Annotated in this window: 52 protein-coding genes and 2 pseudogenes (2 of these 54 running past the window's edge); 23 read left to right on the top strand and 31 right to left on the bottom strand. The window is 35.8% G+C overall.

Features of this window, described 5'->3' with window-relative positions:
* Positions 1-215 carry the 5' end (the start) of a restriction endonuclease subunit S gene (locus tag KO527_RS07675; protein WP_216039735.1) on the bottom strand. It extends 370 nt beyond the left edge of the window, so 215 of the gene's 585 nt are visible here — the first part of the coding sequence; it begins with the start codon at positions 213-215; the stop codon falls past the left edge of the window.
* Between the two features lie 306 nt (positions 216-521).
* A complete protein-coding gene (locus KO527_RS25855) occupies positions 522-770 on the bottom strand; it encodes a helix-turn-helix transcriptional regulator (RefSeq protein ID WP_042149519.1) in 249 nt (82 codons plus the stop codon).
* A 141-nt stretch (positions 771-911) separates the two neighbouring features.
* Between KO527_RS25855 and KO527_RS07665 the strand changes: the two genes are divergently transcribed.
* The 4 genes and pseudogenes from KO527_RS07665 to KO527_RS07650 all read left to right on the top strand — a co-directional run.
* Positions 912-1,427 (top strand): hypothetical protein, encoded by a 516-nt coding sequence (locus KO527_RS07665; protein ID WP_216039734.1) that lies wholly within the window; start codon positions 912-914, stop codon positions 1,425-1,427.
* Between the two features lie 2 nt (positions 1,428-1,429).
* Positions 1,430-2,917, top strand: coding sequence for a DEAD/DEAH box helicase family protein (locus KO527_RS07660; RefSeq protein ID WP_216039733.1), 1,488 nt, complete (start codon positions 1,430-1,432; stop codon positions 2,915-2,917).
* Positions 2,918-2,992: 75 nt separating this feature from the next.
* Complete coding sequence (locus tag KO527_RS07655; RefSeq protein ID WP_216039732.1) at positions 2,993-3,313, top strand: hypothetical protein; 321 nt, start codon at positions 2,993-2,995, stop codon at positions 3,311-3,313.
* A gap of 253 nt (positions 3,314-3,566) precedes the next feature.
* A pseudogene (locus tag KO527_RS07650) lies at positions 3,567-4,088 on the top strand (Zn-dependent hydrolase); the annotation flags it as partial.
* Between the two features lie 44 nt (positions 4,089-4,132).
* On the opposite strand, the gene KO527_RS07645 reads toward KO527_RS07650, so the two are convergent.
* The gene (locus KO527_RS07645; RefSeq protein ID WP_216039731.1) at positions 4,133-4,528 is read right to left on the bottom strand and encodes an HIT domain-containing protein; all 396 of its coding nucleotides are present in this window, start codon (positions 4,526-4,528) and stop codon (positions 4,133-4,135) included.
* Between the two features lie 168 nt (positions 4,529-4,696).
* Between KO527_RS07645 and KO527_RS07640 the strand changes: the two genes are divergently transcribed.
* Positions 4,697-6,913, top strand: a complete 2,217-nt coding sequence (locus KO527_RS07640; RefSeq protein WP_216039730.1) for a S9 family peptidase — start codon at positions 4,697-4,699, stop codon at positions 6,911-6,913.
* A gap of 195 nt (positions 6,914-7,108) precedes the next feature.
* Positions 7,109-8,739: pseudogene (locus KO527_RS07635) on the top strand (methyl-accepting chemotaxis protein).
* 21 nt (positions 8,740-8,760) lie between these two features.
* Here KO527_RS07635 and KO527_RS07630 read toward each other — a convergent pair.
* Both KO527_RS07630 and KO527_RS07625 read right to left on the bottom strand, forming a co-directional pair.
* Entirely contained in the window at positions 8,761-10,311 is a 1,551-nt protein-coding gene (locus KO527_RS07630; RefSeq protein ID WP_216039729.1) for a carotenoid oxygenase family protein, read from the bottom strand.
* 8 nt (positions 10,312-10,319) lie between these two features.
* A complete protein-coding gene (locus KO527_RS07625) occupies positions 10,320-10,745 on the bottom strand; it encodes a DUF2141 domain-containing protein (RefSeq protein ID WP_216039728.1) in 426 nt (141 codons plus the stop codon).
* Between the two features lie 151 nt (positions 10,746-10,896).
* On the opposite strand from KO527_RS07625, the gene KO527_RS07620 reads away from it, so the two are divergent.
* Positions 10,897-11,736: a LytTR family DNA-binding domain-containing protein gene (locus tag KO527_RS07620; protein ID WP_216039727.1), complete on the top strand. Its 840-nt coding sequence runs from the start codon at positions 10,897-10,899 to the stop codon at positions 11,734-11,736.
* Positions 11,737-11,800: 64 nt separating this feature from the next.
* Here the strand turns inward: KO527_RS07620 and KO527_RS07615 are convergent, their stop codons facing one another.
* From KO527_RS07615 to KO527_RS07540, 16 genes are all read right to left on the bottom strand, one after another.
* The gene (locus KO527_RS07615) at positions 11,801-13,345 is read right to left on the bottom strand and encodes a leucyl aminopeptidase family protein (RefSeq protein ID WP_216039726.1); all 1,545 of its coding nucleotides are present in this window, start codon (positions 13,343-13,345) and stop codon (positions 11,801-11,803) included.
* 136 nt (positions 13,346-13,481) lie between these two features.
* Positions 13,482-14,534 carry a DNA polymerase IV gene (dinB, locus tag KO527_RS07610; protein ID WP_216039725.1) on the bottom strand — a complete coding sequence of 351 codons (1,053 nt, stop codon included), beginning with the start codon at positions 14,532-14,534 and terminating at the stop codon, positions 13,482-13,484.
* Between the two features lie 247 nt (positions 14,535-14,781).
* A complete protein-coding gene (gene nqrM / locus KO527_RS07605) occupies positions 14,782-14,994 on the bottom strand; it encodes a (Na+)-NQR maturation NqrM (protein WP_216039724.1) in 213 nt (70 codons plus the stop codon).
* 135 nt (positions 14,995-15,129) lie between these two features.
* A complete protein-coding gene (locus KO527_RS07600; RefSeq protein ID WP_252733553.1) occupies positions 15,130-16,107 on the bottom strand; it encodes an FAD:protein FMN transferase in 978 nt (325 codons plus the stop codon).
* A 276-nt stretch (positions 16,108-16,383) separates the two neighbouring features.
* Positions 16,384-17,610: an NADH:ubiquinone reductase (Na(+)-transporting) subunit F gene (nqrF, locus tag KO527_RS07595; protein WP_216039722.1), complete on the bottom strand. Its 1,227-nt coding sequence runs from the start codon at positions 17,608-17,610 to the stop codon at positions 16,384-16,386.
* A gap of 14 nt (positions 17,611-17,624) precedes the next feature.
* On the bottom strand, positions 17,625-18,233 hold the full coding sequence (gene nqrE, locus KO527_RS07590; protein ID WP_216039721.1) for an NADH:ubiquinone reductase (Na(+)-transporting) subunit E: 609 nt from the start codon (positions 18,231-18,233) through the stop codon (positions 17,625-17,627).
* A gap of 10 nt (positions 18,234-18,243) precedes the next feature.
* Positions 18,244-18,873 (bottom strand): NADH:ubiquinone reductase (Na(+)-transporting) subunit D, encoded by a 630-nt coding sequence (locus KO527_RS07585; RefSeq protein WP_216039720.1) that lies wholly within the window; start codon positions 18,871-18,873, stop codon positions 18,244-18,246.
* Entirely contained in the window at positions 18,873-19,622 is a 750-nt protein-coding gene (locus KO527_RS07580) for a Na(+)-translocating NADH-quinone reductase subunit C (RefSeq protein ID WP_216039719.1), read from the bottom strand. The genes KO527_RS07585 and KO527_RS07580 overlap by 1 nt, the downstream gene beginning before the upstream one ends.
* Complete coding sequence (locus tag KO527_RS07575; RefSeq protein ID WP_216039718.1) at positions 19,615-20,817, bottom strand: NADH:ubiquinone reductase (Na(+)-transporting) subunit B; 1,203 nt, start codon at positions 20,815-20,817, stop codon at positions 19,615-19,617. Before KO527_RS07575 ends, KO527_RS07580 begins: the two co-directional genes overlap by 8 nt.
* Positions 20,818-20,819: 2 nt before the next feature.
* The gene (locus KO527_RS07570; RefSeq protein WP_216039717.1) at positions 20,820-22,163 is read right to left on the bottom strand and encodes a Na(+)-translocating NADH-quinone reductase subunit A; all 1,344 of its coding nucleotides are present in this window, start codon (positions 22,161-22,163) and stop codon (positions 20,820-20,822) included.
* Between the two features lie 565 nt (positions 22,164-22,728).
* Complete coding sequence (fabV, locus tag KO527_RS07565) at positions 22,729-23,919, bottom strand: enoyl-ACP reductase FabV (RefSeq protein WP_216039716.1); 1,191 nt, start codon at positions 23,917-23,919, stop codon at positions 22,729-22,731.
* A 216-nt stretch (positions 23,920-24,135) separates the two neighbouring features.
* A complete protein-coding gene (gene dctP, locus KO527_RS07560; protein WP_216039715.1) occupies positions 24,136-25,239 on the bottom strand; it encodes a TRAP transporter substrate-binding protein DctP in 1,104 nt (367 codons plus the stop codon).
* A gap of 165 nt (positions 25,240-25,404) precedes the next feature.
* A complete protein-coding gene (locus KO527_RS07555; RefSeq protein ID WP_216039714.1) occupies positions 25,405-26,784 on the bottom strand; it encodes a TRAP transporter large permease subunit in 1,380 nt (459 codons plus the stop codon).
* Positions 26,785-26,799: 15 nt separating this feature from the next.
* Positions 26,800-27,321 (bottom strand): TRAP transporter small permease subunit, encoded by a 522-nt coding sequence (locus KO527_RS07550; RefSeq protein WP_216039713.1) that lies wholly within the window; start codon positions 27,319-27,321, stop codon positions 26,800-26,802.
* Between the two features lie 116 nt (positions 27,322-27,437).
* A complete protein-coding gene (locus tag KO527_RS07545; protein ID WP_216039712.1) occupies positions 27,438-27,740 on the bottom strand; it encodes a BolA/IbaG family iron-sulfur metabolism protein in 303 nt (100 codons plus the stop codon).
* A 45-nt stretch (positions 27,741-27,785) separates the two neighbouring features.
* Positions 27,786-28,394, bottom strand: coding sequence for an alpha-ketoglutarate-dependent dioxygenase AlkB (locus KO527_RS07540; protein ID WP_216039711.1), 609 nt, complete (start codon positions 28,392-28,394; stop codon positions 27,786-27,788).
* Between the two features lie 41 nt (positions 28,395-28,435).
* Here KO527_RS07540 and KO527_RS07535 point away from each other — a divergent pair, with 41 nt between their 5' ends.
* The 4 genes from KO527_RS07535 (at position 28,436) to KO527_RS07520 (ending at position 32,324) form a co-directional block, all read left to right on the top strand.
* Positions 28,436-29,590 (top strand): methyltransferase, encoded by a 1,155-nt coding sequence (locus tag KO527_RS07535; protein ID WP_216039710.1) that lies wholly within the window; start codon positions 28,436-28,438, stop codon positions 29,588-29,590.
* A gap of 91 nt (positions 29,591-29,681) precedes the next feature.
* Positions 29,682-30,233: a YajG family lipoprotein gene (locus KO527_RS07530; protein ID WP_216039709.1), complete on the top strand. Its 552-nt coding sequence runs from the start codon at positions 29,682-29,684 to the stop codon at positions 30,231-30,233.
* Positions 30,234-30,256: 23 nt separating this feature from the next.
* On the top strand, positions 30,257-30,874 hold the full coding sequence (locus KO527_RS07525) for a peptidylprolyl isomerase (RefSeq protein ID WP_216039788.1): 618 nt from the start codon (positions 30,257-30,259) through the stop codon (positions 30,872-30,874).
* A gap of 67 nt (positions 30,875-30,941) precedes the next feature.
* Positions 30,942-32,324 (top strand): MFS transporter, encoded by a 1,383-nt coding sequence (locus KO527_RS07520; RefSeq protein WP_216039708.1) that lies wholly within the window; start codon positions 30,942-30,944, stop codon positions 32,322-32,324.
* A 149-nt stretch (positions 32,325-32,473) separates the two neighbouring features.
* On the opposite strand, the gene KO527_RS07515 is transcribed toward KO527_RS07520, so the two are convergent.
* From KO527_RS07515 to erpA, 4 genes are all read right to left on the bottom strand, one after another.
* Positions 32,474-32,713: a helix-turn-helix transcriptional regulator gene (locus KO527_RS07515; RefSeq protein WP_042142560.1), complete on the bottom strand. Its 240-nt coding sequence runs from the start codon at positions 32,711-32,713 to the stop codon at positions 32,474-32,476.
* 585 nt (positions 32,714-33,298) lie between these two features.
* Positions 33,299-36,406, bottom strand: a complete 3,108-nt coding sequence (locus tag KO527_RS07510; RefSeq protein WP_216039707.1) for an efflux RND transporter permease subunit — start codon at positions 36,404-36,406, stop codon at positions 33,299-33,301.
* Positions 36,407-36,415: 9 nt separating this feature from the next.
* A complete protein-coding gene (locus tag KO527_RS07505) occupies positions 36,416-37,534 on the bottom strand; it encodes an efflux RND transporter periplasmic adaptor subunit (RefSeq protein ID WP_216039706.1) in 1,119 nt (372 codons plus the stop codon).
* Between the two features lie 168 nt (positions 37,535-37,702).
* On the bottom strand, positions 37,703-38,041 hold the full coding sequence (gene erpA, locus KO527_RS07500; protein WP_042142567.1) for an iron-sulfur cluster insertion protein ErpA: 339 nt from the start codon (positions 38,039-38,041) through the stop codon (positions 37,703-37,705).
* Positions 38,042-38,243: 202 nt separating this feature from the next.
* Here erpA and KO527_RS07495 point away from each other — a divergent pair, with 202 nt between their 5' ends.
* From KO527_RS07495 to KO527_RS07470, 6 genes are all read left to right on the top strand, one after another.
* Positions 38,244-39,947 carry a chloride channel protein gene (locus KO527_RS07495; RefSeq protein ID WP_216039787.1) on the top strand — a complete coding sequence of 568 codons (1,704 nt, stop codon included), beginning with the start codon at positions 38,244-38,246 and terminating at the stop codon, positions 39,945-39,947.
* A gap of 31 nt (positions 39,948-39,978) precedes the next feature.
* The gene (locus KO527_RS07490; RefSeq protein ID WP_216039705.1) at positions 39,979-40,413 is read left to right on the top strand and encodes a CopD family protein; all 435 of its coding nucleotides are present in this window, start codon (positions 39,979-39,981) and stop codon (positions 40,411-40,413) included.
* A gap of 133 nt (positions 40,414-40,546) precedes the next feature.
* A complete protein-coding gene (locus KO527_RS07485; RefSeq protein ID WP_216039704.1) occupies positions 40,547-41,563 on the top strand; it encodes an aspartate carbamoyltransferase in 1,017 nt (338 codons plus the stop codon).
* A gap of 56 nt (positions 41,564-41,619) precedes the next feature.
* Entirely contained in the window at positions 41,620-42,900 is a 1,281-nt protein-coding gene (hemL, locus tag KO527_RS07480) for a glutamate-1-semialdehyde 2,1-aminomutase (protein ID WP_216039703.1), read from the top strand.
* A 179-nt stretch (positions 42,901-43,079) separates the two neighbouring features.
* Complete coding sequence (locus tag KO527_RS07475; protein WP_216039702.1) at positions 43,080-44,918, top strand: methyl-accepting chemotaxis protein; 1,839 nt, start codon at positions 43,080-43,082, stop codon at positions 44,916-44,918.
* Positions 44,919-45,017: 99 nt separating this feature from the next.
* Positions 45,018-45,746: a methyltransferase domain-containing protein gene (locus KO527_RS07470; protein WP_216039701.1), complete on the top strand. Its 729-nt coding sequence runs from the start codon at positions 45,018-45,020 to the stop codon at positions 45,744-45,746.
* Between the two features lie 10 nt (positions 45,747-45,756).
* Here the strand turns inward: KO527_RS07470 and KO527_RS07465 are convergent, their stop codons facing one another.
* The 4 genes from KO527_RS07465 to KO527_RS07450 form a co-directional block, all read right to left on the bottom strand.
* Complete coding sequence (locus tag KO527_RS07465) at positions 45,757-46,479, bottom strand: transporter substrate-binding domain-containing protein (protein ID WP_216039700.1); 723 nt, start codon at positions 46,477-46,479, stop codon at positions 45,757-45,759.
* Between the two features lie 197 nt (positions 46,480-46,676).
* Positions 46,677-47,147, bottom strand: coding sequence for a TlpA disulfide reductase family protein (locus tag KO527_RS07460; protein WP_252733528.1), 471 nt, complete (start codon positions 47,145-47,147; stop codon positions 46,677-46,679).
* Positions 47,148-47,210: 63 nt separating this feature from the next.
* The gene (locus KO527_RS07455) at positions 47,211-47,525 is read right to left on the bottom strand and encodes an AzlD domain-containing protein (RefSeq protein ID WP_216039699.1); all 315 of its coding nucleotides are present in this window, start codon (positions 47,523-47,525) and stop codon (positions 47,211-47,213) included.
* Positions 47,522-48,298: an AzlC family ABC transporter permease gene (locus tag KO527_RS07450; protein WP_216039698.1), complete on the bottom strand. Its 777-nt coding sequence runs from the start codon at positions 48,296-48,298 to the stop codon at positions 47,522-47,524. Before KO527_RS07450 ends, KO527_RS07455 begins: the two co-directional genes overlap by 4 nt.
* A 172-nt stretch (positions 48,299-48,470) precedes the next feature.
* On the opposite strand from KO527_RS07450, the gene KO527_RS07445 reads away from it, so the two are divergent.
* The 5 genes from KO527_RS07445 (at position 48,471) to KO527_RS07425 (ending at position 54,369) form a co-directional block, all read left to right on the top strand.
* The gene (locus tag KO527_RS07445; RefSeq protein ID WP_216039697.1) at positions 48,471-48,788 is read left to right on the top strand and encodes a DUF4144 domain-containing protein; all 318 of its coding nucleotides are present in this window, start codon (positions 48,471-48,473) and stop codon (positions 48,786-48,788) included.
* A 521-nt stretch (positions 48,789-49,309) separates the two neighbouring features.
* On the top strand, positions 49,310-50,014 hold the full coding sequence (locus KO527_RS07440; protein WP_216039696.1) for a transporter substrate-binding domain-containing protein: 705 nt from the start codon (positions 49,310-49,312) through the stop codon (positions 50,012-50,014).
* A 778-nt stretch (positions 50,015-50,792) separates the two neighbouring features.
* Positions 50,793-51,530 (top strand): ABC transporter ATP-binding protein, encoded by a 738-nt coding sequence (locus KO527_RS07435; protein WP_252733526.1) that lies wholly within the window; start codon positions 50,793-50,795, stop codon positions 51,528-51,530.
* On the top strand, positions 51,524-52,909 hold the full coding sequence (locus KO527_RS07430; RefSeq protein WP_216039695.1) for a DUF3526 domain-containing protein: 1,386 nt from the start codon (positions 51,524-51,526) through the stop codon (positions 52,907-52,909). The genes KO527_RS07435 and KO527_RS07430 overlap by 7 nt, the downstream gene beginning before the upstream one ends.
* On the top strand, positions 52,906-54,369 hold the full coding sequence (locus KO527_RS07425; RefSeq protein ID WP_216039694.1) for a DUF3526 domain-containing protein: 1,464 nt from the start codon (positions 52,906-52,908) through the stop codon (positions 54,367-54,369). Before KO527_RS07430 ends, KO527_RS07425 begins: the two co-directional genes overlap by 4 nt.
* 79 nt (positions 54,370-54,448) lie before the next feature.
* Here KO527_RS07425 and KO527_RS07420 read toward each other — a convergent pair whose 3' ends face one another.
* Both KO527_RS07420 and KO527_RS07415 read right to left on the bottom strand, forming a co-directional pair.
* Positions 54,449-55,786: a serine hydrolase domain-containing protein gene (locus KO527_RS07420; RefSeq protein ID WP_216039693.1), complete on the bottom strand. Its 1,338-nt coding sequence runs from the start codon at positions 55,784-55,786 to the stop codon at positions 54,449-54,451.
* A 128-nt stretch (positions 55,787-55,914) separates the two neighbouring features.
* A complete protein-coding gene (locus KO527_RS07415) occupies positions 55,915-56,733 on the bottom strand; it encodes an AraC family transcriptional regulator (RefSeq protein ID WP_252733524.1) in 819 nt (272 codons plus the stop codon).
* A gap of 202 nt (positions 56,734-56,935) precedes the next feature.
* On the opposite strand from KO527_RS07415, the gene KO527_RS07410 reads away from it, so the two are divergent.
* A protein-coding gene (locus tag KO527_RS07410) for a hypothetical protein (RefSeq protein WP_216039692.1) crosses the window boundary here: on the top strand, positions 56,936-57,671 show its 5' portion. 1,181 nt of this gene lie beyond the right edge of the window; the window shows 736 of its 1,917 coding nt (coding positions 1-736); the start codon lies at positions 56,936-56,938; its stop codon lies beyond the right edge, outside the window.

The raw sequence follows: 57,671 nt of genomic DNA, 5'->3' as shown, positions 1-57,671 counted from the left end.
CTTGCGGCGAAAATTACATCGCCTTTTTGTAACCAATCAGGGTTTTTACGCCCTGTTATATTTGTGCGAATGAGTTGATGCCAATGTATGATCCCATCGTTATCTATATCCCTGATCTGCACCACAAAGGCGCTACCTTCCACTTCTTCAGGTATCTTGCCCCTAAAAGGGTGGCCTGCTTTCACAATAGCAATATCAGATAATGTTTTATTCATTTGCTACACCTAATTAACTGCACCATGTAAATGATGCATTAAAAGATAGCGAAAGATGATTGTTTAGTCAAGACTTAATTTGCATCTTTTAAATGGTGCAGAATTTCAATATGTTTGAGAAGGGTTTCAAATCTTATGGATACTGCTTTTACCTTTTGATTTATTGGTTTTACTGTCAATTACTAAGAGTTTTAGTAATTGAGTGAATAATAAACACTTGATGATTCGCGATTCATTTAAGTGGAAAATAAAAACACAAAGTGTGAGGGCAACATTTAGATGTGAATTTTAGTCATTGCATAAAAGTTATTTTATTTTTACGCCATTAACTTCTGGAAGTATTTCTGAAAGTGGGCATTCAAGTGCTGCGGCTAACGCATAAACTTTAGCAAGTGTGATTTTATATGAGCCGCTTTCTATTTTACTTAAGTAACTTCTATCGAGGTTAGCTTTACCGCAAAGTTCTTCTTGTTTCACACCTATCTTAGCTCTGGCTGCTCTTATATTTCTTCCAAATTGAATCGCTAAATCATTTTCAAAATTTTCGTCACGCACTTGTGGTTTCCTTCAGGTAAAAGGATATATTTTCCCACGTTGTTAAGTATAAATGTATAGAGTATACTCCACACCATGTGGTGTATATTCCTCATTAGGTTGTATATACTCTACTTTTAAGTGCTGAAATTGGATAAGTTAATGGATAGTTCAACCTTTAATCAGATAATCGTTTTAAAAAACATAGATCATTTCTCTGCTGTCGAGATCAGAACTGCTTATCTTTCAATTAAAAGGGACGAGGGGCTAGATCCTACTTCCGTTCGACGTTTTGTATATGAAGAGCTTTTAAAACTAGTAAAAAGAGGTTGGTTAAAAAAGAGAACATCAGTTAAGAAAGGAGTTACTCGCTATATAAAAACCAACTTGTTTGAACCTGACTATTTTAAAAAATTAGTAACTTTAGGTGATGATGGTTCGATGAAAACTAATGAGCTTAGTTACGAACAAACATTAACTAATCGTTTAAAACAATACAATTCTGAGCTTCTTGAAGGATTAGGTGCTGTTAAAGAATATGTAGCACTTAAGAATATTTACCCTGAACGACATGCAGCTTTAAAGCAACGTTACGTAGCTGTTAAGGAAAATAACCAAGTTTTAAAAGGAAAAATTTCGGCTTTAAATGAACTAATGAAATCAAATAAAGAGACTTAAAAATGAAACTGAGAAATTGGCAGTCAGAGTGTATTAACTCTGCAATTTCTAAATATAAATCAAAGAAGCACTTTTTAGCACTCGCTACCCCAGGTGCTGGTAAAACTGTAATGGCATCAGTGTTAGCCAAGATACTTTATGATCGAGGCGAAATCGATCTCGTTCTTTGCTTCTCACCTTCTTCTATTGTCGCTCATGATTTTAGTGGTGCTTTAAGCGAACAGTTTGAAGCCCACTTTGACGGCAATATTGGCGCAATGGGGAATTCATATACTTATCAGGCGTTAAGTACATTAAATAGCACTGTATGGCGTTTGTTTGATAAATATCGGGTATTTGTAATATTTGATGAAATTCATCATTGTGCAGGCTCAAGCGTCAAAGATGCTAATGCTTGGGGAAAACCGATCATCACAACAATAAAGGAACGAGCAGCCTTCACGATTGCTGTAACTGGTACAGCTTGGCGTACAGATGCATTGCCCATAGCGCTAGCCGACTACTGTAACGAGTCAGGTAAAATACAGTGTGATTACGCATATGGTTTAAAAGAGGCTATAAGAGATAATGTGTGCCGTATACCTCAGGTCATAGCATTAGATAATGACCAGATAACAGTTGTGGAAAATGGTGAAACAAACTACTTCACTAGCTTCTTAGATTTATTGTCACAATCAATAATTCCGTATTCTAAGATTGTTACTAACCCTAGCGTTATTGAACAATTATTAAACCATTCGAATACCAAGCTGAATGAGATTCGCTGCTTTAATAAAAGTGCAGGCGGTTTAATTGTGGCTTCCTCGATTCCACACGCCTGGAAAATAGAGCTAATTTTGAAGCAGACTTTAGGAGAAAGCGCCATTGTTGTTACTAGTGATGAAGATAACGCAAATGAACTGATTACGTCCTTTAGGCACAGTCAAGATAAATGGATCATTAGTGTCGGAATGATTTCAGAAGGCACTAATATCCCACGTCTTCAAGTATGTTGTTATCTTTCGAATGTAAAAACTGAGATGAATTACCGCCAAGTTTCAGGTCGTATATTACGTATTACCGATGCTCCAAACCAGCAAGCTTTTCTCTTTATGCCAGCTGAACCAAAGCTTGTTGAATATGCTTACCGTGTTGCTCAGGACGTTCCCGATGGATTAGCAAAAGTAAAACTGGCTCAATTGGATGAAGAGATAATAGCTGAAGTAGATAAGGCGAACCAAGGTGAACAGATTATTTCTGACGGTGATCCTATCGATACTTTTCCTGATGAACCAATAATTAATATTGGAGATGCAAAAACTGATAATGATGAAATTAAAGATCCTATTAATGAAATTAAAGAAGGCAAAATAGCTATAACGACCGATAAAATAATAGGGATCGATGGTCAGTTCAATCATAAAGAACTTGAAATTGATGGTTTTGAACATTTGGTTATTTCAAAGCAATCTATGGCTCAACTCAATCAATACAGTGCAGAGGTATTTTAAATGTCCTTTTATTCTCAATTTATCGTTAAGTACCCCATTAATTCATCAATTAGATCTAAAAGATTGGAGTAGGATATGACCTATACACCACAGGGCTGGATCATTTTAAAATTTACAACGGAAAGTGACTATTATTTTAAAGTCTTTGCTAGCTGGCGAGAAGATGACAGGTGGAGGCTTAGCTCCGGTGCCAAAAACCCTCCTGAATTATCTGGTTGCGGAAAATATTGGGTGTGGCCGCAAGAATCAGGCTCGTGTTACCACCTGCCTGTTCACGGAGAAGGTGGTTGCTCTTTTTACTCTGAACATGCGCTAAATAATATATTAGCCCAATCAGGAGTTGGAGAGCATGTAATTGAAAGGGTAAATCTAAATGAAATAAATTCCAAAACTTAACTGTGAGGTTGGGCCTGAAGCACTATATCTAAGTATCGAGTCGTCCTGACTTGCGTAAAGGTATAGCCGCTAAAGTAAGTAGTTTTGTTGCCATTGGTTAAGATAGCTGCGAGTGCACCACACCATGTGTAAAATGGATCTAAGTAGTTACCCTTCATTTGGCTATTTTTAGCCTACTTACTTTTATAGCTACCAAGCTCACATTCTATCTACGAGAGGTCAAGTAAGTAGTTTTAATTTTTCGTATTTGATCCATGGTTTAGGGATTAAAAATACACTTACAGATAAAGGCACTGTACGCCAATCATTACAAGAGCACGCATCTGCACTTGAAGAAGGCAAAGCTGATATCTTAGGTTTATATATGGTGACGCAACTACTCAATAAAGGAGTGATCACTGAAGGTAAGCTTGAAGATTATTACACGACTTTTCTTGCTGGTATTTTCCGTTCTGTTCGCTTTGGTGCAAGTTCAGCACACGGTAAAGCAAATATGATACGTTTTAACTTCTTTAAAAAAGAAGGTGCTTTTAGCCAAAATGAGCAAGGCTTATATCAAGTAAATATGGATAAAATGGGCGCAGCGATGGCTAAGCTTTCAGGGCTTATTTTGACTTTACAAGGTAATGGCGATTACCAAGGTGTTGATACTTTAGTGAAAGACCAAGGTGACATCAAAGCAGAGTTAGCTGCAAGTTTAGAAAGATTAACAGCCGCGAGCATTCCAGTAGATATTATCTTTGAACAAGGTGCAGAAGTTTTAGGCCTTAAATAACAATAAAATGCCCTCTGTTATAAAAATTAACAGAGGGCAAATTGTTAGATATCAGCAAACTGATTAATAATTTCACCTATTTGCTCATTAGAATAGGGTTTTGCAGGAAACTTCCCCCAAACTGGCGCAGGCCAAGCCACATCATTTTTAAAACGTGCAATATGATGAATATGTAGTTGCGGTACCATATTACCAATTGCAGCAACATTAAGTTTATCAGGAGCAAAAACCTCTTGAATCAGTTTACTCAAAATCGCGGATTCTTTAATAAAAACAATTTGGTCTTGCTCCGACAAATCAATTATCTCTTTCAAATCATTTTGTCTTGGCACTAAAATAAACCAAGGATACTGGCTATCATTAAGCAATAGCACTTTACATAAAGGCCAATCAGCCAATTCTATACAATCTCTTTTTAATTCTGGTGCTAACTCAAACATTTTAAATTTCCATTTCTAATTCATCGCTTTATCTTACCGTTTATGGCATTTAGTTGCAGTGACTTTTTTATAGCGCTATTATCGAATTCAAAATCACTGCTAGATGCCTACTTCTACGACCATCGAAGAAACTAGGATATCAAAATCATTTATTTATAAGAGATAAAGATGAGCAATAAAACCACATTATTGAGTTTAACTCTGGCAATAACCAGTTTTACTATGAACGCAGAGCCGCTATCTATAGAGCGTTTGTTTTCTGATCCTGGTTTATCTGGAAAATCACCTGTTAAGTTAAAATTTTCACCAACTGGTGAGCGTGTAACTTACCTTCAAGGTAAAGAAGATGATTACAATCGTTATGACTTATGGGAATACAATTTAAAAGATAAAACAAACCGTATGTTAGTTGATTCTGAAAGTCTATTTTCAGGTCCAGAAACCCTATCAGATGAAGAGAAAGCTCGCCGAGAAAGACAGCGTATATTTGGTAAAGGCATTTTAGAATATAAATTTTCTAAAGATGGTTCAGCGCTTTTATTCCCGTTAAATGGTGATTTGTATTATTACAATCTCGCTAAACAACAAAGTAAAAAGCTGACAAATACGCCTGAATTTGAGACAGATGCCCGTTTTTCACCTAAAGGTAAATATGTTTCATTTATCAGAGCGCAAAATGTTTATGCTTTAAACATTGCAACAGGTAAAGAAACTCAGCTGACTACCGATGGTGGTGGCGTCATTAAAAACGGTATGGCTGAATTTGTATCACAAGAAGAAATGGGTCGTATGACAGGATACTGGTGGTCAAACGATGAATCTAAAATTGCTTTTACACGCATAGATGAAACACCTGTTGCTGAAGCAATCCGCAATGAAATATACGCTGAAGAAGTAAAATTATTTAATCAAAGATACCCATTTACTGGCACCAATAACGTAGATATTCAGCTAGGTATTGTTAAATTAAATAATAAAAAAATAAGCTGGGTAGATTTAGGTAAAGAAAAAGATATTTATATCCCACGCGTAAAATGGCTTCAAGATAGTAAAACGCTTTCTTATCAGTGGCAAAACCGTTCACAGCAAAAGCTAGAATTAAGAGCTTATGATACAAAAAGCAAAAAGCAAAAAGTACTGCTAACCGAAACCAGCGATACTTGGATCAACTTACATAAAGAACTGCGCTTTTTAAAAGATAACAAACACTTTGTTTGGGCATCAGAGCGTGATGGCTTTAAACACTTATATTTATATAAAAATAATGGCACTTTAGTACGTCAAATCACGCAAGGTGATTGGATTGTTGATAGCCTTCAAGGTGTAGATGAAAAGAAAGGTTTAGTTTATTTTTCAGGTCGTGCTGATTCTGTTCTTGAAAGTCATTTTTACTCAGCTCCTCTGAAAAAGTCAGGTAAAATTAAACGTCTAACTGAAAAAGGCCAATATCATAAAGTTGTAATGGCACAGGACTACAAATCATTTATTGATAGTAGCTCTTCAGTTAACAAACCTACATCTGTTAGTTTACGTGATAACAAAGGTGGCTTTATCACTTGGTTAGAGCAAAACGAATTAAATGCTAAGCACCCGCTTTCACCTTTTATTGCTGATTTAACAACACCTGAGTACGGCACAATAAAAGCTGAAGATGGTCAAACAATGCATTACCGTTTGTTCAAACCTAAAAGCTTAGAAGCAGGTAAAAAATACCCTGTGATAGTAAATGTTTACGGTGGTCCACATGCACAGCGTGTAACAAATAGCTGGCGTTCAAAAAACATGTACTTTCAGTATATGGTACAGCAAGGTTATATCGTATTTCAGTTAGATAACCGTGGTTCGTACAATCGTGGTAAAGCGTTTGAAGATCCTATCTATAAACATTTAGGCAAACCTGAAGTTGCTGACCAAATAAAAGGCGTTGAATTTTTACGTACTTTAGATTTTGTTGATACAAATCGCATTGGTATTTATGGTCACAGTTATGGTGGTTACATGGCGCTTATGACAATGTTTAAAGCCGGTGACTACTTCCAAGCTGGCGTTTCAGGTGCACCTGTAACAGATTGGAATTTATATGATACGCATTACACAGAGCGTTATTTATCTCATCCGAAAACAAATGCAGATGGCTATGAAGCAAGTAATGTGTTCGCCTACAGCGAAGGTTTAAAAGGCCCACTGATGATTTATCATGGTATGGCCGATGATAATGTATTATTTACCCATGCAACTAAAGTATTTAAAAAGCTACAAGATCAAGCGCAACCATTTGAAATGATGACTTACCCAGGTTCAAAACACAGCTTAAGAGGTAAGCAAGTACAAACTCACTTACATAAAACGATTACTAACTTTTTTGATCGTCACTTTAAAAACTAAAGTGAGTTAGTGTATTAAAAAGCCAAGCCTGATCGCTTGGCTTTTTTTATACCTATAAATTAATTTTATTACTCATCCCACCTTCCATCAAAAATATCAATTAAGTTAAGACTTATTAGATTTAGATCATGCAATTAGATAAGTTTTAGATTTAAGCTAGACTAAATAATACATCCATTTTACAAGGAAGCGGCTGTGTCTTTTTTGAGAAAATTTACCATTCAGCAAAGATTAGCTATGTTAGTTTTCATTGCAGTGTTAGGACTGTCAATACAAAGCATTATTGGGTTATCTCAAGAATATCACTCTCTTCTGACAGAGCGACACGAAACAACTAAAAAGTTAGTGAAAACAGCTTTGGCATTATTGAGCATTTTTATGCTTTAGAGCAAGAAGGTAAACTTACTCAAGCTCAAGAACAAGCAAAAGCCACAATTCAAACGCTCAGATATGACAGTAATAATTATTTTTGGATCAATGATTATAAGCCAACTATGATAATGCACCCGCTAAAACCGGCATTAAATGGTAAATCGTTATCGAGTGTAAAAGACCCCGACGGCACAGCTTTATTTAATGAAATGACAAAAATAGTGAAATCAAAAGGAGAAGGTTATGTACCATATAAATGGGCAAAACCAGGTTTTGATGATCCGGTAGATAAAATATCTTATGTTAAAGGATTTCAACAATGGCAATGGATTTTAGGCTCTGGCAGTTACTTGGATGACGTTGAAAGTACGTTTGCTTCAAAACGAAATCTAATAATCATTGATGCACTTATTATTATCACCATACTCGTGGGGTTTGGTTATGTCATAGGTAATAGCGTTTTAAACCCAACCCGCGCAGCCACAGAGTTAATGAAAGATATTGCACAAGGCGAAGGTGATTTAACACAAAGACTTGATGATAGTGGCCAAGATGAAATTTCTCGTTTGTCTCGTTATTTCAATGAATTTAATGAAAAAATGCAACACTCATTACAAGAAGTTCACAGTAACTCAGCAAAAGTATTAGAGCATGCTGAATCGGTCGCATCAGCAAGCGAATCAGCACAAACCTTTACAGAGCTGCAAAATGATAATACCACCCAAGTTGCTACGGCAATGGAAGAAATGACCTCGCAAATAAGAGAAGTAAGTAACAACGCAGAAGCAGCAGAGCAAGCTGCAAATGATTCAATTAAAAACACCAGCGAAGGCAAAAGAATCGTTTCTGAAACCATTCATCATATTGAGGAACTATCATCGAATATAGATAACGTAAGCAATGTTATATCTAATCTTGCGACCGAAACTGAAAGTATAGGTTCAGTTTTAGATGTAATAAGGGGCATAGCCGATCAAACTAACTTATTAGCGCTCAATGCAGCTATAGAAGCGGCTCGCGCAGGTGAGCAAGGCAGAGGGTTTGCGGTAGTTGCAGATGAAGTAAGAACGCTAGCAAGTCGTACAGGCCAAAGTACTGATGAAATCCAAGCCATGATCCAAAAATTACAAACAGGTGCGCAAAATGCCGTTAATGCAGTAAAAATAAGCCAAGAAATTTCAATTAATACTGTGTCACAAGCATCTCAAGCCGATAATTCTTTATCAGAGATAGATCGATTGATGCAAATCATTTCAGATATGAATAGCCAAATAGCCAGAGCGACTGAGCAACAATCACAGGCAGCCGATGAAGTTAACCTAAGAATTAACGAATTATCTGGCATGACTGATGAATCAGTAGCAACAACAATGCAGTTATCTGATGCAAGTCACCAGCTTAAAACCAGTAGTCATGATATGTCTGATGTTGTAAATCGCTTTAAGCTAGACTAACTCTTACATAAATATACGCCATTATTCAATGGCGCTCATTTTAAAATTACCGTGGAAGCCAAGCGGAATATGATACGGCAACCAAGCTCTGCATATTGGTCCATCAGATAAGTGATTAACTTTAAATATATTTAAACAAGTTCGTTTACTTGGCACATGCAAAGCCGTGCCAATTAAGTAACCTTCACCTTCCTTACCAGTTGGAGACACACTGATATGCTCTTCCACTAAAAAATCATCACCATAAACAAAACTGTCTTTTTTACCTGTTTCTATATTTAAACAAGAAACAGTATCGCTCCAAATTTGGCTGTCTGTCGCAGATAAGGTGAATAATAAACGATTCCTTTGACCGACTAAATGATCGTAAATTCTTGGAAATTCACTGTCACCTTCTACTAAATGTTTTGTACTAGTGCCATTAGGCTTTAAAGTAAAAAGCGCCGTTTGAGATTGGGTATTTGGGTTTTGTGTAGCCCCTTGCATCACCTTAGATAATTCATGCAATACGGTAACATCTGGATAAAGCGAAGCATCAAAATGAATTGTGCCATCAGTCTCTTCCCATGCATTGCCAAAATGAAAAGCAAAACCAGGTTCAAGCTCAAACTCTTTTTGTATTTTTAAACTTTGTTTATCTATCACTAAAACACGCATTGCTTGAGTTTGGTCCGATTTTATTCGTGCAAAATATCCATCAATATCAGCATCGGCTTTTAATGAGGGTAATATCAATAAAATATGCTTATGGGTAATTAAAAAATCATGCAACATAGCGCCTTTATATTCGGCTTTCACTAAGCCCACATTTTGAGTGTGACCTTTAGCATTTAAATGAAATAATGCGATATAACCCGATGGCGCTAAACCAAAGTTCCAAATATCGCCATTGACTTCAATTTTAGGGTGAGCAGAAAACGCTAAGCCTTTTAGCTTATCACCATATTGGCTATTTAACCCTAAATTCACTTGTTGCTTGGTTTTTAATGTATTATGCGTCAATGCTGTGGGCGATCCGCACTCCCACAAAGCCCATAACTCATTGCCAACAGAGATCACATTGGTATTAGCTGTATTTATCATATCTGCATTAGATACACTTAAACCATCATCTAAACGGCTGTCAGGTCCAGAATATAAAAATTTATTGGCTTTTTGCTCTTTTTTAAATTTAGGTGTTTGTACAAAACGACCTTGATGATGGATCTGGCCATTTTCAAAATTAAAACGGTGCACCATGCCATCCCCTTCAAATAGGTGCAAATAGCGTTTATCTCCGCGCTCATGTTTCGCGGGTCCATTACGATAAAAAGTGCCTTTAATATCTTCAGGTAATTTGCCTTCTATAGCCATTTTTTGCACAGAAAAGTCTGACTCAATATTACTAAAACCAATTAAGTGCTCATTAGTTTCTAAAGCCTGATTGAAATTATGTTTCGCATTGACTAATAGTTGGTTTTTATTTTCAGTTGGTTTTTCTACTAATACATTAGCCAGTGAGCCAAAAGATGATAATCCAACCGATGCTAAAGGTGCTGCTATTAAGCTTTTAAGTAACTGTCTGCGTTCCATAATAACTCCTAATACGTCACTGTTGAGTTATTTTTAACAGCCACATCAGCAATACTAAAACGCATAGTTGTAAAATCAACAGGACCAAAATTCGCTTTTGCATTGTTTGAATAACCATACCCTTCAGTCGGTAAACCAAATAAGTTTGTTTCTAATTCTCCGTTATTATTTTCATCATGAAAGTAACGAATCCCATACTCCCCAGCATCCAATTCATTAAAAGTAATCGTCACAGATCCTTTTTTCGCTTTTACGATATTAGCAAGCGCTGCTTTACCCGTTTTATAGCCTGATTCGCTATCAAATAATTGAACATAAATTTTTCCGTTACTACTTTGTATTCCTTCTATTGTAAAATCTACCGATTCAGATAACACATTTTGTGATGTAAAAGTAATGCCTGTTACGATAAAAAGCTTAGTAATAATATTCATATGTATTTCCTATTTATTAAATTAAGTAAGCAATAATTAGCAATTGCTTCGTGTTGAAAAGACGATAGAATGATGTTCAAAAATATAAAAGCAGCTTTTCGTAAAGCATGTTTAAATATTCGTAGAATGAGCAAAAAAGGTGTATGTCAATTTGACGAATCGTGAAATACCCCATAAAAATCAATTGGAAGAAAGAACCTTTACTGGTAAAAAAATCGCATCTGATATTGGCCTTATTTTTATTATTGCCAGTTTCCTCACTTTTTTAGCCCCCTTTGGTATGGATGAAATTCATTGGTTAACAACTTGGTCTTTCTGGTTGGTCATTTGTTTTAGCGGTTATATTATTTGTGCGCCTATCATTTTTTGGGGTCAAGTTTGGCTTACTAAACATGCAGATAAATACCTTCCACACCACTGGATGAAAATAGCATGTTCAGCATTTATAGCCTGTATTGTGATGAGCTTTTTTGTGCCTATCGTAAATATCTATTTCTTTGCGTTAGAAGATAACTATCTAGATTTAGTACCCAGGGTATTACCGCACTCGTTTATCATAGGTGGGTTTATTACTTTTTCTAATGCAATTAAAAACCATATTAAAAATCAAAAAGAATTATTAAATAAACAAGTCGATAAGCTTAAAAATCAGGAGCAGACAGTAAGCTTAATTAAAAATGAAAAACTCACAGAGTTTATGAATAAATTACCCATAGAAAAACGTGGCAAGTTAATTTGCTTTGAAATGGATGATCATTATTTAAATGTGCATACGGATAAAGGCAGCCATTTATTATTAATGCGTTTTAAAGATGCGCTGACTTTTGTTGAAGAACATCCTGGAATGCAAACTCATAGGTCTTGGTGGGTTGCCCTAGATGCCATTGAAAAAGAGCAAAAAGAGGGTAGAAAAACCTTATTAAAACTCACGAACGGCTTATTAGCGCCAGTTTCAAAAACCTATTTGGCTAAAGTGAAGGAAATGATTTAACTTTTGTTCAATAAACAAGGGCTTTAAATAAGCCCTTGTTAATGAGTCTATTATATAAAGCTGATTATTTAATATAGGTTGCAAATAAGCTAGCAACAGATGCAGCCGTAGGCTTACCATGCTGCCAATCACCACCTTCAACACCACTGCCAGCTATATCAATATGCACATATGGAAGCGGCTGCTCAGAATCATTACCATGCTTGTCAAGTCCTGATGCAATTGCTAAAAATGCCATAGGGAATTGATGACCACGCGCAGTTACCGCAGAAGGCGCATTATTACTAGAAAGTACATCATCAGCTAACGTATGCGGTTGAATAAAATCATAATCTTCACGACGAGAACGAGATACTTCAGCACCGTCAGCCCATAAATCACCACTGTCTGCAATATTACGAGATACTTTAGCACTGCGAGCTGGGCCATTTTCTACTAATGCAGAATAAGGACCCATTGCACGTGCTGCATGCCCAGTAAGCGTCGCAACAGTGAATATCTCAGGGTTTACTTCATTTTTAGCTAAATCTTTAATTTCGCTTAATAAGTCGCCCATCGCTAAACGCCCTTCTGCATCTGTATTACCAATACGAACACGAACGCCTTCACGGGTCGTGATAATTTCATCTGGAACAAAACAGTCTGAACCAATTGAGTTACGTACCACAGTTAAAAAGGCGACAACTTTAACACCTTTAGCTTGATAATCAGATACAGATTTTACAAAACCCGCAACTGAAGCAGCACCGCCTTTATCTCGACTCATGCCAGACATGTGACCGCCTACTTTTAAATCCGCACCACCTGTATCATAAACCAAACCTTTACCAACAAACATCAATGTTTTATTAACCTCACCTTCTGGAGTATAAGTTAATTTAACAACACGTGGTTGGTGGCGCTCAACCGGCATAGAAGCACGCGCAACCGTTGCCATCATAGGGTAATTTTTATTGATCACATCAGAGTCTGAAATCACTTCAACTTCAACATTTGAATCTGCAAACAAAGCTTCACAATACTCAGCAAATCTAGGTGGAGCCATACGCTCAGGCTCTGTACCACATAAATCGCGAGCCGCATATTGGCCCGCAGAAATTGCACTTGCGTAATCACATATTTGTTGCGTTGCGCCCACAAGACCAATTGTTTGCACAGGCTCAATTGATTCACCTAAGTGCTCTCTAGCCTCTAATGGCTGCCATAATGCTTGACATGCACCTAAATAAGACACAGTTAATGCATGTTCAAATAACTCGCTTGATGGTTTATCAGCTAAATAGATGACAGGGTTCACACTACCAGATGCTTTGGCTTCGATAATAGCTTTTTTGGTAGCATCAAAGTAACGTCTTACATCATCGTAATCACGATTTAAATTGCCAGTAGGCACTAAGATTAAACGTTTGCCTGGCGCAAATTCACATACAGTCACGACCACTTGATTGCCAACACGCGCATCAATTTCGCTTAACTGTGTTGTTGCTTGAACAAGTGCTTCATTGTTAATTTTAGAGAAATCATCAGCAATAATAATCAAAGAATCATATTGTGTGTTATTTAAAGCGTCATCTAAATTTAAAATTGGATTTGGGCTTGGAAATGCCATTAAAAATACCTAAGAAATGAACGAGAAAAGCAGTATAGCAGAAAACTGTATTCGCCTAAATTTAGCGAGTGAGATTTTAAATGAGAGTTTACTTAAGCTGTAAACCTAGTTAAACAACGCTCTTTACGGATGAAGGTTAACAATCAAAACTTAACTGCCCTTCAGTGTCTTTATCTAATTTTATACCTACGCCAACTCCTAGTAGCCTTACGCCTTTATATTTACCTCTGGCAAACGCTTTTTTTAGCAAAGCAGAGAATACATCAATAGATAAACCATCTGATACTTGATCTGCAGTTGTAGATACAAAATCAGAAAACTTCACTTTAACACTGAGTTTACTGATGCTGGTGATTAAGTTTTGTTTCTCTAATCGCCTTTGCAACTCATCTAATAAACCAGGTAATTTATCTAAACATGCTTGCTCTGTGTCTAAATCAAATTCATAAGTATGTTCCACACTTAAGGATTTTCTTACGCGCTCAGTATGCACTTTACCTTGATAGTTACCCGCACATTTTTGGTACAAGTCATAACCAAAATTACTTAAAGTGCGTAACATCCAATCTTCGCCTTTATCTAATACGTCTTTACCCGTTTTTAATTGTAAGGCAGATAAACGCTCAAGAGTCACTTTACCTACCCCAGGTATTTTACCTAAAGGTAATACCGCTAAAAATTCTGGTATTTTATCGGGTGTGATAATACATTGTCCATTTGGTTTATTTTCATCGCTGGCAATTTTGGCTACAAACTTGATTGGGGCCACACCTGCTGATGCCGTTAAGCCTGTTTTATCAAATATCTTTTGTCTTATTTCTTGTGCCATTAACGTGGCACTGCCTGAACAATGAGGGGAATCTGTGACATCTAAATAAGCTTCATCTAATGAAAGAGGTTCAACTAAATCAGTATATTGATGAAATATTTCGCGTATTTGATTTGAAGCATCTTTATATACCGACATTCGGCCAGGAACTAATACTAAATGAGGGCATAATTGTAGCGCTTTATAGTTAGACATAGCAGAGCGCACACCATATTGACGGGCAATATAGTTAGAGGTAGAAATAACCCCTCTTCGGCTTTTACCTCCTATCGCTAAAGGTACGTCACGCAAAGCAGGATTGTCGCGCATTTCAACAGCAGCGTAAAAACAATCCATGTCTATATGTATAAATTTTTTCATATACATATTTTTACTGTTTATTTATACAGTGTCAATTTTAATATGAATATTTTAAATTTCTAATTGTAAATTGATGTTTAATTTCATACCAATTCCATTAAGTTAGTGAGCTAATATAAATTAGGATAAATTTTCAAGAGTAAGGCGCTTGATTGAGCAATAGCGGGCTATTGGGATTGGCATAATAAACCCCAGGCACAAAAAAACCTCGATAAACGAGGTTAAATGCGCAAACTTTAGTTTTAAACTAAAGTATTTGATTATCTTTCCAAGATTGCTCTTTTGCCATGCGTTCTTTACGACGATCACAAGGATCATCACAATCACACGCTTTTTCAATACCCATGGCACCTAAACCGCCACAGCTACTTGCCATAGCTTTATTTTTAACCATCATACCTACAGCCATCGCTGCTGCAACAATTACGAGTAAAACAAATGTAAGAATAAAAAGTGACATAACTAGGCCCCTAAAATCACTAAATTGAAAAAGCTAAATTTCGTGGCGTATTATACAGGGAGTAAAAAACAATAACTATAGTAATTCAAACTTAGCTTAAATAAGCGCGGTTAAAAACCACGCTACTTTAGTATTTTATAAGTAAGGTGCAAACTTAGGGCTTGAATATGGTTTTAGCCCCTCTGTTGTTTTACTAATAAGATATACAGCAATATCATTTTCTTCTGCATATATTTTTGCCTTTTCAGTGCCCATCACAGTTAAAGCCGTTGCTAATGCATCTGCTGTCATTGACGAAGGGTGTAAAACAGTTACTGATACTAAATCTTGTTTAATTGGTTTTCCTGTTTCAGGGCTAATAATATGTGCGAAAGTTTCACCTTCTAATTCGTAAAATATGCGGTAGTCACCCGAGGTTGCGACACTGATAGTACTTAACTTTAAAGTTCTATGCACAGCGCGTTGTAATAATGCAGGATCTGGCTGCTCTATGGCAATTGCCCATAATTTTCCATCTGGTTTAGAGCCACTTAATCTAAGCTCACCACCAATTTCAACCATATAATTGGTATAACCATTTTCTTCTAATAATTCAGCTACTTTATCTACACCAAAACCTTTAGCGATTGCTGAAAAGCTTAGCTCTAATTCTTGAATAGATTTTGTTAAACCGGCAGTTGATAGTGCTAATTTATCAACACCCATTTTATCTTTAATTGTTTGCAGCTGTTCACCTGTTGGTACTTTTGTTGGCTGTTTATCTGGCCCAAACCCCCACAAGTCAATTAATGGCCCCATGGTTACATCTAAGGTTTTAGTACTATTACCTAATCGAATTGACTCAGCCATAACAGTTCTAAAATCGGCTGATAGAGGGAAAATCGTATTGGCTTCTAAACGATTAAATTGGCTTATTTCAGAATTTTCAATATAAGTAGACATAGATTGATTGATATCAGCCAATAAATCTTGTACATCTGAAAATAAAGTTAATGACTGCACTTCTGATTCTGGTACAAATACTTTAACTGTAAATGTTGTGCCCATTGTTTTACCTTGTAGCAATACTTCTTGATACTTTGTATCTTTATTATTTGGTTCACAGCCCAACATTAAAAAGAGTGAAAAAACCAAGAAAAAACTAAAAATCCATTTTTTATTGAATACTTGTTTATTAAAGATGTAAGAGTCCATCAATATTTCCAATTTAATTGTCGATTAAGTTCTAATTTATGGAACATAAATTAATTATTTTGTATTAATTTATTTAGAAATCACTTAATTTTTCACATAAAAAAAGCTTGCTACCAGTATAAACCAGTAACAAGCTTTTTTATAGCTTCAAACTATAAGCTTCTAATTAATAGTCGCTTTAGTTGCGTGTTTTACTTAACCACCAAAGTCATCAAGTAAGATATTTTCATCTTCAACACCAAGCTCTTTAAGCATGCTGATAACAGCTGCATTCATCATTGGAGGACCACACATGTAGAACTCACAATCTTCTGGTGCTTCATGATCTTTTAAGTAGTTTTCTAAAAGAACATTATGAATGAAACCAGTGTAACCCGTCCAGTTGTCCTCTGGTTGAGGATCTGAAAGTGCACAATGCCACTCAAAGTTAGTGTTTTCAGCAGCTAGTCCATCAAAATCTTCTATATAGAACATCTCGCGAACAGAACGCGCACCATACCAGAAGCTCATCTTACGCTTAGATTTTAAACGTTTAAGTTGATCAAAGATATGTGAACGCATTGGCGCCATACCAGCACCACCACCAACAAAAATCATCTCATTTTCAGTTTCTTTGGCGAAGAACTCACCGAAAGGACCTGAAATAGTCACTTTATCACCCGCTTTAAGGTTAAAAATGAAAGAAGACATTTTACCACATGGTAAAGATAAATCTCTTGGTGGAGGCGACGCGATACGTACGTTAAGCATTATGATACCCGCTTCATCTGGGTAGTTCGCCATAGAGTATGCACGGATCGTTTCTTCGTCTACTTTTGATTCTAAGTTAAAGAAACCAAAGTGTTCCCAATCACCACGATATTCAGCTGGAATATCAAAGTCAGCATATTTCACATGATGCGCAGGCGCTTCAATTTGAATATAACCACCGGCACGGAACGGAACAGACTCACCATCAGGAATCGCAAGCTTAAGCTCTTTGATGAAAGTAGCTTGGTTATCGTTAGAGATAACTTCACATTCCCATCTTTTAACGCCAAAGATCTCTTCTTCAAGTTCGATTTCCATGTCACGTTTAACATTAACCTGACAAGCTAAACGACAACCTTCTCTCGCTTCACCTTTAGTAATATGATCAAGTTCAGTAGGTAGAATATCACCACCACCAGACTTAATGTTTACACGACACTGACCACAAGAGCCACCGCCACCACAAGCTGAAGATACAAATATACCTGAATCGGCTAATGCACCTAATAATTTACTGCCTGCAGTTGTTTTAATTGCTTTATCAGCATCTTCATTGATACCGATTGTGATATCACCACTAGGAACTAATTTTGCTTTTGCCATTAATATAACTAAAACAAGTAGTACCACGATAGCGGTGAACATACCTACGCCTAGAAGAATAATCTCCATTTATCTATCGCCCCTTAAAGTGAAATACCTGAGAATGACATAAAGCCAAGACCCATAAGACCAACGGTGATGAAAGTAATACCTAAGCCACGAAGACCATCAGGGATATCAGAATATTTCATCTTTTCACGAATACCAGCTAAAGTAGCAATCGCAAGCGCCCAACCAACACCAGCACCAATACCGTATACCACTGACTCACCAAAGTTATAGTTACGTTCAACCATGAATGCTACCGCACCAAAGATTGCACAGTTAACAGTGATAAGTGGTAAGAAGATACCTAGTGCGTTATATAACGCAGGGAAGAAGTTATCTAATGCCATTTCAACAATTTGTACTAAAGCAGCAATTACACCGATAAAAGTTAAGTAACGTAAGAAGCTTAAATCAGCTTCAGGGTAACCTAACCATTCAAGAGAACCCGGTGCTAAAACAGCGTGGTAAACTAAGTTATTTACCGGAACAGCGATACCTAATACAAAGATTACCGCTACACCAAGACCAATTGCAGTAGTTACTTTTTTAGACACGGCTAAGAAAGTACACATACCTAGGAAGAATGATAATGCTAAGTTTTCAATGAAAACCGCTTTTACAAATAAACTAATATAATGTTCCATTATTATCCCCTTAAGCCTTTTCTACTTGGTCTTTCTTATAAGTACGTAGTACCCATATGAATAAACCAATAATGAAGAAAGAACTTGGTGGTAAGATCAATAGACCCATAGGATGGTACCAACCACCGTCTGCAACTAATGGAATAATTGAAACATCAAATAATGTTCCTTTACCGAATAGTTCACGAATAAAACCAACAGTTAATAATACTACGCCGTAACCTAAACCATTACCTAGACCATCAACAAATGACATCATAGGACCAGTTTTCATTGCGTAAGCTTCTGCACGACCCATTACAATACAGTTAGTAATGATTAGGCCAACAAATACAGACAGCTCTTTTGCAGTTGCATAAGAGTAAGCTTGTAATACTTGGTCAACGATGATTACAACTGAAGCGATAATCGTCATTTGAACAATAATACGTACACTTGAAGGTATGTGGTTACGTAACATTGAAATAAACATGCTTGAAAATGCAGTAACAATCATTACAGCCATAGTCATGATCAAAGCATTTTTAAGGCTTGAAGTTACCGCTAACGCAGAACAAACACCAAGTACTTGTAATGCAATTGGGTTGTTAGCAAATACAGGGCCAAGTAGCGCCTGTTTGATTTCTTTAGAATCAGCCATTAGTTCAACGCTCCTTTACGAACTTCTGCAAGGAAAGGACCAAAGCCGTTTTCACCTGTCCAGAATTTAAACGTATTATCAACACCAATTGAAGTTAAAGTTGCACCTGAAAGGCCATCAACCTTATTAACTTCATTACCTGTGTAACCTTTAAGTACATCAACAGGAAGCTGTTTACCAGCCCAAGTTGCAACCCATTTAGGATTTTGAATCTCGCCGCCTAAGCCTGGAGTTTCATTGTGCTTATAAAAGTTAATGTTTTTAACCGTTGTAGTATTAACATCTAACGCGATAAAACCAAACATCACACCCCATAAACCATAACCTTGTACAGGTAAAATGATTGTGCTTACTTTGCCGTTTTCTTTAGCAAAATAAACAGGTGACTCTGTAGTCATACGCTGAATACCAGCAATGTCTGTTTGCTTATCAAGTTTGAAACTGATTTTTGCATCAAATTTGCTTTTTTCAAAATCAAAGCTATTTGGATCTGTATCAACAAACTTACCAGTTTTCATGTTAACTACTTTAGCTTCAACATTCTCACCAAAAACAGCCTGAATATCAGCACCATCTTTAACTTCAATGCCAGCAGCAGCTAAGATATTAGTTTGAACATCTATCGCTTTATTTATATCTTGTAGTGGACGAAGTTGAACTGCAGCAGTAGATACTAAAACAGCACACACTAAACATAACCCAACTACAACACCAAGCGTTTTACCGATTGTTTCTTTATTACTAGACATTGCGTGCTAACCTCCGTTTGATATTCGACTGTACAACGAAGTGATCGAATAACGGTGCAAACAAGTTAGCGAAAAGAATTGCTAACATCATACCTTCTGGATATGCAGGGTTTACAACACGGATCATCACAACCATAAAACCAATTAAAGCACCGTAGTACCATTTACCTGTATCAGTAAATGATGCTGATACTGGGTCTGTTGCCATGAAGAACATACCAAAAGCAAAGCCACCTAGTACTAAATGCCAATGCCAAGGCATAGCAAACATTTGATTCGTTTCAGAACCTACTGCATTTAATAGTAAAGATGTTGCGATCATGCCGATCATTACACCAGACACGATGCGCCATGATGCAATACGAACATACATTAAGAATAAACCACCAATCGCAAGTGCAAGCGTAGAAGTTTCACCAACTGAACCAGCTACAAAGCCGTAAAAAGCATTGAACCATAAATCCATGTTAGAGAAATCAATTGAACCCATAACACCTTGTGCAAGCATAGTTGCGCCAGAGAAGTTATCTACTGCAGTCCAAACTGTATCGCCTGAAATTGCTGCTGGGTATGCAAAGAATAAGAATGCACGGCCCGCTAATGCAGGGTTTAAGAAGTTACGACCTGTACCACCAAATACTTCTTTAGCGATTACAACACCAAAAGTAATACCAAGGGCTACTTGCCATAATGGAATTGTTGCAGGAAGAATTAGCGCAAACAATACAGAAGTAACAAAGAAACCTTCATTTACTTCATGTTTACGAATACCCGCAAAAATCACTTCCCAAAAACCACCTACCGCAAAGATAGTTGCGTAGATAGGTAAGAAGAAACATGCACCATAGAACATTTTGGCGCCCCAAGCAGAAGATGAGGTTAGCTCACCACCTAACATTTGGAACAGGCCAACCTGCCAGCTATCAGCTAAAACAGCGCCGCCAGCAAGTGCGTCAGCAGCTTGATGACCAATGTTGAACATACCAAAAAACATAGCTGGGAATGTTGCCATCCAAACTAAGATCATAATACGTTTAAGATCGATATTATCACGTACGTGAGAACCATTTTTAGTTACAAAACCTGGCGTGTAAAAAATAGTTGCAGCTGCTTCGTAAAGCACAAACCATTTTTCGTATTTTCCACCTGGCTCAAAGTTAGGTTCGATTTTTTCTAAATAATTCTTTAAGCTCATTATTAGCCTTCCTTCTCGATTGTATTCAGGCAATCACGAAGAATTACGCCATATTCGTATTTACCTGGGCAAACGAAAGTACATAACGCTAAATCTTCTTCATCTAATTCAAGTGCACCTAAAGAAACTGCACTATCAAGATCACGTACAATTAAATCACGTAATAAATGAGTCGGAAGGATATCTAACGGCATTACTCGCTCATAGTTACCGATTGGCACCATAGAACGCTCAGAACCACCAGTAGACGTCGTCATATTAAACAGACGCTTAGGAGATAAATGAGATAAGAAAGTACGTGTTACAGAGAATTTTTTCGAACCTGGAGCGATCCAACCGAATAATTCTTTTTCACGACCTTCAGCTAATACTGATACTTGATTATGGTAACGACCAAGGTACGCATGCACGCCGCTTGCCGTAGAACCAGATAATACTGAACCAGAAATAACACGGTTTTCGCCGTCTTCTAATTCACCACTAACTAAATCATCAAGGTTAGCACCTAGTTGAGTTTTAACTAAACGTGGGTTCTTCACTGCAGGACCTGCAACTGAGATAACACGGTCAGTGAAAATTTCACCAGTAAGGAAAAGCTTACCAAATGCAATAACATCTTGGTAACCTAAGTGCCATACTTGTTTGCTTGCAGATGCAGCATCTAAGTGATGGATATGAGTGCCAACTAAACCTGCTGGGTGAACACCTGCAAACTCTTTTACTTCAACAGAAGCAACTGAAGAGTTTGGAATTGATGTTCCAGCTAGTTTACAGACAAAAACCTTACCATCAGTCAAACGTGAAACCACAGATAGTCCAGCTTCAAAAGCTTCACTATTTTCACCGATCACAACAACTGGATCAGCGGCTAATGGATTAGTATCCATAGCGGTTACAAAGATTGAATTAGGCGTTGCATCCAAAGCAGGCACTTTACTGAATGGTCTAGTGCGCATTGCTGTCCACTGTCCCGATTCAACAAGTACATTTTGAACTTTTTCACGATCTAGAGTCGCAAGCGAATCTAAACTGAAAGAGTCAAAAGTGATTTGCTCATTGCCATCGACTTCGATAACAACTGATTGCAAAACACGCTTTGCACCACGGTTAATCTCTTTAACAACACCCGAAGCTGTTGCTGTGAATTTTACGCCAGGAGTCTTTTTATCTGAAAAAAGAACTTGGCCTTTTTTGACTTGGTCACCCAATCGAACTTGCATGGACGGACGCATTCCAATAAATTCCTCACCAAGCACTGCAACTCGTTTAACGGCAGAACCGTCATGAATTACTTGCTGTGGTGCACCTTCTATTGGAAGATCCAGACCTTTTTTTATATTGATCATAGACACTTGCATTACATTAAAGGAAAGAAACTGTTCATCTAACCGGCCACGTAATCTAACTTAAAAAAGCAACCCAACTTTTTATAAGCTCCCGTAAAGGTGCCTCATTTGAAGTTTTAAATTTCAAACAAGAAAAGACTACACAGCGAAACTAAAATAATTTGCGGGATTTTAGCATTAAAACCCTAGTCTTTGCGAGGGCATATTTGAAATTAATGCTTACAAATTAACTAAATTAGAACAAAATCAAAATAGGTTGATTTTCATCCAATAATTAAGCATAGACTAAAGTCTAAAAAATAGTCTTTTTTATCTAAAAACATACGATTCAGCCCCATAGTTGATAACCATTATCAACTAGCAGTGAATAGTGAAATATTTTCATTCAACATAAAATCTAAACTTTAAGGTAAAATATTTTCCCCAGTTAACCTTTTCTTTGAATTACCTTTCAAATTTAACAAAACTAAATTTAAAGTAAAAAAAACCGCCTACCTTAATTTAAGGTAGGCGGCTTATGTATTTCTTAATGGCTTGATTTAATTAACCAAGCTAAAGCCGATAGTTATACCATTTGCTCAATAACAGCTACTGGGTTCACATCATCATCGTAATCTATAGCATCAATGCCAAAGCCGAATAAGCGTAAAAACTCATTATGGTAACCAATGTAATCAGTTAGCTCATCAATTGTATCAGTGTCTACTGTATCCCATACTTTTTGCACGCGCTGCTGTACATCATCTTCCAGTTCTTTATAGTTTTGGAATAAGTGACCATCTGCATCAAAACGCGGTGTTGCACCAAATAGGTTTTCTCTGAATAAGCTATCAATCTGCTCAATAGTGCCCTCATAAGTACCATCAGCTTTCATTACTTTAAATAAAGCAGAAATATATAGTGGCATAATTGGAATTGCAGAACTTGCTTGTGTCACAACAGCATTAAGTGAAGAAACATACGCTTCACCTTTTTTATCAGCAGTTAATGCTTTAATTGCACCCGCTGCGCGATCTAAATCTTCTTTTGCTTTACCAATCGTTGCATGACCATAGATAGGCCAAGTTAACTCTTTACCAATATAAGTATATGCAGTTGTTTTAAAGTTATCAGCTAATACATCAGCATCATTTAAAGCTTCTAACCATAATTCCCAATCTTCACCGCCCATTACTTTTACAGTATTGGCAATTTCATCTTCGTTCGCAGCTTCAACAGTCACTGAATCAATAATACGCTTAGATGTATTAAGGTTTTTAGTTGTAACTTCTTGACCAATTGGCTTTAAGGTAGATGTATGTACTTCACCTGTTTTTGGATCTGTACGACGTGGAGATGCTAAAGAATAAATAACTAAATCAATTTTGCCCATTTCAGCTTTAATTGTTTCAATTGTTTTAGCTTTAATCTCATCAGAGAATGCATCGCCATTAATACTTTTAGCCCATACGCCTGCTTTTTTAGCTTCAGTATGAAATGCAGCTGAATTATACCAACCTGCAGAACCTGTACGCTTTTCAGTGCCTTCTTTTTCAAAGAAAATACCTAATGTATTTGCCCCTGAACCAAAAGTAGCAGTTATACGAGAAGCCAAACCATAACCAGTTGACGCGCCTATCACTAAAACATTTTTAGGACCATTTTCAACTGGACCATTAGATTTTACATATGCTATTTGTTCGTTTACATGTTCTGCACAACCAGCTGGATGTGCGTTAGTGCAGATGAATCCACGGATTTTAGGCTTAATGACCATATTATTATTCCATACTTATTAAATTGTTCAGTAAATTAGGTGCTAGTTTAACGCTTAAATCTGTTAAACAGGTCGGATGTGTTAGCTTTATTAGAATCATCTTACCAGTTTGCTACAACAGCGTCCTTTCTCAGAAAGTTGATCTCAATTAATTTGGTTCGCAGTAGTAAATTGTTTTGCTGCGCAGTTACTTTATAAAGCTGCGCAGCAAGTTTATTATCGGTTTAAATAATACTCTTTCTCAGAAATATCATGATAAGACTTAGCTTGCGTATAAAAAGAGTGATAAGACTGCCATATTTCTTTCATTTTAGGATCTGCCGCAATTTGGTCTTGCATTACTTCATTCATGCCTTGCTTTAATGCAGCCATGATTTCTGGTGAGAATTTTCTCAATTGAACATCATGTTTATTTACTAATTGCTCTAAAGCATCATTATTACGCGCTGTATATTCATCAAGCATATCAGTATTAGCAACACGCATTGCCGCTGTTACAATTGCTTGCAAGTCTTTAGGTAATTCATTAAACGCATCTTGATTAACTAAAAATTCAAGGTTTGCCCCAGGCTCATGCCAACCTGAATAATAATAAAATTCTGCGGCTTTATTTAAACCAAATGCAAGGTCATTATATGGTCCAACCCATTCAGTCGCATCAATGGCGCCCGTTTGTAATGATGTAAATAATTCACCACCCGTTAATGATACTGGCAAGCCACCTAACTTTTTAAGTACTTCACCGCCTAAACCAGGAATACGCATTTTCAGACCTTTTAAGTCTTCAACAGTGTTGATTTCTTTTTTAAACCAACCTGCCATTTGAACACCTGTATTGCCACCTGCCGCTGGGATCAAGTTATACGGTTTATATAAATCTTGCCATAAATCCATACCACCACCGTGATGTAACCAACCGTTCATTTCTTGGGCGTTCATACCAAAAGGAATCGCAGTAAAAAATTGCGCTGCAGGTAATTTTCCTTTCCAATAATAAGCAGCACTATGGCCCATCTGTGCAGTACCTGCAGAAACAGTATCAAATACTTCAAAACCCGGAACTAACTCCCCTGCTCCATATACTTTAACGGTTAATCTGCCATTGCTCATTAAATTAACATTTTTAGCAAATCTTTCAGGTGCTGTGCCAAGCCCTGGGTAATTTTTAGGCCAACTAGTAACAAGCTTCCAATTAAATTTTTGTTGTTCTTGAACTGCTTGAGGTTGAACTTGCTGATTTGAATTATTATTTTTATCAGAACAGCCCAACATCAACATACTTACAAGGCTCGCTAAAACAGCCTTTTTAATCAATTTCATTTCTGATTTTCTCCCTTAAAATTTGGATTCAATAATTTAGCTAAACTAATTAAAAATAAATATATCCATCATTCATCTTCAATTTAATGCAATTTATTGATTATTTAATGTTTTATCATTGTTGTTTTTTAAATAATTACGAATTTGTTCCCATATTATTAATCACTAAGGGTATAACAAATCCGGAAGCCAAGTGACTACTTTCGGATAAACCGACATTAAAATCAAGAGAAACAGTTGCATGATAATAAATGGGATCACCCCTTTATATATATCAGATGTTAAAACTGACTTTGGCGCTACGCCTCGCAAATAAAACAATGCAAAACCAAACGGCGGTGTTAAAAATGAAGTTTGTAAATTTACAGCTATCATTATACCCAACCAAATAGGGTCAACACCCATCATCAGTAATATAGGCGCAACAATTGGTACTACAACAAATGTAATTTCAATAAAATCAAGAATAAAACCTAATAAAAACATCACGAGCATTACTATTAATACAGCAGATACAACGCCACCAGGTAATTGCTCAAAAAAACCTGCGATTAACTCTTCGCCGCCAAAACCTCTAAATACCAATGAAAAAATGGAAGCACCAATTAAAATCATAAATACCATAGCCGTTATTTTTAAAGTTTGACGCATCACATCTTGCAAGTTCACTAAGGTAAATTGTTTTTGCCAAATAGCTAAAATAGAGGCACCAAAAGCCCCTACTCCAGCGGCTTCAGTCGGCGTTGCCACACCAAATAAAATAGAGCCGAGCACACAAAAAATCAGTAATAAAGGCGGGACTAAAGCAGCAAAAACACCCACTGATTTTCTACTTTTAATATATTCAATATCTTCATCTAATAAACAAGGTACTTGCTCAGGTTTAAAAATAGCTAAAACAAAAGAATAAATAATATAAAGCAAGACTAAAATTAGCCCCGGGATCATCGCTCCGGCAAACAAATCAGCAATTGAAATCGTTTCCGGAGAAAATATGCCCATATTAAGCTGGGCTTGCTGATAGCTACTTGAAAGCACATCACCTAATAAGACTAACGCAATTGAAGGGGGAATAATTTGCCCTAAAGAGCCTGTTGCCGCAATAATCCCAGAGCTATATTGCGCACTATAACCACGCTTTAACATGGTAGGTAAAGCTAACAGCCCCATAGTAACAACGGTTGCGCCAACAATACCTGTACTTGCCGCTAATAACATACCTACTAAAGTGACAGCGATTCCCATGCCCGCTTTAGTTTTCCCCATCATCAATGCCATTGCATCTAATAAGTTCTCAGCTACTTTCGATTTTTCGAGCATGACGCCCATAAATATAAACAGCGGGACTGCCATTAAAATTGTATTTGAAACAATGCCAAATAAGCGATTAGGGATAGCATGTAAAAATGACGCATCAAAGTGCCCTATCAGCATGCCAATACCAGCAAAAGCCAATGCAGTTCCAGCTAAAGAAAACGCGACTGGAAAGCCTATTAATAAAACAAGGCAAACTGCAATAAATAAATATAAGGCCATATACTCCATGGTCTTAACTCCTGATTAATTAATTTGCGATTTTCCAAGGATAATTTCAATGGCTTTTAGCATTTCTGAAATTGCTTGAATAATAAGTGTAAAAGATAATAAAGGGATCAAAGACTTTAAGATGAATACCCCAGGTAAACCGCCTGCTTCACGAGATCCTTCCATTACGCGCCACGAGCTCGCAACATAATCAAAGCTCATTACTGATATAAAAATGGTAACAGGGATTAAAAGCAGCAGACATCCTAATAAATTAACCCAGGCTTGTTTTTTAGGGCTGAAATTACGATAGAAAATATCCACTCTTACATGACCGTTATGTTTTAAGGTGTAAGAGCAGCCCAGCATAAATACAAAGGCGTGTAGATATAAGGCAGATTCCTGCATGGCAATCCAACCAATATTAAAGCCGTATCGTAATAGTACGATGGATAACATAATTACCACCATAAATGCGGTAAACCAAGCAATCGCATTGCCTAAAACTTCTGTGAATCGATCTATTTTTTGATGTGTTTTCGTTAAAATGTGATTCATCTCGCGATAATAAATTTTCATATATCGCGAGAATTTAACATTTATCAAACCTAGAATAAACCTTTGTTATTCTTTTGAGTTATATAAATAGAAATCATTAATATGGAGTAAACAGTCTATTTTTTAGAGCCGCCAGCACATTTAGGAGATAATGGTGCTTGTTCATTTAGCTCAGTCCACTCATGTTCAGTATAAGTATGAAGCGCTAATGCGTGAATATGATTCGCGAGTTCATCAGCAAGTACCTTGTTAATAGCACGGTGTCTTTGTAATAGGCGTTTACCTTCAAAATCAGAACTGACTATCACAACTTTAAAATGAGAATCCGTACCTGCGCTATGCATATGACTTTCATTAGTCACCACTAAATGCTGACATGTCATATTCTCGAGTAATTTTTGTTCTATTTGAGTTTGCATGCTTAAACCTTTCATATTAAATCTAAATTCTAAATCTATTTTATTTTAAATTTTTGGATGAATATACCTAAAAGTCAGGTTTATTCTGCCTCTTATTGTATTTGCTATTTTTGAATTGGCCATTTTAGGCAAGCAATGCTGATACTGTGATTGGCTGTTACCAGACATTAATAAGCAACTACCGCTATTAAGTGTCAGATCATAGTTTTTATTATTAGCACTATCTTTGATTTTAAAAATCCGCTCATCACCTAACGAGATAGAAGCAATGACAGGATTGTTACCTAACTCAGCTTCATCATCTGAATGCCAACCAACGCTATCATTACCATCTCTATACCAATTTATTAATACGGCATTAAATGGCACTTCAAACTGTTTTGTTAATCTAGCTGCAAATTTTTCTAAAATAGCATCCCAAGGTTCCACCACTAATGCCATGCCTGAATAAGCATAATTGAGTTTACTATCAGCCATGTAAACTTGTTTTCTAGGAATTAATACCTGCTTACCATACATAGATATCGCTGGTTGCTGCCAATTCATATTGCTAACTAAATAATGAAATAAAGCATCGGCTTTTGCTTCACTGATACAATTTTCATAATAATTGAAGCAGTTTGGCAAATCAGGTGAACAATTGAATAAAGGCATGTTAAAATCAATTCAGATGAATAATATTGGTATAAATACTCATGATACAAGAATTAACCCAAGCAGTTCTAGGAAATAAAACATTTACCTTAGAACGTTTTCCTTTAGAACAAAAAACTCGTAGTTTGCAGGCTTGGGATTCTGCTGATGAATATTTAATAAATTATGTTGAAGAACATCACAGCGAACTTAACAATATTGCGATCTTAAATGATAGTTTTGGTGCTTTAAGTTGTTATTTTAATGATAAAGCAAATACTTTGATCAGCGATTCATTTATTGCACATCAAGCAGCAAAATACAATATCGAAAAAAATAACCTAACGAGTGCTAACTTAGATTTATTAAGCTGTTTTGACTTACCATCAAGTGAAATAGATTTAGTCTTAATCAAAATTCCAAAAAACAATGGTTTATTAGCCCACCAACTTGCCAAATTAAGCCAAGTATTAAAGCCTGGTACGTTAGTGATAGGTGCAGGTAAAACCAAAGATATCCATAACTCAACGTCTAAAGCCTTTGAAAAATATATTGGCGAAGCTAAAACATCCCTTGCCGTAAAAAAATCTCGCCTAGTCTTTGCTAAATTTGAAAAACAAGCACAAGACACACCTGCGACAATCAAGTGGGAACTCAAAAACACCGACTTTACAATTAATAATCATGCAAATGTATTTTCACGTGATTCATTAGATATTGGTGCACGATTCTTTATGAACTTTTTACCACAAACTAAAAAGGTAAAAAGCATAGTAGATTTAGGCTGTGGTAATGGTGTGATTGGTCTTACAACATTAACTAAATGTCCTAATTCAGAAATCACCTTTGTTGATGAGTCTGATATGGCAGTAAACTCTGCGGGATTAAACATACAGCAAAACCTGCCAGAAAAGTTAGACCAATGTACCTTTATGCAAAATGACTGTATGACGGGGTTTGACGCAGAAAGCCAAGATATTATTTTATGTAACCCCCCATTTCATCAGCAGCAAGCTGTAACAGATCATATTGCATGGCAAATGTTTATTGATGCACGACGTGTATTAAAAGTGGGCGGTGAGCTACGTATTATTGGTAATCGTCACCTTGATTATCATGGTAAGTTAGAACGTATATTTGGTAACTGTAAATTACTTGGCTCAAATAGTCGCTTTGTGGTTTTAAGTTCTACAAAAGAGAAAGCATTACAATCTTAAAGAATATGTAACAATTAAAAGGATATTTATCTTTTATATTAAATATCCTTGTTGCAATATTTATAGTCAAATAAAAACATCACGGATCGCCATGAAAAAAATAGCCCTATTATTTTGTGTACTTGCAGTATCTGCATGTCAGTCCCTTCCTGAACGTATTATTATCGCTCCTAATTACACAGCAACCGCTCAGCTTTCAATTGCAAATAATATAGATTTATCTGTACAAGATAATCGAGAAACACCCACGACTTTACGTATTTTGAAAAAAGATGATGTGACTAAAGTCGCTAGTAATGATTTAGAACAGTCCCTTAATAATGCTTTATCCAAAGCCTTAAAAAATAGCGGTGTTAATATTAATGCCTCTTCTCAAAATCAAATGGCTTTGCATATTCATCAACTAGAAGTCATCGTAAAACAACAAACGCTTAAGTATCGTAGTGAAGGCATAATTGAATTAGAAGTTAAACTTAATAAAGGTAAGCAGAACTTCAATAAATATTATAATGGCAGTCAAAATAGCGAAGGGCCTCTAATTTTTGACAAAGCAAAAGTAGAAGGCCAGCTTAATACATTGTTAGAACAAATGATTTCCCGTATTGTAAACGATGTTGAACTTCAAGAATTTTTACAAGGTTAAGGATACCCATGATAAAACCATTCATTAAAACGCTAATATTGAGCACACTGGCAGTGATTTCAATGTCAGCTTTAAGTGCTGCCGATGGTAAATTTGTGCAAAAAAGTAACTTATTTCCTAAAGTAGAGCTTAAAACAAGCCACGGTAATATCATTATTGAACTAGACCGCTCTCGCGCGCCTATTACAGTGAATAACTTTTTAACGTATGTCGCTAACGGCGATTATAAAGGCTCCATTTTTCATCGTGTAGAACGTGACGAAGAAAACGAGCAAGACTTTGTAATTCAAGGCGGAGGTTATGATAAAGATCATGATGGTATGCATACAATTGCGCCTATTTTTAACGAAAGCGGCAATGGTATGAAAAATGAAATGTACTCTATTGCTATGGCATATCAAGATAGAAAACCCCACTCAGGTGATCGTCAGTTCTTTTTCAATATGGACGATAACCACCACTTAAATCCGGGTCGTGGTTGGGGTTTTGCTGTATTTGGTAGTGTTTCAGAAGGCTATGAAACGTTAGATAAAATCATGAAAGTTGAAACAGGATATAACGAAAAAATTGGCTACGACTTTGTGCCAGTCAAACCTGTATTAATTTATGATGTAATCGTCTTACCTGAAGAAAAACTATAACGTTTATTCCAATATACACTCCCAACATTTGGGAGTATTAAATTAATAAAAATAATAAGAACCCGATATGACCACTGATATTTCAATGAAAGAATACTTAAGCTATTTTAAAGATAAGCGTTTAATAAGTATTTTCATTTTTGGCATGGCCAGCGGCTTTCCTTGGGTTTTAATCGGTTCTGTGCTTTCAGCTTGGCTAAAAGATGAAGGTTTGTCTCGCAGTACCATAGGTCTTTTTGGTTTAGTTTTTGGCGCTTATTCTATCAATTTCTTATGGTCGCCTTTAGTTGACCGCGTTAAATTACCTATTTTAAATAAGCTACTAGGCCTAAGACGTAGTTGGATTTTATTCACGCAGTTTTTCATCATTGCAGCTACGCTGTTACTTTCTACTGTTGATATCAGTGCTAACTTAAAATTGGTTGCGATGATTTCAATTGTGATAGCAATTGCATCGGCTACACAAGATATTTCGATTGATGCATTCCGTATTGATAGCTTAGCTGAAAATGAGAGCCATAAGGCAACGGCTGCGGCTGCGATGGCAACATCTGGTTGGTGGTCAGGTTATGCATTATTGGGCACCGTGCCTTTTTACTTTGCAGATTTCCCTGGTTGGGACTGGAACCAAGTATATGTTGTACTGGCTTTTATGATGTTTTGTTTAAGCTTATGTGTATTTTGGGTAAAAGAACCAGATTCTAACCGAGATGAAATACAATCAAAACTCGAAACTCAGTATCAAAAAACACTATTTACTGATAACCAAAATACTATCTCAGCAAAAATAGCAAGTTGGCTTTTAGTTACCCTGGTAGCACCCTTTTCAGAATTTTTTAAACGTAATGGCGTTAAAACAGCGTTAGCTCTGCTTGCGTTTATATTCTTATTTAAAATTGGCGAAGCTTTTTTAGGGCGTATGTCTATCGTTTTTTATAAAGAAGTGGGGTTTACCAATACACAAATTGGCACTTATTCTAAATTTGGCACTGGTATAATCACTATCGTTTTTGCTTTTTTAGGCAGCTTATTTAATCACAAATACGGAATTGTAAAAGGCTTATTTATTAGTGGCATTGCTATGGCACTATCTAACCTATTATTTGCGGTTATCGCACTTATTGGCCCTGTTGAATGGATGTATGCGTTAACAGTAGTAGTTGACGGTTTCACACAAGCTTGGTCACTCGTGGCTATGGTGGCATTTCTATCTATGCTCTGTAATCGTAGCTTTACCGCAGCCCAATATGCGCTACTTGCATCTCTAGGTAATTTCGCTAGAACCTTGCTTTCATCTTCAAGTGGCATGTTAGTAGATTGGTTAGATGGTAACTGGGCATTATTTTTTGTATTAACGGCGGTTATGGTGATCCCATCTTTAGTATTTTTATACTTGATCAGACATCATATGTATCGTTTAGAAAATAATTTTCATAAGAATGGAAATTAAGGAGACAGGTACTAAGAGCTAGGAAACTGGATTTTAGGATTTTAGGATTTTAGGATTTTATACATTGAGTGGGGTATAAATATAAAATGCTTCCCTGCATTCTATTTTTAAAGTCATTTAAATACAATTTAAATCACTTAGTACGAAAACTATTCAGCATCTAATAAAGCTAAGCCTTCAGTTGGATCGACTTCCAACGCGTTACAGTAACGAACAAATTCAACAACGTCTAAACGGCGCTCTTGATTTTCTATTTTACCGATGAATGAATGAGGTGTACCAATAATTTGCGCTAAGCTTCTCATTGTATGACCTTTCTCTTGACGTTTTTCTTTAAGCCAAGAAGTTAGTCTACTATTTTCATCAGATGAAACTGTTTTTCCCATCATAAAAGCATCTCCTACTAGATGTTTTTTTATATTAAAGTAATTGGGAGTGCCCCTCCCCATAATGCTCAATGCTATGGCTCAAAACGTTCAAGCTTTGAAACGCAAGAATTGATTTGACCCCATTAAAGCACAAGCTCTATATTAGGTATAGCCGTTTTTAACGAAATTACCTAATATAGGTCTAAAAAAATATTTAGATACTACTAATAGTATAATATTAACTGTTATTCACCTTCAATTACATAAAATGCGATGAATGTTCATTATTCTTCGTCTAAATCACATAAAACTGACTTTCCAATGAGTATTGGTATACTCTATTAACTAATAAATAGAAAATAGTGATAATTAGCCAAATATGATTCGATTAATGTTTTTACTTCCTATAGTACTTTGTCTTTTATGGTTCTTTTTTTTAAAACAAAATAATTTAAGCTTAAAGCAAGGTAAAAAAGGTTTTTTATATATACTTGGATTTAGTAGTTTAATTTTAGGCTTTTTTACATTGATGATTTTTGTTACAAATCAATAAAAAGCCACTTGAGTAAGTGGCTTTTTAAAGTTAATTTGATTTAGGAGCTAACTTCACAAGATTTTTATTTTGTGAAGTGAATTTCTTTCTTGTCGTCTTGCTCTGAGCATTAATAAACATGGTGTTAATACTAAGGTTAATACCGTTGCAAAGGTTAAACCACCAGCAACAGCTGTCGAGAGCTGAACCCACCACTGCGTTGATGGAGCACCCACTGCCACTTCACGATTAAAGAAATCTATATTCACCTGCAATACCATAGGCATTAAACCTAAAATGGTTGTTACCGTTGTTAACAATACAGGTCTTAATCTTTGCGCTCCCGTTCTAAGAATCGCTTCTTTAGCCGCCATGCCTTGTGCTCTAAGTAGGTTATATGTATCTATTAATACAATGTTATTGTTCACTACAATACCCGCTAAAGCGATAACACCGATACCTGACATCACAATGCCAAATGGCTGCTGTAAAATTAACAGACCTAAAAATACACCTACTGTAGAAAATAACACAGCACTAAGAATCAAAAACGCCTGATAAAAACTATTAAACTGAGTCACTAAAATAAGACCCATAACAAACAGTGCAACCATGAGTGCATTTTTCAAAAATACTTCTGACTCACCTTGCTCTTCATTTTCACCGCGCACTTTTAATTTTACTCTAGGATCCATTCCTTGTTCTTTAAGCTGGGCTTGTAAACGAGGTAAAGCAAGACTTAACAACTCATCTGCTTTCATATCTGCATTAACGGTAACAACACGATGACTATCCACTCTGTGAATAGTATCTACCTTTTGCACTGGCGATTTTTCAACAAAATGGGATACCGGAATTTGACCATGCATGGTTTTAATACGTAATGTTTCTATTCGACCTAAATCGCGTTTCTCATGAGGAAAACGTACTCTGATATCAATTTCGTCATCTACATCATCAGGGCGGTATTCTCCTAATTTCAGACCATTGGTGATCATTTGCACGTTAGCACCTAACATCGTGGCGTCAGCACCAAATCTTGCCGCATTACTTCTATCTATTTTAAGCTGCCATTCAATGCCTTGTTTTGAAGCGGTATCATCTATATTCATAAATGAGCCATCAGCTTCTAACGCTTGACGAATACGTCTTGCTTCATTATTTAAGGCTTCAGGGTATTTAGAACTTAATTCAATAGACAGATCTTTACCACCACCAGGGCCGTTTTCATCTTTTCTAAGCTCGACTTCTACACCAGCAATATTTTCTGTCAGTGATATTACTTGTTCAATAATATCATCCGCAGGTAAGCGTTGGTCCCAATCATCTAGATTTAAACGTACTGTACCAACTAAGTCTTTACCGCCTGTACGCGAGTAAATAGTTTTAATGCCTTCTATTGATAAAATACGACCTTCAACATCTTGCATTATGGTGTCTTTTTCATAAATTGATAAATCACCAAACGAACGTACTTTTAAGTTAATACCATTAGGCTCAACTTCAGGGAAAAATTGCACCCCAAGTTTTGACGCACCATAACCAACAAACACTAAAATCGAAATTATAATCGCACCAAATAAAACCCACCAAGGGCGTGAAATCGCTTTATCTAATACACGAACATACTTACCGCTAAAACCATGTAATTTAGTCACATCACCTTCTTCAGCAGCCACTAACTCTTGTTTTTCAGACTCTTTAATTGGTCTTACTTTACCTATTAGGCTACCTAATGCTGGTACAAATATTAACGCCATCACCAATGAAGCTGTTAAAGTTGCAATTAAAGTGATGGGTAAATATTTCATAAACTCGCCCATCATACCTGGCCAAAAAATTAATGGCGCAAATGCCGCTAATGTCGTCGCAGTTGAGGCGATAATAGGCCATGCCATACGTTTAGCAGCCATAGCATAAGCTTGTTTACGATGCATGCCTTCACTCATCATACGATCAGCAAATTCAGTGACAACAATCGCGCCATCAACCAACATACCTACCGCCATGATCAAAGCAAATAACACCACGATATTTACCGTTAAGCCAAATAAAGAAAGTACTAAAATGCCCGTTAAAAATGAGCCTGGTATCGCAACCCCGACTAAAAATGCAGAGCGACTGCCTAAAATAGCGATAATCACTATCACCACTAATAAAACAGCTGACATTACATTATTTTGTAAGTCTGAAAGCATATCTTTTACGTCTTGTGAGCTATCAGCAGTATAATTTACTTTAATGTGATCAGGCCAAAGTACTTTTGCTTTTTCAACAATCTCTTTCACTTCATTCACTGTATCTATGATATTTTCGCCACTGCGCTTTTTAACTTCTAAAGCAACGGCTGATTCCCCATTAATTCGGGCAATGGAAGTGGGATCTTTATAAGAGCGACGTATTTGTGCCACATCCATAAAACGCACAACTTTATCACCAACAACCTTGACTGGTTGCTCCATGACGTCTTGAATTGTTTCAAAAACTGATGGGATTTTAATGGCAAATCGGCCTTTACCTGTATCTAAAGTACCTGCGGCAACTAATTTATTATTATTACTGATTAGATTATAAATATCAGTTTGATCTAAGCCATATGATACCATCAATAATGGATCAACAATGATTTCAACCATATCTTCACGGTCGCCACCAATATCCACTTCCATTACACTCGATATACCTTCAATATCATCTTTTAAATTACGCGCTATTGTTAATAACCCACGTTCAGGCACGTTTCCAGATAAAGTAAGAGTAATAGTGGGTTGCTGATCTTCCATCAGAACTTCATGCACTTCAGGTTCTTCGGATTCGCTTGGTAGTTTCGCTTTTGCCAGTGACACTTTGTCACGTACTTCAGCTAATAAATCGTTCGTATCTAATCCAGCCAAAAACTCTAATGTAATTGAAGCATGTCCTTCACTGGCAGTGGCTTTCATTTCTTTTACGCCTTGTATTGCGCGTAATTCCACTTCCATTGGGCGAATAAGCAGTCTTTCTGCATCTTCAGGTGAAATACCATCATGTACAATTGATACATAAATAAATGGAATATTTACATCTGGGTTAGCTTCTTTAGGAATGCTCTGATAGGTCATCCAACCTGCAATCAGCAACAAAACAAAAATAGATAAAACCGTTCTGGTTTTATTTAACGCGCCGTCAATTATTGTTTTCATTATTCGGCCTTAGTCTTGTTTTGTAATTGAATCATCAGTTGAAAAAACAGGTTCAACAACATCACCTATTCTTACAAAACCTTGGCCTAAGGTGATTACTTTAACTTCTTCACCTAAGCCTGACATCCAAATACCTTCTGAAGTAGATTTCACTATATTAATTGGCGAAAACACAACTTCATTTTTATCATTTAGTGTTTTAACGCCTATGCTACCTTTAGGGTCTAATGCCATAAATGCAGGGCTAATATGAATGGCTTTTACGGCTTCAAAATCAATATCTAATTGCGTTGAAAAACCGGCTCTAAACTTCATATCTGGGTTTGAAAATTTAGCTTCAATTTTGAAAGTATTAGTATTGTCATCTGCAACTGATGCAATATATCTAATATTTCCAGAATAAGTTTCTTTGTTAACTAAGGTTGCTTTTACTTCCTGCTCTAGGTTTAATCCAAAAATTTCAGACTGGGTAACATCAGCACGCACAACTAATGGGTCTAAATCAGCTAATTCTAAGATTGGGTCACCACGACCAACATAGCTACCAATTTCAACAAGTCTTTGATTAATTACACCGCTAAATGGTGCTTTAATTTGGCTACGAGATAAACTCAACTTTAAACTTGAAAGGTCTGATTTTGCTTGCTCTAGCTGTGCTTTACTACGAGACAGTTTCACTTCGTCTTGTAAGCCTTTTTGCTTTAATTTAACAAAGCCTTGATACTCTAATTTTCTTTGAACTAATAATGATTTTGCAGAGACTATTCTTTCGTTCAAGTCAGATTGATCAAGAGATAAAATGACAGTGCCTTTTTCAACAAATTGACCTTCTTTAACATAAATATCTTTTACTTCACCTTCTTCTCTCGCACTGATAGTGGAAACTTTATCAGGCTCAGATTTTCCGTATAATGTAAGGGTTTTAAAAATATCTTGGGCTTTTAGTGTTTCTACTTTCACTTTTGCTAAAGGTGCTTGCTGATCTGTTGTTTTATTTGAAGTGTTTTTGGGGTCTTGTGCATTGGAGGGTCCAGATAACATCCAAAGTATAATACCAATACTAATACTTAATGCGATGATGAACGGTTTTTCATCTAACAATTGACGAATGCGCTGAAATGTAAGCATCCTTTCTCTCCAAGGTTAATGCTAATAATTATTATCTCTCAATCATACGAAGTTTTTGCAGGCAAAGTAAGTAATAAAATGTAAACAAGCTTTACATTCCAGATAACAGAAACAAAAAAACCGCATAATGCGGCTTTTTTAACTTATTAATAATATTTAGTTTATTTACTAAACACTAAATGATGAACCACAGCCACACGTTGCTGTTGCGTTTGGATTATTTACAAAAAAGCGAGAACCTTCAAGTCCTTCAGTGTAATCAACAGTGCCATCAACTAAGTATTGAATACTCATAGGGTCTACCACTAACGTTACGCCATTTTTTTCAATAGTCATATCACCTGGGTTGGTTTTTTCATCAAAAGTAAAACCATATTGAAACCCTGAACAGCCTCCGCCCGTAACATAAACACGAAGTTTTAGTTCTGGATTCTCTTCTTCCTCGATTAGCTGCTTAACTTTATTTGCTGCATTATCCGTGAATTGTATCGGTAATTGCTCAGACATACTTCTACTTAAATAAATTGATATAGCGCGATTATCTAATACCCGACTGTTTTAATCAAGTATTTACTAAAAAATACACAGGATAGACAAAGCTAAATTAATCTAATTTTAGCGCTTATTTTTTATGAAAATTCACTAAGCTTCTGATAAACTGCAATTACTTTTTTGGTACTCATATTTTATAGGTATCTCTTTGTTTGAGTTGACACATACATCGCTTGAAGCGCTCAGAAAAAGTTTATCCAAACCTAAAACGTCGGCTCAACTGTGTCTGCTAGGTATAGTTGCGGGCTTATTTGCAGCTATCTTAATCATTATATTCAGACTGCTTATCATTGGCGTGCAAGCCATATTTTTACCTGAATCCGATAACTATACTGAACTTCCTGAATTATATAGGCTATTTATACCCGTTATTGGTGCCTTACTTATTTATGCTATTGCCATGATATCTCGCTACAAACATTACCGTTTAGGCGTACCTTTTATTATTCATCGCATTAAACAAAATTACGGTAACATTCCCTTTAATAGTACTTTAAATCAGTTTTTCGGTGGTGCTATTGCACTTATAAGTGGTTTTACCGTAGGTCGAGAAGGTCCTTCTGTTCATATCGGTGCTGCAGGAGCCAGTTTCATTGGCTCAAAGCTCCATTTACCTTATAACTCCATGAGAACACTCGCTGGTTGTGGCGTTGCCGCAGGTATTTCAGCGTCATTTAATACGCCATTAGCTGCCGTGATTTTTGTAATGGAAGTGGTACTCAGAGAATATAAAATTCATATTTTTGTACCAATTATCTTAGCAGCCGTAACTGGTGCCGTAACAACACAGTTCGTTTTTGGCAATACGTATGAATTATCACTTATCAATGTCACGCCATTACCTATTTGGCATTATCCCTATTTAATTATTTGCGGATTAACCTTAGGTGCCATTGCCTATGCATTTAACCGAAACTTAATGTACGTTATTAAAGTATTTAGGCGTATTAGTATGTTTCCTCGTTTACTTTTAGCAGGAACAATTATGGGGCTTATTTCATTTTTAGTGCCTCAAGCAATGGGGTCAGGTATGAGCGCCATTCATCTTTCCGTTATTTCAGCTGAAAATTTACAATTATTAATGACAATATTAATAGCCAAACTTATCGCTACGCTATTTATTTTAGGTCTGGGTATTCCTGGTGGCATAATTGGCTCTGTGTTTGGTTTAGGAGTACTGATTGGTACTTTAATGTCGTATTTTGGCAGTTATATGAGCCCTGATGATTATGTTGTTGGTACTTACGCCGTATTAGGCATGGCAGGTTTGTTTGCGGCTACATTACATGCACCACTGGCAGCTTTAGTTGCTGTGATGGAAATGACTTCTAGCTCACATATTACAGTACCCGCCATGGTAGTGATCACCACAGCATATGTGAGTGCCTTACAGTTTTTTGGTAACCGCTCAATATTTTTACAACAGTTAGATTTTCAAGGATTACCATATCAAGTTTCTCCTGCCGTAGAAGCATTGCAAAAAATTGGCGTTATGGCTGAAATGGACGAAAATTTCAAATTATTATATTCCAATGATAAAGATCAAATTAATGCAACGCTTAATGCAGTAACTTCAGACCCTGAAAACCAAACACCATTAATTGTATTTGATGAAGAAAATGGCTACCGATTAGCCGAATATGATTTAAGTTTAATGTCTGATAATGCCATTCCAATACAATATGTTGAACTGGAAGGGCTTAGTAGTCAATGTACCCTCGCAGATGTATTTGATATTTTAAAAGACAAACGTGGAAGTTCTGTTTATATCTATAACCAATTAGATAACAAACAAATTATGGGACTAATACGCTGGGATCATATTCATCAAATACTAACGATAAGAAATAGCTTAGTTTAAACCGTCAATTTAACCGTTAAAAAGGCAAGTAATGACAACATTATTAATATACAAATCGCTGCACATATTTTTTATGGTTGCTTGGTTTGCTGGCATTTTTTATTTACCACGATTATTTGTATATCACGCAATGACAGATAATAAAGATAGCCAAGAAATGCTTAAAACCATGGAGCGGAAATTACTTTATTTTGTCACTCCTTTTGCAGTGTTAACGTTAGTTTTTGGCGTATTAATGATTTTTGAATATGGCCGAGAATGGTTTAAAGTCAGCATGTGGTTACATTATAAACTCATATTGGTTATCGCTTTATACATATATCATGGCTATTGCTTTAAGCTTTTATCTGACTTTAAACATGACAGAAATAAACGCAGTGATAAATTTTACCGAATAATAAATGAGCTACCTGTTTTAGTATTATTAGCGATTATCTTTTTAGCGGTAATAAAACCGCTTTTTTAAACTGCTTTTAAGCTGCAAATTATGCATAAGATACCGCGAGATGCTTTGTCATCTAGGGACATCATGGGTATAATCTGCAGCCAACAATTATCTCCCCAAATTTACTGCCAACATACTATATAGGATTGAACACATGCTGAACTTTCAAGGCGAACATATTCTTTCGGTTAATCAATTAAATAGGGATAGTATTGAGGCTATTTTTGCTGTAGCAAAAAAAATGGAACCTTACGCTAAAAAACAAAAACGCACAAAAGTGCTTGAAGGTGCCGTATTAGCAAACTTGTTTTTTGAACCAAGTACACGTACTCGTGTAAGTTTTGGTACAGCCTTTAATTTATTAGGCGGATTAGTTCGCGAAACCACAGGCATGCAAAGCTCAGCGCTTGCCAAAGGTGAATCACTTTACGATACAGCGCGCGTAATTTCATCATATGCTGATGCAGTTGCAATGCGCCACCCAGACGCTAATTCAGTTGCCGAATTTGCAACAGGTTCAACAGTACCTGTCATTAATGGTGGTGATGGACCAAACGAGCACCCTACTCAAGCATTACTTGATTTATTAACCATTGAAAAAGAGCTAAGCCGTTTTGAACGTAAAATTGATGGCATGCATATCGCCCTTGTAGGTGATTTAAAATATGGCCGTACGGTGCATTCGTTATCAAAGCTTTTATGTCACTATAAAGATGTTAAATTCACTATGGTTTCGCCTGACGGCCTACAAATGCCTGATTATGTTTTAGATGCAGTCACTAACTCAGGTCATCAAATTGAATTAGTAAATCAAATGGAAGGCAACTTAGCAGCAGATATCGTTTATCAAACACGTATTCAAGAAGAGCGTTTCCCTTCTCAAGAAGAAGCCAATAAATATCGTGGTGGATTTAAAATAAGCCAAGCAATTTACGATGCGCACTGTAATAAAAACTCAGTACTTATGCATCCATTACCGCGCGATAGCCGAGGTGATGCAAACGAATTAGATAACGATTTAAATAACAACGATAACTTAGCAATTTTCCGTCAAGTACAAAATGGTGTAATCGCTAGAATGGCACTATTTGCATTAACTTTAGGTGTAGAAAACCTAGTTGATAAATACGAAACAGAAGTTCCTTGGTATAGCGCAAAGAAAAACAGCTAAACACCAATTAAAATATATTGACTGAATATTATAAAACACATTATTAAGGCATTTTCATGACAACTAGCCAAGACTTATTTCAAAGAGCGCAAGACTCTATTCCAGGTGGCGTAAATTCACCAGTACGTGCATTTAATGGCGTAGGCGGAACACCTTTATTTATTAAGCAAGCGCAAGGCGCGCGCATGACAGATGCTGATGGTAAAGAATACATAGATTATGTTGGTTCTTGGGGTCCTATGATTTTAGGTCATAATCACCCAGAAATTAAACAAGCGGTTTTAGATGCTGTTGAACATGGCCTAAGCTATGGCGCACCAACTGAAACTGAAATTTTAATGGCTGAGAAAGTAAAAGAGCTAGTACCATCTATTGAAAAAGTACGTATGGTAAGTTCTGGTACAGAAGCGACTATGAGTGCGATTCGTTTAGCACGTGGTTTTACAGGTCGTGACAAAATTCTTAAGTTTGAAGGTTGTTACCACGGTCATGCTGACTCTTTATTAGTTAAAGCGGGTTCTGGCGCATTAACTATGGGCGTACCTAACTCTCCAGGTATTCCAGAAGATTTCGCAAAACATACTTTAACAGTATCATTTAATAACTTAGATGAAGTTAAAGAAATCTTCGCTAAATACGCAGACGAAATCGCCTGTATTATTGTTGAGCCTGTTGCAGGTAACATGAACTGTATCCCACCAGTTGAAGGATTTTTAGAAGGTTTACGTGCTGTATGTGACGAATACAAATCAGTGCTTATTTTTGATGAAGTAATGACTGGATTTCGTGTTGCATTAGGCTGTGCACAAGAATATTACAACATCAAACCTGATTTAACGACTTTAGGTAAAGTTATTGGTGGTGGTATGCCAGTTGGCGCATTTGGCGGTAAACAAGAGATCATGGACTTTATCGCTCCAGTTGGTCCTGTTTATCAAGCAGGTACATTATCAGGTAACCCAATTGCTATGGCTGCGGGTCTTAAATCATTAGAGCTTATCTCTAAGCCTGGTTTACATGCAGATTTAGAAGCAAAAAGTATTCGATTATGTGAAGGTTTCCAACAAGAAGCTGATAAAGCAGGTATTCCTTTAACAACTAACTATGCTGGCGGCATGTTTGGTTTTTTCTTCACTAAAGAGAAAAACATCACAACCTATGAGCAAGCAACTAAATGTGATGCTGAGCGCTTTAAACGTTTCTTCCACCTAATGCTAGAAGAAGGTGTGTACCTAGCGCCATCTGCATACGAAACAGGTTTTGTGTGTACAGAGCATGGCGATGAAGAAATAAAGCTTACAATTGAAGCGGCTGCACGCGTTTTTGCTAAATTATAAGTCTGATTAAAAAAGTTTGATAATTTCAAAAACGCCGAGTGATAACTCGGCGTTTTTTATTGTAATTAACCAAGTTTACGCACTATTTCCTTTATTCTTCATTTTTTTGAACTAAAATCATCACAATACCGTTCTACTGTATTTAATATGTGAATATCAGCTAATTAGAAGAAGATAATATGACAGGCTTAAGGAAATTCGCCACACCAGCTACAAAGTTAATGGAGCAACTAAAGTATTCTAAAAAAATTACTTTAGTTTTTGGTATTTTATTATTACCGCTAAGCTTGAGCTTATTTTTTCTAAATTCAAAATTAGCTGCTTCAATAGATATTACACAACAAGAACTTATGGGTTTAAAAATTTATCCACAAGTGCTCAATACCATCATTGATAAAAACGAACCTCAAGCAAAAGTAATCGCCAATAAAGCGGGTTATCAAACCAACAGTGACTCTGCTAGTAAAGTGCTTGAGTCTATTTCTATTCAATCTTCATTAGCCATTATTGATAATTTACCAAGTACATATTTAAATCGTGCTTTAGTGGAATCTTTGCCAAAACTCATTGAGCAAACCCGTTTAGCATCAGAACAAGCAAGCACAGTGATTGATGCAGGAAGCTTTACACCAGATACCTATATCGCCTTATCAAATGCAAATAAATCGCTGCCATTTGCTGCATCAGAATTGGTTCAAAAAGTACAAGTAGCTACGCAATACAACAGCGACATAAAAGCGATATTAGAAAGTAAAATCAATGCGACACAAGATGTGATTATAGAATTTAAAAAGCTCATTGATGCAAAAATATTAGAGCCAGATGAAATAAATATTGCTTCATCACAATTTAACCAAGCACAAAAAAGTACCTTAAATAACCTAAGCCAACTCATTAATCACCTGTTACCTGTTTTAACAGCTCAGCTAGAAAATAAACTCGCTACAGAGCAGTGGATTAACCGATTGGTATTATTTGCTTCCATTTTAAGCTTAATGCTGGCTTTTTATTTAATGCTAGGGTTTTACTTTTCAGTTGTAGGCACAATTAAAAGTTTTTCAAAAGCAGTAAACCATGCAGCACAGGGCGATTTAAAAGCAACCGCGCAGCTAACCGGTAATGATGAATTATCGCAAATAGCACTGTTATATAACAAAATGTTAGTTAAGTTTTCAGAGTTAGTAGACCAAGCAAAAGAAACGTCTTCAGAGCTAGGTAATGCAACCCAAGATCTAGCACAAGTAAGTGAAAAAACACGTATAGATGTATCACAGCAACAAAATAAAACAGCCGATATTAATGCACTGCTCAGTGATATGACAGCATCAGCTCATGAAGTAGAATCCAAAGCACAAGAAGCGGTAAATTTAGCTAAAAATGCGGGTTCTCATGTAAAACAAGGTACACAAAACACCATATCTTTAGCAAATCATATGGCTGATTTACAAGGTGAATTTGAGCTCAGTAAAATTGCTTTAGATAAACTCGCTGAAGATACTCAAAACATTAGCAAAGTAAGTTTAGCGATCAGCGGTATAGCAGAGCAAACAAACTTACTTGCACTTAATGCCGCCATCGAAGCTGCCCGAGCAGGCGAACAAGGTCGAGGTTTTGCTGTTGTAGCCGATGAAGTAAGAACATTAGCGCAACGTACACAACAACAAACAGAAGAAATTCATTCAATCATTAGTTCATTACAAACCGCTTCAAATGATACTCAAAGTAAAATGCAATCAAGTGTTGAAAAAATGGAGCAAGGTGTTTCAGCTGCAAATCAAACCCGTGAAATACTTAATCAAGCTGAGCAAGGTATGTTAGATATCGATAGTTTCAGTGCCGATATAGTGCAACTTTCAAGTAATCAAACACATTCAACTGAGCAAGCACTTAACTGTTCAATAGAGATTGGTCAATTGGCAGAAGATACTTTAAGTTCAGCACAAACAACAGAACATGAATCAACTCATTTAGCTAAAATGTCGGCTGAACTTCAAGATAAAATGGACTACTTTAAATAAGTTAAGCCTTTACCTGTGTCTTATAAGTGATTTAGTCTGTCATCCCCGTAGTGTTTAAATCGGGGATCTTTTTAAAATATGAGCCGTAAAGAGAGTCATATGATTAAAAATAAATTAATAATATTGATATTAATAAGTTTATTTTCTTCAACTGCGCTCGCACAAAATATGGTTTTCGAAAAAGATAAACGTCACCCGCAAGATATTAAACGAGATAAAACAAGTAAATCAGCCGCTGTAATGAACTTTATCAATTTATCTAAAGGAATGGTTGTTGCTGATGTTTTAGGCGGTGGTGGCTTTTATAGTGAGCTTATTAGCCAACAGGTTGGCCCTGAAGGCAAAGTTTATTTACAAAACAATAAAGCTTGGCTGCCTTTTTCAGAAAAAGAATTAACTGCAAGATTAAAAGACAACCGACTACCCAATGTCATTCGACATGATAAAGAGTCTGAAGCACTCGAATTTAATGACAATAGTTTAGATGCAATATTTCTTGTATTAGGCTTTCATGATTTGTTTTATGTTGATAAAGGCTGGAATATTGACCCTGAAGTATTTTTAACTCAATTAAAAAAGGCATTAAAACCTGATGGAAAACTTTTAATAATTGACCATTCAGCCATTGATGGCAGCAAAACAAAACACGCTCAAAAATTACATCGCATTGATAAACAGTTTGTGATCCGCAACCTGACAACTATGGGTTTTAAACTGATAAAAGAAAGCAATATGCTTGCAAACAAAAACGATACTCGCCTTACAACGCCTTTTATTCCTAAAATTCGCCGTAAGACAGACAGGTTTGTATTACTTTTTAAAAAATAGATATCCAAAATTATTTATAATCTTGCTCTTTTAAAGTAATCACTGCGCTTTCAGCTTTCTTTATAATACGTGCCAACTCACCGTTTTTAATCAGGGCTTGCAACTTTTGATCTACCAGTGGCACTAATACTTTTTGGCTCTCATGTATGTAATGAAATAAATCTAAGGTAGCCAAAGGTTTATTGATAGAAACAACATTATCTAGCTTCAAGTTTTTTAACACCATTAAGCCATCCACCGTATTTGTTAAACCCACATCGGCTAAGCCCTCAGAAACTAATTTCATAACCTTTTCAGTTGAGTTGACATCAGTGACATTTGTAAGACCTTGGGTAATATTATTAGTGTGTTTAACCCCTCTGACTTTAGCAATATCATATTGAGCTAAATCAGCTTTTTTAGTAATTTTAATCCCACTGTCTTTTCGAATAAAAGCCATTGTTTCTAATTGATAATAAGGAGTGGGTACTCTAATGGTGGTTGGATTTTCAATCCCATAAGAGTAAATTCTCATAATTTCCCCGTCACTCATACCCGATGTCGCTTGATGTTGCGCTCTTTTACCTGGCAATGGCGTAATAGAGATACTAATGCCTAATTGTTTATATACTTCAGGCAATACAATAGTGCCTACCTCCTGCTCTATTAAATTATTAATCGCAACAAAGTGATACTCTTTAGCAATGGCCACAAAAGAATTAAGCGCCATAAAAATAATTAAAAATGTTTTCATTGAACCTTAATAAAATTAATCAGAATTTAATCAAATGAAAGTCGACTTACTTTGAGTTTATCATAAGATGAGAAATAACAAGTGACACAGACTTAAATTGAACATTTTTCAAGCAACCAACAACAAATAACTTAGCCGTACCAAGCTATGGCAACGCAGTTGCTTGACCATCATATAAGAAAATACAACCTATAAAACTATTTTAAAATGGCTTTAACAGCTTTTTCTAAATTTGGCGAATCAGGGTTTGAGTCACTTGTTTTATAAACAATTTCACCCGTTCTTGAAACAAAAAACGTGGTAGGAGTACCGACTACACCAAATTTTTTATGTATCGCATCACCATTTATCAAAGTTTTAAAATTAAAACCTCGGCTGTAAAGTGCTTTTTGCGGTGTTGCGCCTTCATCTTCCCATAAGCTTATCGGCAAAATTTCTAAATCTTGAGATTTATATTTTTGATGTAAGGCATTTAGACCAGATTGTAACTTTTTACAATACGGGCACCAAGTCGCCCAAAAATGAATAATTAAAGGTTTACCTTGATAATCACTTAAACTAACAGTATCACCCGCTTGGGTTTTTAAAGTGAACTCAGGCGCTTTAGCAGCCCATACATTGCTTACCATAAAGCTGCAAAGCACAATGAAAATAAAACGTTTAAACATGTTAGCCCTTATTATTTTTGTAATCGATAAATAAGACCTAACATAGGTAAAATTAATTTCAGCTTAAAGTAAAAATATCCGCAACCCCACAAATACACTGACACTTGCCGCTAAAGTAAAATAAATACTGTTGGTTTTTTTAGCGATGAATACAGCTACTGTAGCTGCAATTAAATATGGATTGGTGAAACTAATATCTAGCTGATTATCTTGTATAAAAATAATTGGCACCCAAATAGCGGTCAGCACTGCTGGTGCACTAAAGCTTAAAAAGCTTTCTAGTTTTGGCCCAATGCGTAATGGTAATTTTGGATGTAAAAACAAATAACGGGTTAAAAAAGTAATGCACGCTAACAACACAATAGTGATTAAAGTCATAGTTTTTGCTCCCCTGAATTGTTTTCATTTACTGTATTTTTATTTATTTGATACGTTGCTATTGCGTTGTTTTTAGTTTGAAGCCTCGTTGCTAAATAACCACAATACATAGCAATCACTGATGCTAATACTAAGCCTAATTCCCAATGTAATAACTTAAAAATCACAGACAAAACACCTGCAACACATACGGTAATTAATAGCGGTAAATTCACAATAGATGGGATCACCAAGGCAATAAAAGTCACAGCAATGGCAAAGTCTAAACCTAAATTAGTTAAATCAGGTAAATAACTGCCTGCTGCTATGCCTATAATGTTCCATATAAGCCAACTGACATAAAAACTGCCACCAGCAAATAACGCATAAACTAATCTCAACTTGCCCTTATATGACTGTTTATCACCCGATAAAGCAAATAGCTCGTCAGTTAATAAAAAGCCTAAACTGCCCCGCCACCTTAATGGCAAGTTTTTCAATTTATCTCTAAGCGCCAAACCATATAAAAAATGCCGAGAACTAATAATAAAAGCCGTAAATAAAATAGTCGCCAGTGGCGCATTAGCATGCATCAGTTCAATCACCACTAATTGCACTGCGCCTGCATAAACCACCAAAGGCATCAATAAGGCCTCTAAAATACTAAAATCACGCTGTATCGCTAGTGATCCACACAAAATGCCCCAAGGGATCACAGCTAAATTTAAGGGCATCATATCTAACAGCCCTTTTTGCATCATTTGTAAATATGCACTTTTACGATTAAAAGACATTTAATCCTACTTTTGGTTTTAATTGCTTAATTACAGCTTGGCATTAAATCAAAATGAAAACTTGTAAGATCTTGCACTCAAGTCCATTTTTTACCTTGCCCAATTGAACCCATAAAGGGAAGGTGATAGTGTAAATAAATATTATTAGCCAATATGTTTGCAGGTAAATTTTATGGTTAACTACCCTTGTATATTAAAATTATATGGCGATGATGAGTTAATATACCTTAGCTCTAAAACTGATTTATCTAGTGAATTTGAATCATTAATTTGTCATGACGAAGACTACTTAATCGACTCAACAGGTCAAACCTATCAAGTACATCAAAATAATACCAATGAGTTTACTTTTTTAAAAATTGGCTTACCTGTATCTGCGCAAACACTGACTGAATTAATTCAAGCTCATGAGTTTTCTCAAGCCCAAGTGTGTTTAACTAAAATTCAATTTAAATCGGTAACTGAGGCTATCAATTCATTAGCTTTATAGTTACATCGTTCAGTTTAAATTTAAGCGTCTAGAGAAAGTAGAACTAATTAGACCGCCAATAGTTGATCTTGCATTACTCTAATGCTTCGCTATTACAAGCAACTGTGCAGATTTATAATACGATTTAAGAATACTTTATTCGTAATTCTAAACATCATGCGATAGCTTTCATTAATATAAAAAAGGCTATTAATCATAGAGCAGCTTTTCAATTAAAAGTTAAATCGTATTTAAAAAGTAATTCAAACACTTCTACCATTCATAACTACATTTCAATAACTTAACAGTCAATCAAGCTAATTGATTAATTAATACAGGCATTTAAGTGACTTGAATTTTTCTTCTAAAATAGCCTAAAGCCCCAAGTTTAAAGCGTTTATTGAGGCTATTAAATATTTTTTATTTTTAAATAAATATTCAAATATTATGTTTATGCTGATTTGAAAATAATAAGTTATAAAATAAAAATTGTGTTTTAGTGTAAACTTACTACTAAATAATACAATTTAGGTAACTTAATAATGCATAAATCTCTCTTGCTGTTTTTAAGTTTATTATGGACTTCATATGTACAAGCCCATGATGAAAACTTAGTTGCCTGTATTGATGATCACCCCCCTTATCAATATCTAAGTGATAAACCTTACGGTACTCATATTTCGGCCTTAGAGACGCTTAGCAAGGTATTAGATAAACACTTAAAATTTGAACAATCTCCCAATTTCGCAAGGTGCATTTTGATGTTAAAAAAAGGAGATGTCGATGTAGTCGCAGGCCTTAACCCAACTGAAGAAAGAAGTGAATTTGCTTTTTACGCACCATTTAAATCTGCTGATACAATGAAAGTGGTTTCAAAAAAAGGAATATCAATAAACACATATAGTGATTTTAAAGACAAAATTATAGGAGTTGCCCGAGGAACATTATATTTTCCGCGATTCGATAATGACAATTCACTTAAAAAAATAGCGATACAAAGTTCACGGATTGGTTTTTCATTATTACTTAAAGACCGCATAGATCTCATAATGATAAGCCCTGCCATGCTAGCAACCCTTACCGAAGAAATTAATAACGCAGACTTAAAAGTATCTCCCATTGCCTTAGAGGAGCTCAGAAATAAAAAAACTTTTTTTGGCTTCAGTAAACGCAATAAAATTAACTTAAAGCATAGAGATCTCATTAACAAAGTAACAACCGCATACCAACAAGGCATTTTTAAATAAGCTTATCAATAGGTTTATAACTGATAATGACCGCTTAGCATCGAGTTATACCGCTGATAATTTAAATAATTTATCCTAAGAAATATCTTTAATAATGACGACATAATAAATTATTAAAGAGCAATTTAAACCAATGGAAAAACAAACTTGCAATCAAAAAGGGTGCACTAAAAAAGTAAGCAACAATTCATCAAATAGTTGTAATGTCTGTACTTTGTTACTTACAGCAAAACGTAAAAGATCTCGCGCAAATCAAAAACTGTTACAACATATAGACAGCTCTCGAGTCTTTTCTGGCTCAATGAGGTTATTTTCTTAGTACCAACAACAAAACAAGTCCTTTATTAAAAATAGCATTAATCGCTTTACTCAAAACAGCGCTTTGTCTATCAATAAGTTGCTAAGCATAATATCAAGCTATATTTCTAGGCGTTAAAGCTTAGACCAATTTATAAATCACCTCAGATATATACGTAATAAATTAATGATCAGTTATTTAATTAAATTATTGATTACATACAACTTATATTTTCAAATGTCACTGTATAACCAGCTTCTCACCAACAAAAATTAACGCGTTCGGAATAAAAGAATATTAATATCTACAAAAAACAATAGTTATAATATAACATATCAAAATCATTTCAATAAGAAGGTACGATACCTATCACAAAACGACCTACTATAAACCATTTATCGATTTATCTGCTCCAAACAAAGCATAGATTGAGTCGTATCTAGGGGCTAATTGAACAATATTTAATTAACAAGGAAAAAAATGATGGCAAAACAATCTGATGTGGTGATCACCATCAATAATTTAAAAAAGCAATTTGGTGATTATCAAGCACTAAATGGGCTTTCACTTAACGTCAACAAAGGCGAAATACTTGCTTTACTTGGGCCTAATGGCGCAGGAAAGACCACAACTATAAATTGTTTATTAGGTTTTTTAAAACCAGATAGTGGTGAGATTAGTATTGCAGGTATTGATCCGCAGCAAGATGTTATTACCGCCCGTAAAAAAATAGCCTATATACCCGAACAAGTTGCACTATATCCCCGACTCACAGGTATAGAAAACCTGATTTATTTTAGCAAAATGGCACAAATTGAAAAAACAGAATTAGAATTTAAAGAACTGCTCAAATTTGTTGGTTTACCTGAACATGCATTCTCAAAACAAGTGGCTGGTTACTCAAAAGGCATGCGGCAAAAAGTAGGCATTGCCATCGCACTCGCTAAAAATGCTCAAGCGCTTATTTTAGATGAGCCGACTTCTGGGCTTGATCCTTCAGCTAGCCATGAGTTTAGCCATTTATTAAAAAAACTGGCCTCTCAAGGCGTTGCTATTTTAATGGCTACACATGATCTTTTTAGAGCCCAAGAAGATGCCCATCGTGTTGCTATCATAAATCAAGGTCAATTAGTCGATACTTTAGGTTTTGAACAAATTAAGCAAGTACAACTTGAAACGGTATACCTTGAACATATAAAGGGAGCTGTTACATGCTAGGACTTGCACTTAAAAAAGAGTGGGTTGATGCCAAGCGACAAGGTCAACTAAATTGGTTACTGGGAATCGCGGCATTATTATTGTTAGTTGCCTGTTTATCTAGCTGGCAGAGTCATAGTCAATATGTGGCAGATCAACAAGCTGTCTCTGAATCAGAGCGAGCACGCTGGCTAAATCAAGGCGATAAAGGTCCTCATTCTGCTGCCCATTATGGTACATATGTAATGAAGCCTGCATCATCATTGTCACTTTTAGATTCAGGACTACAAGACTATCAAGGTAATGTGATTAGACTTGAAGCACATACCCGCAATAACGCTTTGTTTAGACCAATACAAGATACATTATCTATTGCTCGATTTGGTCAGCTTTCACCCGCTTTTGTGCTACAAGTATTGCTACCTTTGCTTGTGGTATTAATCGGTTTTGGTTTAGTTGCCACAGAGCGAGAACAAGGTACATTAAAACAATTATTAGCTATGGGTGTCAGTCCAGCACGGCTATTTTTTACCAAAACATTGATGTTATTTACTATTGCAAGTGCTTTACTTATTCCTGTAGCGATCAGCATATTAATATTTAATACCATAGAATTAAGAGCCGGTATATTTTTAGGTGTTTATCTTATATATGTCTTTATTTGGTGTTTACTTACAGTCACAATTTCATCATTAGCAAACAGTGCCAGAAAAGCTCTCATAATTTTATTAAGTCTTTGGGTATTTACCAGTTTGTTACTCCCTAAATTAGCAATGTATTACGCTACAATAGCTAATCCTGTGATATCTAGCCAAGCATTCGAATCACGATTAAAAAGCGATGTGTATACACCAGAACGTGAACAAGCAATCGCTAAATTTAAACAACAAACATTAGCGCAGTATAAAGTGAGTACAACCGACCAACTTCCCTTTAATTGGGGAGGAGCACAGCTTCAATTTGGTGAACAATATGCTGACAAAAAATTTGATTTATTGTTTTCTGAGCGTAATAACCAACTCCAAGCTCAATCAGACACTTACCAGCAACTTGGTATTTTAAGCCCATTTATCGCATTACAAACTCTTTCTATGGGATTGGCTGCAACTGATTTTAAGCATCATTTACACTTTTCTGCTGAAGCTGAAAAGCAACGACGATTAATTCAAGAAACCCTTAACTTTAATCAAAGAGATAACGCACATAAAACAACTGGCCACTATAAAGCTGGCGTTGAATTATGGCAAAAAATTCCAAAGTTTAACTATCAAAACCCTTCATTTAGCCAACTTTACCAGCAATATATACCTAGTTTTTTAAACTTATTAGCTTGGTTAGTGGCGCTAACAGTGTTGTGTGCATTCACTCTTAAAAAAATAAAACGTGAGGAACAAAGATGATTAACCTGTTACTCTCTACCGAACTTAAAAACCTATGGCGCGAAAAACTCATTACCTGGGTTGTCGTTATTAGCTGTGCATGTGCAATCATCGCATTTTTTAGTGGTTTTAATCATAGCCAACAGCAACATCAAGTCATACAGCAAGCAAAAATAGAACAAGCAATGGCGCTAAACAAAGCTGCTGAGGGATTAGAAGAGCGCCTGCTGAAAACCAAAGATATAAAATGGTGGCAAGATCAATACGACTTACGCGGGCAAGCATTTTACTTAATGGTTAACTACGCGAGTAAACCGCCCTTACCTACTTCACCTATCGCGACAGGTCAATCTGATATTTTACCTTATTTTTTCAAAATGTTAGTAAAAGAAAAGCAAAATATTATTCATCAATATGATTATCAGCATCCATTAAAACTCATGCTCGGTCAGTTTGATTTAAGCTTTGTCATTATTTATATTCTGCCCTTGTTAATTATTGCTGTGTGCTTTAACGCGCTTTCTCAAGAAAGACAACAAGGTCAATTACGTTTAATGCTGTTACAAGGCGCAAATATTAAAACCCTTATTAATATGCAAATTTTACTAAGAGCTAGCTTAGTGGTTGGACCCTTTCTAATTATAAGTATTTTTCTTTTAGTGACACTGCAAATAGGTATCAGCTTATCTCAAATTGGAAGCTATATACTGATTGTAATTAGCTATACCGTATTTTGGCTGGCGATCAGTGTTTGGGTTATTAGTAAAGGTAGGACTGTTGCTAACAATGCAGCTAAACTCATGACTATTTGGCTTATGCTAGTCATCGTGCTCCCTGCTGCAATAAATACCAGCATCAATCAACTTTATCCAACGCCTTCTCGTTTGCATTATTTAGATGAGCTACGCCACAGCGCTGACGAAGCAAAAAAAGCATCAGAAAAAACCCTTGCTGCGTTTTTTCAAGATCATCCTGAATTGGCCAATCAAAACAAACCTGCAGACTTTGCATTAAAGAAAATTGCATCAATTAATGCGATAGAAAAATCCATGACGCATTTAGATCAAGTGTTCGAACAGGCTAAAAATACTCAACAAACTTTTGCCGATAACTTTAAGTTTTTATCGCCTGCGACCCTAGTTCAAGCACAACTTGTCTCATTAGCAGGAAACGATCTTTTAAGACATCACGCTTTTATGAAAAATGTTGAGCGTCACCACAGCGAACTACAAGTATTTTTTAGTCGGGAAATAGCTAAGGCAAATGAAAATAATGATTTTTCTCCATGCTCTGGCTGTAGCGCCAATGCCACACTAAAAGATTTAAGCACAGTACCTCAATTTGATAGCAAGTTTAAAACTCAAACTATCAATCTATGGAGTATTTTAGCATTGTTTATTTTATCACTGAGCATATGGCTCTATAGCCAAAAACAGATAGTTCGCATAGCCCAACCGCAACAATCGGGGGTGTTAGTTTAAGAAAAGAATGTATTAGGGATTATATTTAAAATTAATATAATCCCAATATAAGTAACTTTATTGATATAAACATACTTTATTAAAGTAGCTTAAGTGAAATATTCCCTTTACCAAAATACAAAGACCTCCTTTGTAATCCCACTTTACCTTCATCAGTTGTAATCAATTGAAAATAATCAGAATCGCACTCAAAAGAAAACGCGTTATTTTCTCTTAACACTAATGGATATTTTTCTTTACCTTGTTTTTGAGAGAACAACTGATTGTTTTCAAAACTAATGGTTCTCACTTCTCCATCACCTATATCATATTGCCCAACAAGTTTATTTATATCTAATGGGTTAATAACGCTTACTTTGTCAGGTAAAGTTTTTAAGCCTTTACTCAGTATATGTAATAAAGCAGGACCTGGATGCGTATTGCTATTACTAAGGGCAATACCATATACATTTTGTTCCGGAAAATATGCAGAAAAACTAAAGAAACCCGGCACTGAGCCTTGATGACTGATACTTTTTTTATGGTTAATTGGGTAAATATCAAATCCTAGCCCGTAATTTATAGCTTCTCCTGAATTTAACTTAAAGGGGGTTATCATTTTTTTAAAATTTTGTGCATTAATAAGATCACCATTTATTAAACTTAAATGCCATTTATGCATATCACCTAAATTTGAAGCAATCGCACCTGCAGCAGCAATCCAACTTCGGTCGACCGGCATTAAATCAATTATTTGGCCATCTTTATTTTTTTCATAGCCTTTTACTATTTTTGGATCTGACTCTGTTGTAGTTATTACAAAAGTATTTTTAAGATTCAGTGGATTAAAAATGTTTTGCTGCATAAATTGGGCATAGCTCAGACCCGATACTTGCTCAATGACCTTTCCTAAAAATACATACGCAGTATTGGAATAAGCATATTGCTCACCCGGCTCAACAATAAGCGGATCTTTCGATAGTTGCGTTAATATCATATCGATGTGAGCATATTTTTTAGCTTTTAACATGGTTTCTGAGTTTCCTAAGTAATTAGGCAGCCCTGAAGTATGACTCAACATTTTCCCTAAAGTGATATTCTTTCCTGCTTTTGAGTAATATGGGAGAAAGTCACTCAAAGTATCACTCAGTGAGAGCTTATTTTGTTGCTCTAATAACAAAATAGCAGCGGCTGTAAATTGCTTGGTGATTGAACCTATTTGAAATATAGAATCAGTTGTTATGGAGGTTGTTTTTGATACATCAGCTAAGCCTAATGCATGTTTATAAATGACCTTACCCTGTTTACTTACTAATACCGCAATACCTGGCTCTGACGGTTCAGCATAACACTGTAAAGTTTTATCATTAATATCTTCACTTTTGACGAAAAAACACAATAATAACATTGATAAAGATAACGATTTTAAATAATTCATAGAGACAGCACAGCATAGATTACAGATGTAATTTAAATTACATCTGTAATCTAGATATGTCAACTATTGATTAATATATGGATAAACTTAATAGGAGTAATAGTGTTTATTATTTTGACCTAAAAGATTTAACCAACTTGTCTCGCATAACGACTTGGGGTTACGCCATTGGCTTTTTTAAAGTGGCGATGAAAGTGGCTCTGATCGTAAAAACCAACATCTGTAGCTACATCAGCAACCTTATTTCCTTGCCTTAGTAGAGATTTACTTTTACGTAGCCTTTGCTGAATTTGATAAGCATGAGGCGGTAAGCCATACATTTTTTGAAACTGTCTTACTAAATAAAATGGCGTAAAATCACTTATTTTAGCTAAGGTTTCTAACGTAATATTTTGCTCTAAATGATCGTTAATATATTGCTTTACCCATTCAAGCTTTTGATTAGATGTTTGCTGTTGTTTTATTTCATTTCGGCTTTTACCATGCTTGAGCATTAAACGCGTTAATACACCATACAGCATGGTTTCACGTAAAAGCGTATTATCTGAGCTGGCAAGGATATGAAATAACTGACATAATTCAGTAGCCATTTGTGGGTCTTGTACAACTGCATTAGGAAAATAAGGCGCAAAACCTTCAGTTAATCCAATATCAGATGCTAATTTAGTAAAATGTGATTCAAATGGCGCGATACCACGATATGACCAACCATTATCTGTGCCTGATTGGCCAGTATGTACTTCATCAGCATTTACAAAAATAATACTATGTTCGGGTGCCATATAATTACTACCTGAACTTAAAAATCGTTGCGCACCTTTTTCAATCACATTTATCGTGTATGTTTCATGGCTATGCTTTGAAAAATTATGATTACAAAAATCAGCTTCAACCATTTCAAGTCCACCGAGTTCTTGATGCAAAGTAAATGCTGCTTTTTCAGTCAAAATCTTTCCTCTTTTAAATCTAAATGACACAATTGGAAATAATAGCCTTAAAATTAACATACCAACAATAAAAAAACTTGTACATTATTGTTATATCAAAAACTTCATGAAAATTAATTCGTTAGCAGGTATGATCTATACATTGAAAGTATTTAAATACTTTTAAATTAAGTAAACGGATAAATTTATACTGGAGTATAAAATGGCATATGACTTTGGGTCTAGCGGTTTAGGGATCACCAATCCCTTTAAAAAAGAGGGATTAGCGCGCACAATAGGCGGGCTACTAATTTCATGTTTAGGTTTTTATAGCTTATTTCAAATCACGCATATTATTGAAAAAAATATGATTGAAGCTTGGATTTATGCTATTTTTGGCTTAGTTCTACTTATCAGTGGTTTAACCCGTTGTGGTAGCGGTTTATTTCAATTGTTTAAGTTTTTTGTTGGTCGTTCTATTCCTAGCTCCTTGGCATATAACCAAACAAAAAGTGAATCTGATAACGCTAATTTAGAAAAAAAACAAAACGCATTAGCTTATGAAGCATCAACATTAGAATCTATGCTAATGGGTCGTAAAAACACCACATTTAAAGAGCCTCAAGGCTGGATGGGTCGTTTTGTTCATTCTATTTTTCCAAAGCTAATATTTTTACCTTATCCAATCCGTAATATCATGCAAGAAGTGATCGCTATTTTATTAACCACTTTTGTTGCCTTAGTTGCTTTTGGTTTAACTTATTTTGTATCTTCAAGTGGTTTAGCCGGAGAAGCTGGCCATATTATTATCCCTGCATTTTCAGTTTTATTATTGGGCTATCTTATCACTGCATGGCGAAAAGCGGCATCAGCAGTGGATTTAAGAAAAGTTAAGCAACTTAAAAGCGCTGGCGCTGGCAGCCTTGCAAAGATAATTGCCTTCTCTATTATTTTTCCTG

It is taken from the genome of Pseudoalteromonas sp. C2R02 (genome assembly GCF_018860845.1).
GTDB lineage: Bacteria > Pseudomonadota > Gammaproteobacteria > Enterobacterales > Alteromonadaceae > Pseudoalteromonas.
This window is presented reverse-complemented; position numbering and strand designations above follow the sequence as displayed.

Bases quoted from the DNA above. Each gene is read 5' to 3' on its own strand.
- KO527_RS07580 (WP_216039719.1), bottom strand. From the start codon at position 19,622: ATGTCTAGTAATAAAGAAACAATCGGTAAAACGCTTGGTGTTGTAGTT.
- KO527_RS07640 (WP_216039730.1), top strand. From the start codon at position 4,697: ATGAGCAATAAAACCACATTATTGAGTTTAACTCTGGCAATAACCAGT.
- KO527_RS07520 (WP_216039708.1), top strand. From the start codon at position 30,942: ATGACCACTGATATTTCAATGAAAGAATACTTAAGCTATTTTAAAGAT.
- KO527_RS07460 (WP_252733528.1), bottom strand. From the start codon at position 47,147: ATGTTTAAACGTTTTATTTTCATTGTGCTTTGCAGCTTTATGGTAAGC.
- KO527_RS07485 (WP_216039704.1), top strand. From the start codon at position 40,547: ATGCTGAACTTTCAAGGCGAACATATTCTTTCGGTTAATCAATTAAAT.
- KO527_RS07450 (WP_216039698.1), bottom strand. From the start codon at position 48,298: ATGTCTTTTAATCGTAAAAGTGCATATTTACAAATGATGCAAAAAGGG.
- KO527_RS07510 (WP_216039707.1), bottom strand. From the start codon at position 36,406: ATGAAAACAATAATTGACGGCGCGTTAAATAAAACCAGAACGGTTTTA.
- nqrM (WP_216039724.1), bottom strand. From the start codon at position 14,994: ATGTCACTTTTTATTCTTACATTTGTTTTACTCGTAATTGTTGCAGCA.
- dctP (WP_216039715.1), bottom strand. From the start codon at position 25,239: ATGAAATTGATTAAAAAGGCTGTTTTAGCGAGCCTTGTAAGTATGTTG.
- KO527_RS07465 (WP_216039700.1), bottom strand. From the start codon at position 46,479: ATGAAAACATTTTTAATTATTTTTATGGCGCTTAATTCTTTTGTGGCC.
- KO527_RS07600 (WP_252733553.1), bottom strand. From the start codon at position 16,107: ATGTTGGGCTGTGAACCAAATAATAAAGATACAAAGTATCAAGAAGTA.
- KO527_RS07475 (WP_216039702.1), top strand. From the start codon at position 43,080: ATGACAGGCTTAAGGAAATTCGCCACACCAGCTACAAAGTTAATGGAG.
- KO527_RS07505 (WP_216039706.1), bottom strand. From the start codon at position 37,534: ATGCTTACATTTCAGCGCATTCGTCAATTGTTAGATGAAAAACCGTTC.
- KO527_RS07435 (WP_252733526.1), top strand. From the start codon at position 50,793: ATGATGGCAAAACAATCTGATGTGGTGATCACCATCAATAATTTAAAA.
- KO527_RS07425 (WP_216039694.1), top strand. From the start codon at position 52,906: ATGATTAACCTGTTACTCTCTACCGAACTTAAAAACCTATGGCGCGAA.
- KO527_RS07490 (WP_216039705.1), top strand. From the start codon at position 39,979: ATGACAACATTATTAATATACAAATCGCTGCACATATTTTTTATGGTT.
- fabV (WP_216039716.1), bottom strand. From the start codon at position 23,919: ATGGTCATTAAGCCTAAAATCCGTGGATTCATCTGCACTAACGCACAT.
- KO527_RS07530 (WP_216039709.1), top strand. From the start codon at position 29,682: ATGAAAAAAATAGCCCTATTATTTTGTGTACTTGCAGTATCTGCATGT.
- KO527_RS07555 (WP_216039714.1), bottom strand. From the start codon at position 26,784: ATGGAGTATATGGCCTTATATTTATTTATTGCAGTTTGCCTTGTTTTA.
- KO527_RS07655 (WP_216039732.1), top strand. From the start codon at position 2,993: ATGACCTATACACCACAGGGCTGGATCATTTTAAAATTTACAACGGAA.
- KO527_RS07625 (WP_216039728.1), bottom strand. From the start codon at position 10,745: ATGAATATTATTACTAAGCTTTTTATCGTAACAGGCATTACTTTTACA.
- KO527_RS07430 (WP_216039695.1), top strand. From the start codon at position 51,524: ATGCTAGGACTTGCACTTAAAAAAGAGTGGGTTGATGCCAAGCGACAA.
- KO527_RS07570 (WP_216039717.1), bottom strand. From the start codon at position 22,163: ATGATCAATATAAAAAAAGGTCTGGATCTTCCAATAGAAGGTGCACCA.
- KO527_RS07540 (WP_216039711.1), bottom strand. From the start codon at position 28,394: ATGCCTTTATTCAATTGTTCACCTGATTTGCCAAACTGCTTCAATTAT.
- KO527_RS07665 (WP_216039734.1), top strand. From the start codon at position 912: ATGGATAGTTCAACCTTTAATCAGATAATCGTTTTAAAAAACATAGAT.
- dinB (WP_216039725.1), bottom strand. From the start codon at position 14,534: ATGAAAAAATTTATACATATAGACATGGATTGTTTTTACGCTGCTGTT.
- KO527_RS07645 (WP_216039731.1), bottom strand. From the start codon at position 4,528: ATGTTTGAGTTAGCACCAGAATTAAAAAGAGATTGTATAGAATTGGCT.
- KO527_RS07660 (WP_216039733.1), top strand. From the start codon at position 1,430: ATGAAACTGAGAAATTGGCAGTCAGAGTGTATTAACTCTGCAATTTCT.
- hemL (WP_216039703.1), top strand. From the start codon at position 41,620: ATGACAACTAGCCAAGACTTATTTCAAAGAGCGCAAGACTCTATTCCA.
- KO527_RS07630 (WP_216039729.1), bottom strand. From the start codon at position 10,311: ATGGAACGCAGACAGTTACTTAAAAGCTTAATAGCAGCACCTTTAGCA.
- KO527_RS07445 (WP_216039697.1), top strand. From the start codon at position 48,471: ATGGTTAACTACCCTTGTATATTAAAATTATATGGCGATGATGAGTTA.
- KO527_RS07420 (WP_216039693.1), bottom strand. From the start codon at position 55,786: ATGAATTATTTAAAATCGTTATCTTTATCAATGTTATTATTGTGTTTT.
- KO527_RS07515 (WP_042142560.1), bottom strand. From the start codon at position 32,713: ATGATGGGAAAAACAGTTTCATCTGATGAAAATAGTAGACTAACTTCT.
- nqrE (WP_216039721.1), bottom strand. From the start codon at position 18,233: ATGGAACATTATATTAGTTTATTTGTAAAAGCGGTTTTCATTGAAAAC.
- nqrF (WP_216039722.1), bottom strand. From the start codon at position 17,610: ATGGAGATTATTCTTCTAGGCGTAGGTATGTTCACCGCTATCGTGGTA.
- KO527_RS07440 (WP_216039696.1), top strand. From the start codon at position 49,310: ATGCATAAATCTCTCTTGCTGTTTTTAAGTTTATTATGGACTTCATAT.
- KO527_RS07550 (WP_216039713.1), bottom strand. From the start codon at position 27,321: ATGAATCACATTTTAACGAAAACACATCAAAAAATAGATCGATTCACA.
- KO527_RS07470 (WP_216039701.1), top strand. From the start codon at position 45,018: ATGATTAAAAATAAATTAATAATATTGATATTAATAAGTTTATTTTCT.
- KO527_RS07615 (WP_216039726.1), bottom strand. From the start codon at position 13,345: ATGGCATTTCCAAGCCCAAATCCAATTTTAAATTTAGATGACGCTTTA.
- KO527_RS07545 (WP_216039712.1), bottom strand. From the start codon at position 27,740: ATGCAAACTCAAATAGAACAAAAATTACTCGAGAATATGACATGTCAG.
- KO527_RS07585 (WP_216039720.1), bottom strand. From the start codon at position 18,873: ATGGCTGATTCTAAAGAAATCAAACAGGCGCTACTTGGCCCTGTATTT.
- KO527_RS07455 (WP_216039699.1), bottom strand. From the start codon at position 47,525: ATGACTTTAATCACTATTGTGTTGTTAGCGTGCATTACTTTTTTAACC.
- KO527_RS07575 (WP_216039718.1), bottom strand. From the start codon at position 20,817: ATGAGCTTAAAGAATTATTTAGAAAAAATCGAACCTAACTTTGAGCCA.
- erpA (WP_042142567.1), bottom strand. From the start codon at position 38,041: ATGTCTGAGCAATTACCGATACAATTCACGGATAATGCAGCAAATAAA.
- KO527_RS07535 (WP_216039710.1), top strand. From the start codon at position 28,436: ATGATACAAGAATTAACCCAAGCAGTTCTAGGAAATAAAACATTTACC.